Source organism: Actinoplanes aureus (genome assembly GCF_015704865.1).
Lineage (GTDB): Bacteria > Actinomycetota > Actinomycetes > Mycobacteriales > Micromonosporaceae > Actinoplanes > Actinoplanes aureus.
The window spans coordinates 141740-199410 of record NZ_JADQTO010000008.1; the positions used below are offsets into that span (position 1 = coordinate 141740).

General features: G+C 69.4%; 42 protein-coding genes and 1 tRNA gene (2 of these 43 running past the window's edge). 32 read left to right on the plus strand and 11 right to left on the minus strand.

Features of this window, described 5'->3' with window-relative positions; translation table 11 throughout:
- Both lgt and I4J89_RS18955 read left to right on the plus strand, forming a co-directional pair.
- On the plus strand, nt 1–324 hold the 3' end of the coding sequence (lgt, locus tag I4J89_RS18950; protein WP_196415319.1) for a prolipoprotein diacylglyceryl transferase. 759 nt of this gene lie to the left of the window's left edge; only the last 324 of its 1083 coding nucleotides appear in the window; the start codon falls outside the window, past its left edge; its stop codon occupies nt 322–324.
- Between the two features lie 14 nt (nt 325–338).
- A complete protein-coding gene (locus I4J89_RS18955) occupies nt 339–1529 on the plus strand; it encodes an FAD-dependent oxidoreductase (RefSeq protein WP_196415320.1) in 1191 nt (396 codons plus the stop codon).
- 728 nt (nt 1530–2257) lie between these two features.
- On the opposite strand, the gene I4J89_RS18960 is transcribed toward I4J89_RS18955, so the two are convergent.
- A complete protein-coding gene (locus I4J89_RS18960) occupies nt 2258–3130 on the minus strand; it encodes a GNAT family N-acetyltransferase (protein WP_196415321.1) in 873 nt (290 codons plus the stop codon).
- A 180-nt stretch (nt 3131–3310) separates the two neighbouring features.
- On the opposite strand from I4J89_RS18960, the gene gltB reads away from it, so the two are divergent.
- The 4 genes from gltB (at nt 3311) to I4J89_RS18980 (ending at nt 11894) form a co-directional block, all read left to right on the plus strand.
- Nucleotides 3311–7864: a glutamate synthase large subunit gene (gene gltB / locus I4J89_RS18965; RefSeq protein WP_507236527.1), complete on the plus strand. Its 4554-nt coding sequence runs from the start codon at nt 3311–3313 to the stop codon at nt 7862–7864.
- Nucleotides 7857–9326, plus strand: coding sequence for a glutamate synthase subunit beta (locus I4J89_RS18970; protein ID WP_196415323.1), 1470 nt, complete (start codon nt 7857–7859; stop codon nt 9324–9326). Before gltB ends, I4J89_RS18970 begins: the two co-directional genes overlap by 8 nt.
- A gap of 246 nt (nt 9327–9572) precedes the next feature.
- On the plus strand, nt 9573–11009 hold the full coding sequence (gene pyk / locus I4J89_RS18975) for a pyruvate kinase (protein ID WP_196415324.1): 1437 nt from the start codon (nt 9573–9575) through the stop codon (nt 11007–11009).
- 6 nt (nt 11010–11015) lie between these two features.
- Entirely contained in the window at nt 11016–11894 is an 879-nt protein-coding gene (locus I4J89_RS18980) for an acyl-CoA thioesterase (protein WP_196415325.1), read from the plus strand.
- A 94-nt stretch (nt 11895–11988) separates the two neighbouring features.
- Here I4J89_RS18980 and I4J89_RS18985 read toward each other — a convergent pair whose 3' ends face one another.
- Both I4J89_RS18985 and I4J89_RS18990 read right to left on the minus strand, forming a co-directional pair.
- Entirely contained in the window at nt 11989–12864 is an 876-nt protein-coding gene (locus I4J89_RS18985) for a DUF308 domain-containing protein (protein ID WP_230859188.1), read from the minus strand.
- A 363-nt stretch (nt 12865–13227) separates the two neighbouring features.
- Nucleotides 13228–13304 (minus strand) — tRNA-Leu (locus I4J89_RS18990).
- 159 nt (nt 13305–13463) lie between these two features.
- On the opposite strand from I4J89_RS18990, the gene I4J89_RS18995 reads away from it, so the two are divergent.
- The 11 genes from I4J89_RS18995 (at nt 13464) to I4J89_RS19045 (ending at nt 25620) form a co-directional block, all read left to right on the plus strand.
- The gene (locus I4J89_RS18995) at nt 13464–14078 is read left to right on the plus strand and encodes an ANTAR domain-containing response regulator (RefSeq protein WP_196415326.1); all 615 of its coding nucleotides are present in this window, start codon (nt 13464–13466) and stop codon (nt 14076–14078) included.
- Nucleotides 14079–14310: 232 nt separating this feature from the next.
- A complete protein-coding gene (locus tag I4J89_RS19000) occupies nt 14311–15474 on the plus strand; it encodes a branched-chain amino acid ABC transporter substrate-binding protein (RefSeq protein WP_196415327.1) in 1164 nt (387 codons plus the stop codon).
- 84 nt (nt 15475–15558) lie between these two features.
- On the plus strand, nt 15559–16509 hold the full coding sequence (locus I4J89_RS19005) for a branched-chain amino acid ABC transporter permease (RefSeq protein ID WP_196415328.1): 951 nt from the start codon (nt 15559–15561) through the stop codon (nt 16507–16509).
- 32 nt (nt 16510–16541) lie between these two features.
- Nucleotides 16542–17609 carry a branched-chain amino acid ABC transporter permease gene (locus tag I4J89_RS19010; RefSeq protein ID WP_196415479.1) on the plus strand — a complete coding sequence of 356 codons (1068 nt, stop codon included), beginning with the start codon at nt 16542–16544 and terminating at the stop codon, nt 17607–17609.
- A complete protein-coding gene (locus I4J89_RS19015) occupies nt 17606–18502 on the plus strand; it encodes an ABC transporter ATP-binding protein (protein WP_196415329.1) in 897 nt (298 codons plus the stop codon). Before I4J89_RS19010 ends, I4J89_RS19015 begins: the two co-directional genes overlap by 4 nt.
- Nucleotides 18492–19202, plus strand: coding sequence for an ABC transporter ATP-binding protein (locus tag I4J89_RS19020; protein WP_196415330.1), 711 nt, complete (start codon nt 18492–18494; stop codon nt 19200–19202). Before I4J89_RS19015 ends, I4J89_RS19020 begins: the two co-directional genes overlap by 11 nt.
- Before the next feature lie 25 nt (nt 19203–19227).
- On the plus strand, nt 19228–20127 hold the full coding sequence (locus tag I4J89_RS19025) for an ABC transporter substrate-binding protein (protein WP_196415331.1): 900 nt from the start codon (nt 19228–19230) through the stop codon (nt 20125–20127).
- Between the two features lie 10 nt (nt 20128–20137).
- Nucleotides 20138–21151, plus strand: a complete 1014-nt coding sequence (locus I4J89_RS19030) for an amino acid ABC transporter permease (RefSeq protein WP_196415332.1) — start codon at nt 20138–20140, stop codon at nt 21149–21151.
- Complete coding sequence (locus I4J89_RS19035) at nt 21148–21918, plus strand: amino acid ABC transporter ATP-binding protein (protein ID WP_304519421.1); 771 nt, start codon at nt 21148–21150, stop codon at nt 21916–21918. Before I4J89_RS19030 ends, I4J89_RS19035 begins: the two co-directional genes overlap by 4 nt.
- A gap of 53 nt (nt 21919–21971) precedes the next feature.
- On the plus strand, nt 21972–24662 hold the full coding sequence (gene polA, locus I4J89_RS19040; RefSeq protein ID WP_196415333.1) for a DNA polymerase I: 2691 nt from the start codon (nt 21972–21974) through the stop codon (nt 24660–24662).
- A gap of 655 nt (nt 24663–25317) precedes the next feature.
- On the plus strand, nt 25318–25620 hold the full coding sequence (locus I4J89_RS19045) for an ArsR/SmtB family transcription factor (protein ID WP_196415334.1): 303 nt from the start codon (nt 25318–25320) through the stop codon (nt 25618–25620).
- Here I4J89_RS19045 and I4J89_RS19050 read toward each other — a convergent pair.
- Genes I4J89_RS19050 through I4J89_RS19060 form a run of 3 tightly spaced genes read right to left on the minus strand, consistent with a single transcriptional unit; the run spans nt 25610 to nt 26991 of the window.
- Entirely contained in the window at nt 25610–25939 is a 330-nt protein-coding gene (locus I4J89_RS19050) for a DUF3140 domain-containing protein (RefSeq protein WP_196415335.1), read from the minus strand. The two genes, I4J89_RS19045 and I4J89_RS19050, sit on opposite strands and share 11 nt — an antisense overlap.
- Complete coding sequence (locus I4J89_RS19055) at nt 25932–26150, minus strand: hypervirulence associated TUDOR domain-containing protein (RefSeq protein ID WP_196415336.1); 219 nt, start codon at nt 26148–26150, stop codon at nt 25932–25934. The genes I4J89_RS19050 and I4J89_RS19055 overlap by 8 nt, the downstream gene beginning before the upstream one ends.
- Nucleotides 26151–26172: 22 nt before the next feature.
- On the minus strand, nt 26173–26991 hold the full coding sequence (locus I4J89_RS19060) for a class I SAM-dependent methyltransferase (protein ID WP_196415337.1): 819 nt from the start codon (nt 26989–26991) through the stop codon (nt 26173–26175).
- 196 nt (nt 26992–27187) lie between these two features.
- Between I4J89_RS19060 and rpsA the strand changes: the two genes are divergently transcribed.
- From rpsA to uvrB, 3 genes are all read left to right on the plus strand, one after another.
- On the plus strand, nt 27188–28828 hold the full coding sequence (rpsA, locus tag I4J89_RS19065) for a 30S ribosomal protein S1 (RefSeq protein WP_196415481.1): 1641 nt from the start codon (nt 27188–27190) through the stop codon (nt 28826–28828).
- Between the two features lie 136 nt (nt 28829–28964).
- Nucleotides 28965–30158 (plus strand): dephospho-CoA kinase, encoded by a 1194-nt coding sequence (gene coaE / locus I4J89_RS19070; RefSeq protein WP_196415338.1) that lies wholly within the window; start codon nt 28965–28967, stop codon nt 30156–30158.
- Nucleotides 30159–30420: 262 nt separating this feature from the next.
- Nucleotides 30421–32538 (plus strand): excinuclease ABC subunit UvrB, encoded by a 2118-nt coding sequence (gene uvrB / locus I4J89_RS19075; RefSeq protein WP_196415339.1) that lies wholly within the window; start codon nt 30421–30423, stop codon nt 32536–32538.
- A gap of 263 nt (nt 32539–32801) precedes the next feature.
- Here the strand turns inward: uvrB and I4J89_RS19080 are convergent, their stop codons facing one another.
- On the minus strand, nt 32802–33134 hold the full coding sequence (locus I4J89_RS19080) for an antibiotic biosynthesis monooxygenase family protein (protein ID WP_196415340.1): 333 nt from the start codon (nt 33132–33134) through the stop codon (nt 32802–32804).
- A gap of 448 nt (nt 33135–33582) precedes the next feature.
- On the opposite strand from I4J89_RS19080, the gene I4J89_RS19085 reads away from it, so the two are divergent.
- Complete coding sequence (locus tag I4J89_RS19085) at nt 33583–34584, plus strand: TerC family protein (RefSeq protein WP_196415341.1); 1002 nt, start codon at nt 33583–33585, stop codon at nt 34582–34584.
- Between the two features lie 315 nt (nt 34585–34899).
- On the opposite strand, the gene typA is transcribed toward I4J89_RS19085, so the two are convergent.
- A complete protein-coding gene (gene typA, locus I4J89_RS19090; protein WP_196415342.1) occupies nt 34900–36765 on the minus strand; it encodes a translational GTPase TypA in 1866 nt (621 codons plus the stop codon).
- Nucleotides 36766–36914: 149 nt separating this feature from the next.
- Here typA and I4J89_RS19095 point away from each other — a divergent pair, with 149 nt between their 5' ends.
- Both I4J89_RS19095 and I4J89_RS19100 read left to right on the plus strand, forming a co-directional pair.
- On the plus strand, nt 36915–37712 hold the full coding sequence (locus I4J89_RS19095; RefSeq protein ID WP_196415343.1) for a transglycosylase SLT domain-containing protein: 798 nt from the start codon (nt 36915–36917) through the stop codon (nt 37710–37712).
- A gap of 185 nt (nt 37713–37897) precedes the next feature.
- Nucleotides 37898–38323, plus strand: a complete 426-nt coding sequence (locus I4J89_RS19100) for an uL11 family ribosomal protein (RefSeq protein WP_196415344.1) — start codon at nt 37898–37900, stop codon at nt 38321–38323.
- 50 nt (nt 38324–38373) lie between these two features.
- Here the strand turns inward: I4J89_RS19100 and I4J89_RS19105 are convergent, their stop codons facing one another.
- Entirely contained in the window at nt 38374–39000 is a 627-nt protein-coding gene (locus tag I4J89_RS19105) for an ATP-dependent Clp protease proteolytic subunit (protein WP_196415345.1), read from the minus strand.
- Between the two features lie 167 nt (nt 39001–39167).
- On the opposite strand from I4J89_RS19105, the gene I4J89_RS19110 reads away from it, so the two are divergent.
- The 3 genes from I4J89_RS19110 (at nt 39168) to I4J89_RS19120 (ending at nt 45986) form a co-directional block, all read left to right on the plus strand.
- On the plus strand, nt 39168–44675 hold the full coding sequence (locus tag I4J89_RS19110; protein ID WP_196415346.1) for an AAA family ATPase: 5508 nt from the start codon (nt 39168–39170) through the stop codon (nt 44673–44675).
- 95 nt (nt 44676–44770) lie between these two features.
- On the plus strand, nt 44771–45280 hold the full coding sequence (locus I4J89_RS19115) for a SigE family RNA polymerase sigma factor (protein WP_196415347.1): 510 nt from the start codon (nt 44771–44773) through the stop codon (nt 45278–45280).
- 16 nt (nt 45281–45296) lie between these two features.
- Nucleotides 45297–45986, plus strand: a complete 690-nt coding sequence (locus I4J89_RS19120; RefSeq protein ID WP_196415348.1) for a hypothetical protein — start codon at nt 45297–45299, stop codon at nt 45984–45986.
- 54 nt (nt 45987–46040) lie between these two features.
- On the opposite strand, the gene I4J89_RS19125 is transcribed toward I4J89_RS19120, so the two are convergent.
- Nucleotides 46041–46697: an MBL fold metallo-hydrolase gene (locus I4J89_RS19125; protein WP_196415349.1), complete on the minus strand. Its 657-nt coding sequence runs from the start codon at nt 46695–46697 to the stop codon at nt 46041–46043.
- The gene (locus I4J89_RS19130; RefSeq protein ID WP_196415350.1) at nt 46694–47398 is read right to left on the minus strand and encodes a maleylpyruvate isomerase family mycothiol-dependent enzyme; all 705 of its coding nucleotides are present in this window, start codon (nt 47396–47398) and stop codon (nt 46694–46696) included. Before I4J89_RS19130 ends, I4J89_RS19125 begins: the two co-directional genes overlap by 4 nt.
- Nucleotides 47399–47641: 243 nt before the next feature.
- On the opposite strand from I4J89_RS19130, the gene rsgA reads away from it, so the two are divergent.
- The 6 genes from rsgA to rapZ all read left to right on the plus strand — a co-directional run.
- Nucleotides 47642–48667, plus strand: a complete 1026-nt coding sequence (rsgA, locus tag I4J89_RS19135) for a ribosome small subunit-dependent GTPase A (protein ID WP_196415351.1) — start codon at nt 47642–47644, stop codon at nt 48665–48667.
- A 209-nt stretch (nt 48668–48876) separates the two neighbouring features.
- Nucleotides 48877–50682 (plus strand): hypothetical protein, encoded by a 1806-nt coding sequence (locus I4J89_RS19140; protein WP_309238369.1) that lies wholly within the window; start codon nt 48877–48879, stop codon nt 50680–50682.
- Nucleotides 50683–50810: 128 nt separating this feature from the next.
- Nucleotides 50811–53762, plus strand: a complete 2952-nt coding sequence (uvrA, locus tag I4J89_RS19145; RefSeq protein ID WP_196415352.1) for an excinuclease ABC subunit UvrA — start codon at nt 50811–50813, stop codon at nt 53760–53762.
- 232 nt (nt 53763–53994) lie between these two features.
- Entirely contained in the window at nt 53995–54507 is a 513-nt protein-coding gene (locus tag I4J89_RS19150; RefSeq protein ID WP_196415353.1) for a Rieske (2Fe-2S) protein, read from the plus strand.
- Nucleotides 54508–54609: 102 nt separating this feature from the next.
- A complete protein-coding gene (uvrC, locus tag I4J89_RS19155; RefSeq protein ID WP_309238370.1) occupies nt 54610–56733 on the plus strand; it encodes an excinuclease ABC subunit UvrC in 2124 nt (707 codons plus the stop codon).
- A gap of 112 nt (nt 56734–56845) precedes the next feature.
- Nucleotides 56846–57671 carry the 5' portion of an RNase adapter RapZ gene (gene rapZ / locus I4J89_RS19160; RefSeq protein ID WP_196415483.1) on the plus strand. 77 nt of this gene lie beyond the right edge of the window, so only the first 826 of its 903 coding nucleotides appear in the window; the start codon lies at nt 56846–56848; the stop codon falls past the right edge of the window.

Sequence of the window (57671 nt, forward strand, 5' to 3'; positions counted from 1 at the left end):
TTCACCGCGATCGTCATCTTCCTCGGCGCGGCGATCTACTTCGTGGCGGTCCGCGGCCCCCGGGAGTACGTGGTGCCGATCGACGCGCCGGACACCGCGCCGGAGCCGGTCGCCGACAGTGACATCTCCCAGGTCGACGTGGCCGGCGAGGACGACAGCCGCAAGATGCCGACGGCGTACCAGGTGGTGAGCGAGGAACGGTTCCGGGCGTACCAGCGGACCGGCGTCCTGCCACCGGCCGAGCCCGCCGACTCGGTGCCCGCCTCGGTGGGCGGCTCCGACGCGGACGAGCCCGGGCCCTCCCGGCCCGCAGACGAGAACTGATTCCCGGGCCCGGCATGCGCACGGCCGTGGTGGTGGGCGCGGGGATGGCCGGGCTGGCCGCCGCCGGCGCGCTGTCACGTACCGGCTGGCGGGTGACGGTCCTGGAACGCGCCGAACGGGTGGCCGGCCCGCCGACCGCGGTGGTGCTCTGGCCCAACGGCTTGCGCGCCCTGACCGCCCTCGACCCGGACGGCGGCTGGTCGGCCATCGCGTCACCACTGCCCGACGGCGGGGTGCGGCGTCCTGACGGGCAGTGGCTCGTCGCGCCTCGTACCCGTTCCGGCGCGGGCCCGGCTCCGGCCGCCGCCCACCTGGAGGACATCTACGACGCACTGGTCGCGGGTCTCGGCGAGCACGTCGAGATCCGTACCGGCTTCGACGCGACAACCGTCACCACCGGCCCCCGGCAACGTCCCGCGGTGAGCGACGGCCGAACCACCCTGGAAGCGGACCTGCTCATCGGCGCGGACGGCATCGACAGCCGGGTCCGGGCCGCCCTGGCACCCGAGTCGGTGGCGCTCGGCTCCGGGTTCGCCGCCTGGCAGGCCGTCATCCCCGCCTACCGGGTGCCGCGCCTGGAGGGCGACCGCTGCCCCGGCGGCGAGACGCTCGGCGCCGGCTACCGGTTCGTCGCGATCCCACTCGGCGAACGCGCGGCCGGCAAGGGCGGCGTCTACTGGGTGGCCACCGCGGCCGGCGCCACCCGCCCCGAATCGCCCGCCACCCAGCTGGCCCTGCTGCGCCGCTGGTTCGCCGGCTGGCCCGAACCGGTCAGCGAACTCCTGGCCGCCACCCGCCCCGAGGAACTCGTCCCGCAGGGCGTCCGCGAACTGCGCCCATTGCCCCGCGCCTACGGCTTCCCATCCGGCCCCGGCGGCGTGGTCCTGCTCGGCGACGCCGCGCACGCCATGCCGCACCATCTCGGCCAGGGCGCCTGCCTGGCCTTCGAGGACGCGGCCACCCTGCGCCCCCTGATGGCCACCGCGAAGCCGGGCCCCGACCTGCGCGCCGCGGTCGAGGCCTACAGCCGCTTGCGCCGCCCGCGCACCACCAGCGTGGTCCGCCAGAACCGGCGGATGTCCGCGGTGGTCCAGGCCCGCGGCCGCCTCGCCCTCCGCGCCCGCGACGCCGCCCTCAACCACATGCGCCCGCGCATCCTCGGCCGCACGCTCGACCCGGTCCCGGATTGGACCCCACCGGACTAACCCTTTTCCGGTACGCGCCACACCTCCCGAAAAATCCCCCACGCCCGCCGTGCCACGCGACCGCCTGCCCACTCCCGGCCGCCCGGCGACCGCCGGGCCACGCACACGGCGAGCCCTGCCATCACTCAGCCCCGGTCCCGGCTGGCGCCGGGGCACGTCATGGGCCGCGCTCGGGTTGGGTGCGTGGCTGCCGGCCGGCGGCGCTCGGCCGGCGCCGGGGCACGCGGTCCGCCGTCACGCGCGAGCGTGGTTGCTAAGGCCCGCTCGGGTCGAGGTCTCTATCCGCCCGGCACCAGGCAGCCCTCCACGCTGGCCCCGGTAGCCCGGCTAGCGCTGGGCGCGTTATGCGGGCCGGGTTGGGTGCGTGGTGGACGGCTGGGGGTGCCGGGCCGTCGGTGGGGCACGTTATGCGGGCCGGGATAGGTGGCTGGTGGACGGCTGGTGGTGGGGCGCGTGGTGGCCGTGCGGATCTGCGAGGTCGCGTTACGCGGTGCCGGTGTGAGCGCGTCCGACCGCAAGATCAGATTGTGATAGCGGCGCCGACCGGTCCGGCACCACGAGGGAGAAAAAGATCTCACACCGGGATTCACCCGTTAGGCACCCCTCCGGCCCGGGCGGCGAGCGCTCTGCGAGCTCCGTAGCGCACGCTTGGGTAATGAGTCAAACGGACAGCGGTGCTTACGGCGTACCAAATCTTGGGAACTGTGAGGGAATCGCTGCCGCGCGCCTCAGAGAGGCGCGGCGGCCGGCTCGGCGATGCAGGCCGTGCCCACCCGGCGGAAGCCGACCTTGGTGTAGAGCCGCGCCACGTCGTCGTCGCCCGCGGAGAGGAAGACCAGGCTCACCCCGGAGGCCAGCAACCGCCCGGCCAAAGTGGCCGTGAGCTGGGAGGCGTAACCACGTCCGCGCGCTGACGGCAACGTGGCCACCCCGACGATCTCGGCGGTGTCGCCGACCCGCTGGCTGGTGGCGGTGGCCAGGATGCCGTCGGCGGGCGACTCCACCACCGCGGTCACGTAGTCACCGCTGTCGAAGAGTCGCTGGGCCTGCCGCACCGCCTCCTGGGTGGGCGGCGCCGCGGCGTCCCGCTCGGTCGGGCCGGCGCCGTCGATGACCAGCGTTTTCTCCACCATCTCCATGGGTGCGCGGTGGGCCGGCATGCCGAAGCCCAGCCGGGCGACGGCCCGGGAGGCACCCAGGTCGGCGGGGAAGCTGGGTGCCGCCGTGTCCAGGTAGCGGATGCTGGCGCCGTGCACCGGCAGGTCCGGGACCAGCGCTTTCGGATCCAGGGTGAGCAGCGGTGCCAGCAGCACGTCCAGGCCTGCGGATCGGGCTACCGCCAGCAGGTCGGGCGTCGTCTCGTGGACCCACTCGAACGCCTCGGGAAGGCCCAGCTCGCGCTGCCGTTGCCGGGTGGCCGTGATGTCCGCTGCCGAGGGGGTGTGCGAACCACGCTTCGGCCGTGCATAGTAGGGCCAGCCCTCTCCCTCGCGGATGAAGAGGATCAGCGAGCCGATCTCTTCGATCCGCGCCCAGGGGCGAGGCAAAGCGTCGTAGAACCGCTCGAGTCGGTCGAAGAGGCCGGAATCCGCTGGCGCCATCGCGCGAGACTACCGGTCCGCACACCGGCTGTGCTATTCAGTTCGTCCGCGGATCGGTGCGAGGTGTGATCAATCCGCATCTGGCGGAGATCAGTGTCTCTTAACGTAGACTCAAGAGACTTTGCAGGGCCGACGTCGTCCCGACCTCGAAACGAAACACCAGTGACGACAGGAGGCCCGGTGGCATATCCGCACCCCCAGGGGCTTTACGACCCCGCCACGGAACGCGATGCCTGTGGTGTGGCCTTCGTAGCCGACATTCACGGCCGTCGCTCCCATGACGTGGTTGCCAAGGGCCTGTCGGCGCTGATTCGCCTCGACCACCGGGGCGCGCGTGGCGCCGAACAGAACACCGGTGACGGCGCCGGCATCATGATTCAGATCCCGGACGAGTTCTACCGAGCCGTGGCCGGTTTCGACCTGCCCGCGGCCGGCAGCTACGCCGCCGGTCTGGTCTTCCTCCCCACGGACCCCGACGATGCGGCTCGTGCGATCAAGGTCTTCGAGAAGTACGTGCTCGTCGAGGGCGGCGAGGTGCTCGGCTGGCGCGACGTCCCGGTGCACCCGGACGACCTGGGCGCCTCCGCCGAGGACGCGCGCCCCGCGATCCGGCAGGTCTTCCTCGCCGCGCACCGTCTCACCGACTCGCCCGCCGGTCCCTCCGGCGAGCAGCTCTCCGGCGTCGAGCTGGACCGGGTGGCGTTCTGCATCCGCAAGCAGGCCGAGCGGGAGACCTCGCAGCGCGGCGTCGGGGCGTACTTCCCCTCGCTGTCCTCGCGCACCATTACCTACAAGGGCATGCTCACGCCGGAGCAGCTGCCGGCGTTCTTCCCGGACCTGACCGACGAGCGGGTCTCGAGCGCGATCGCCCTGGTGCACTCCCGGTTCTCCACGAACACGTTCCCGTCGTGGCCGCTGGCGCACCCGTACCGGCTGATCGCCCACAACGGTGAGATCAACACGATCCGCGGCAACAAGAACTGGATGGCCGCCCGCGAGGCACTGCTGTCGTCGCCGAACCTGCCGGGCAACATCAAGCGGCTCTTCCCGATCAACTCGCCGGAGGCGTCCGACTCGGCGAGCTTCGACGAGGTCCTGGAGCTTCTTCACCTGGCCGGGCGCAGCCTGCCGCACGCGGTGCTCATGATGATCCCGGAGGCCTGGGAGAACGACGCGGAGATGGAGCCGAAGCGGCGCGCGTTCTACCGCTTCCACGCCAGTCTCATGGAGCCGTGGGACGGCCCCGCCGCCGTGGCCTTCACCGACGGCACGATCATCGGCGCGGTGCTGGACCGTAACGGCCTGCGCCCCGGTCGCTGGTGGCACACCGCCGACGGCCTGGTGGTGCTCGGTTCGGAGGCCGGCGTCGTGGACGTCGACCCGGCTCGCGTGGTGGCCAAGGGCCGCCTGCAGCCCGGCAAGATGTTCCTGGTCGACACCGAGGCCGGGCGGATCGTCCACGACGATGAGATCAAAGCTGAGCTGGCCGCGGCCGAGCCGTACTCGGACTGGCTGCACGCCGGCATCATCGAGCTCGAGGACCTGCCCCCGCGCGAGCACGTGATCTACACCCACGACTCGGTGCTGCGCCGCCAGCAGGTCTTCGGCTACTCCGAGGAGGAGCTCAAGATCCTGGTGGCGCCGATGGCGCGGACCGGGGCCGAGCCGCTCGGCTCGATGGGCACCGACACTCCGATCTCGCCGCTGTCCACCCGGCCGCGGCTGCTGTTCGACTACTTCCACCAGCTGTTCGCGCAGGTGACCAACCCGCCGCTGGACGCGATCCGGGAGGAGCTGGTCACCAGCCTGGCGTCGACCATCGGGCCGGAGGGCAACCTCCTGAAGCCGGGGCCGGCCAGCTGCCGGCAGATCTCCCTGCCGTACCCGATCATCGACAACGACGAGCTGGCCAAGATCCTCTCGATCGACGAGGACGGCGACCTGCCCGGCTTCAAGGCGGTCCGGGTCTCCGGTCTCTACCCGCTGCGGGACGGCGCGGCCGGCATCAAGGCCCGGCTCACCCAGATCTGCCGGCACGTGTCCGAGGCGATCGAGGACGGCGTACGCATCCTCGTGCTCTCCGACCGCGACTCCAACGCCGACCTGGCCCCGATCCCGTCGCTGCTGCTCACCGCGGCCGTGCACCAGCACCTGGTACGCGAGCAGACCCGCACCCAGGTGGCGCTGGTCGTCGAGTCCGGTGACTGCCGCGAGGTGCACCACGCGGCGACGCTGATCGGCTTCGGCGCGGCCGCGGTCAACCCGTACCTGGCGTTCGAGAGCGTCGACGACCTGATCGCCACCGGCGCGCTTGTCGGCATCGACCCGCGCAAGGCGATCCGCAACTACGTCAAGGCGCTCGGCAAGGGCGTCCTGAAGATCATGTCCAAAATGGGCATCTCGACCGTCTCGTCGTACTGCGGTGCGCAGGTCTTCGAGGCCGTCGGCCTGGAGAACAAGGTGCTCCAGCGGTATTTCGCGGGCACGTCCGGGCGGATCGGCGGTGTCGGCCTGGCGGGCATCCACGCCGAGGTGAAGGCGCGGCACGAGAAGGCGTACCCGGCGAACCCGGCCGAGCGGGCGCACCGGCGCCTCGAGGTCGGCGGCGAGTACCAGTGGCGCCGCGAGGGCGAGCTGCACCTGTTCAACCCGGAGACCGTCTTCCTGCTTCAGCACGCGACGCGCTCCAAGCAATACGACGTTTTCCGTAAATATACGGAGAAAGTGGACGAGCTGGCTGCGGAAGCCGGCCACCTGCGTGGGTTGTTCCGCTTCGACTCCGACCGTCCGGCCATCGACATCAGTGAAGTCGAGCCGGCCGAGCAGATCGTCAAGCGGTTCTCCACCGGCGCGATGAGCTACGGCTCGATCTCCGCCGAGTCGCACGAGACCCTGGCCATCGCCATGAACCGGCTGGGCGCCAAGTCCAACACCGGTGAGGGCGGCGAGGACGTCGAGCGCCTCTACGACCCGCAGCGCCGTTCCGCCATCAAGCAGATCGCCTCCGGTCGATTCGGCGTGACAAGCGAATATCTGGTCAACGCCGATGACCTGCAGATCAAGATGGCGCAGGGTGCGAAGCCCGGCGAGGGCGGCCAGCTACCCGGTAACAAGGTGTGGCCGTGGATCGCCAAGACCCGGCACGCCACCCCGGGCGTCGGGCTCATCTCGCCGCCGCCGCACCACGACATCTACTCCATTGAGGACCTGGCCCAGCTGGTCCACGACCTCAAGATGGTGAACCCGGCGTCACGCGTACACGTGAAGTTGGTGTCGGAGATCGGTGTCGGCACCGTCGCTGCCGGCGTGGCCAAGCTGAAGGCCGACGTGATCTTGATTTCCGGCCACGACGGCGGCACCGGCGCGTCCCCGCTGAACTCGCTGAAGCACGCCGGCACCCCGTGGGAGCTGGGCCTGGCCGAGGCGCAGCAGACGCTGCTGCTCAACAAGCTGCGGGACCGGGTCACCGTGCAGGTCGACGGCCAGCTCAAGACCGGCCGCGACGTGGTGGTCGCGGCGCTGCTCGGCGCCGAGGAGTTCGGCTTCGCGACCGCGCCGCTGATCGTCTCCGGCTGCATCATGATGCGGGTCTGTCACCTGGACACCTGTCCGGTCGGCATCGCCACGCAGAACCCGGTGCTGCGCGAGCGCTTCACCGGCAAGCCGGAATTCGTCGAGAACTTCTTCATGTTCCTCGCCGAGGAGGTCCGCGAGATCCTCGCCGAGCTCGGATTCCGGAGCATCGACGAGGCGATCGGCCACGCCGAGGTGCTGAATGTGACCCCCGCGGTGGAGCACTGGAAGGCCAAGGGTCTCGACCTGTCGCCGGTGCTCTACGTGCCGGAGCTGCCCGAGGGCGCTGCTCGTCGCGGCGTCGTCGCCCAGGACCACGGCCTCGAGCTGGCCCTGGACAACGAGCTGATCGCGCTGGCCCAGCCGGCATTGGCCGAGGGCACGCCGATCCGGGCCGAGCTGCCCACCCGCAACAACCAGCGCAGCGTCGGCGCGATGCTGGGTGGCGAGGTCAGCCGCCGCTACGGCGGCAACGGCCTGCCCGACGACACCATCGCGTTCACCCTGCGGGGTACGGGCGGCCAGTCGTTCGGCGCCTTCCTGCCGCGCGGTGTCACCCTGCGGCTGATCGGCGACACCAACGACTACGTCGCGAAGGGCCTCTCCGGCGGCCGGGTGATCGTGCGTCCCGCCGAGGACGCGTCGTTCGTCGCCGAGGAGAACACCATCGCCGGCAACACCATCCTGTACGGCGCCACCGGCGGCGAGGTGTTCCTGCGGGGACGTGTCGGTGAACGATTCGCGGTGCGTAACTCCGGCGCCTCCACTGTCGTCGAGGGCGTCGGCGACCACGGCTGCGAGTACATGACCGGCGGTGTCGTGGTGGTGCTCGGCCCGACCGGGCGCAACTTCGCGGCCGGCATGAGCGGCGGCAAGGCGTTCGTGCTCGACCTGGACAAGTCGCTGGTCAACCCGGAGCTGGTGGACCTGGCGCCGCTGACCGACGAGGAGCGCGACACGCTGCGCTCGCTGGTGGAGAAGCACCACGCCGAGACCGACTCGGCCGTCGCCGGCCGGCTGCTCAAGGACTGGAACACCGCGGTCGAGCAGTTCACCGCGGTGGTACCGCGCGACTACAAGCGCGTGATGGAACTGATCAGGACCGCCGAAGCCGCCGGTCGCAATGTGGACGAGGCGGTCATGGGGGTTACCAGTGCCTGATCCGAACGGTTTCCTCCGGTACGAGCGTCAGCTCCCGAAGCGCCGCCCGGTTCCCGTCCGGATCATGGACTGGAAAGAGGTCTACCCGCCCGCGGGTGAGGAGCTCATCCGCGACCAGGCGACGCGCTGCATGGACTGCGGCATCCCGTTCTGCCACGAGGGCTGCCCGCTGGGCAACCGCATCCCGGACTGGAACGACCTGGTGCGTACCGGTTCGTGGGACGCGGCGGTGGAGTCGCTGCACGCCACCAACAACTTCCCGGAGTTCACCGGGCGGCTCTGCCCGGCGCCCTGCGAGGCGGCGTGCGTGCTCGGTATCGCCGACGACCCGGTGACCATCAAGCAGGTCGAGGTGGAGATCGCCAACCACGCCTTCGGGCGGGGCCTGGTGCCGCAGCCGGCACCGGCTGCGACCGGCAAGTCGGTCGCGGTGGTCGGTTCCGGTCCGGCCGGCCTGGCGGCCGCCCAGCAGCTGGCGCGGGCCGGGCACGCGGTCACGGTCTACGAGCGCGACGACCGGATCGGCGGTCTTCTCCGGTACGGGATTCCGGACTTCAAGATCGAGAAGGACGTCATCGACGCGCGCCTGGTGCAGATGGCCGCCGAGGGCGTCGTCTTCCAGGCCGGGGTCAACGTGGGCGTCGACCTGACCGCCGACGACCTGCGTGACCGGTACGACGCGGTGCTGCTCGCCGCGGGCGCGCTGGCCGGCCGGGACACCCCGGACACCCCGGGCCGCGAGCTGAAGGGCGTGCACCTGGCGATGGAACACCTGGTTCCCGCCAATCGCATCGTCGCCGGTTTGCAGGACACCACGCCGATCGACGCCAAGGGCAAGCACGTCATCATCATCGGCGGCGGCGACACCGGCGCCGACTGCCTCGGTGTGGCCCACCGCCAGGGCGCGGCCTCGGTCACCCAGCTCGACCAGTACCCGCTGCCGCCGGAGGTCCGCACCGGCGTCAAGGACCCGTGGCCGACCTGGCCGCTGATCCTGCGCAACTACGCCGCGCACGAGGAAGGCGGCGACCGGGTCTTCGGTGTCGCGGTGCAGGAGTTCGTCGGCGACGGCGACGGCAACCTGACCGCCATCCGGATCGCCGAGGTCCAGGTCCAGCGCATCGACGGCGTCCGTACGGTCACCGTCACTCCCGGCTCGGAGCGTGAGCTCCGCGCCGACCTGGTGCTGCTCGCGGTCGGTTTCGAGGGCACCGAGGACCAGCCCCTGCTGGCCCAGTTCGGGATCAGCCGCAACCGGCGCAACGTGCTCGACGCCGACCAGACGTGGCAGACCTCGGCCGAGGGCGTCTTCGTCGCCGGCGACATGCATCGCGGGGCCTCCCTGATCGTCTGGGCGATCGCCGAGGGCCGGGCGGCCGCGGCGGCCATCCACGAGTACCTGGGCGCGGCAGGTGACCTGCCGGCTCCGGTGCGTGCGGACCAGCAGCCGCTCTCGGTCTGACCTGATCGGCCGTTAAGGCCCGTCACCCTGTCGGGGTGGCGGGCCTTTGCGCTGGTGAACCGGGGTTGCGGTATGTGCCGTCGGGCGCCGGACGGCGACCGATAAGCTGAACCGGCGGTCGCTGAAGCCCGCGGACGACGCAGCGCACCCCGTGGAACCCGCGGGTTGACCTCGCCGTCGACACCCGCAGTTCATGCCGAGGACGGGGGTCGGCCGCCGGGCCGCCCCAGAAGAAGGACTAGCCTGATGGCCGTGACACGCCGCGCAAAAATCGTCTGCACGATGGGCCCCGCCACCAAATCGCCGGAGCGCATGCTCGGCCTGGTCGAGGCGGGAATGAACGTGGCCCGGATGAACTTCAGCCACGACACCCGTGAGAACCACAAGGAGATGTACGAGCTGGTTCGCGCGGCCGCCGAGCAGGCTGACCGCCCGGTCGCCATCCTGGCCGACCTCCAGGGTCCGAAGATCCGCCTCGGCAAGTTCGCCGACGGCCCGCACCGCTGGGAGACCGGTGACCGCGTGGTCATCACCAGCGAGGACATCCTCGGCACCAAGGAGCGCGTCTCCTGCACCTATACGAAGCTGCCGCACGAGGTCAAGACGGGTGACCGTCTCCTGATCGACGACGGCAAGGTCGCGGTCGAGGTCACCGGGGTCGAGGGCGAGGACATCCAGTGCCTGGTCGTCGAGGGCGGCCCGGTCAGCAACAACAAGGGCGTCTCGCTGCCGAACGTCGCGGTGAGCGTCCCGGCGCTGAGCGACAAGGACGAGGAGGACCTGCGCTTCGCGCTCGGCCTCGGCGTCGACCTGATCGCGCTCTCGTTCGTCCGCGCGCCGGAGGACATCAACCTGGTCCACAAGATCATGGACGAGGAGGGCCGCCGGGTCCCGGTCATCGCCAAGGTGGAGAAGCCGGAGGCGGTCGAGCACCTCGAGGCCATCGTGCTCGCCTTCGACGGCGTCATGGTCGCCCGTGGTGACCTCGGTGTCGAGCTGCCGCTGGACCAGGTCCCGCTGGTGCAGAAGCGTGCCGTGCAGCTGTGCCGGGAGAACGCGAAGCCGGTCATCGTCGCGACCCAGATGCTCGACTCGATGATCGAGAACTCGCGCCCGACCCGCGCCGAGGCCTCCGACGTCGCCAACGCGGTGCTCGACGGCACCGACGCGGTCATGCTCTCCGGCGAGACCAGCGTTGGCAAGTACCCGGTGCTCACCGTCAGCACGATGGCGAAGATCGTCAGCACCACCGAGGCCGGTGGCATGGGCGTGCCGCGGCTGCAGCACGACCCGCGTACGCACGGTGGCGCGCTGACCGTCGCCGCCTCGCAGATCGCCCGGCACATCGGCGCGAAGGCGCTCGTCGCGTTCTCGCAGACCGGTGACACCGTGCGCCGCCTCGCCCGGCTGCACTGCGACCTGCCGCTGTACGCGTTCACCCCGGTCCCCGAGGTCCGCAACACCCTCGCGCTGAGCTGGGGCGTGGAGACCTTCCTGACCGACTTCGTCGAGCACACCGACGACATGTTCCGCCAGGTCGACGCGAAGATGCTGGGTCTCGGCCTGGCCAAGCCCGGCGACTACGTGGTCGTCGTGGCCGGCTCCCCGCCGAACGCGCCCGGTTCCACCAACACCCTGCGCGTGCACCAGCTCGGCACGCTGGTCGACCCGGCGACGGTGTGACCTCGCGTGACGTCGCACATCCGGGGACAGGCCGCGGTCGATCAGCTTCTGGAACTTCTGGACCTGCGGCAGATCGATCCGGCCACCTTCCAGGGTGACAGCCCGAAAACGGGTGCCCAGCGCGTGTTCGGCGGCCAGGTCGCCGGGCAGGCGCTGGTCGCCGCGGGGCGTACCGTCGATCCGAGCCGGCTCGTGCACTCGCTGCACGGCTACTTCGTGCGTCCCGGTGACCCCACCGTGCCGATCACCTTCCACGTCGAGCACATCCGTGACGGCCGGTCGTTCTCGGTACGCCGCTCCACCGCCAAGCAGCACGGCAAGACGATCTTCTTCATGTCGGCGTCGTTCCAGGTGCCGGAGGAGGGGATGGACCACCACACTCCGGCGCCCACCGACGTGCCGGAGCCCGAGGACGTACCCACCATGCGCGACTGGGTGGAGCGGTACCCGGACCGGATGGCCCTGTTCAAGGCGGCACCGCAGGCCGTGGACGTGCGCTATGTGGGTGTACCGGGATGGGTTCCACCCGGCGACCGCGAGGTCCAGCCGCAGCAGCGGGTCTGGATGCGGTTCGACGGCAAGCTCCCGGACGATCCGCTGCTGCACGCCTGCGCCCTGACGTACGCGTCCGACCTCTCCCTGCTGGACGCGGTCCTCTCCACCCACGGCGAGGTCTGGGGCCCGGGCGGCATGATCGGCGCGAGCCTCGACCACGCGCTCTGGCTGCACCGGCCGTTCCGTGCCGACGAGTGGTTCCTCTACGACAGCGTCAGCCCGTCGGCGAGCGGCGCCCGGGGCCTGGCCAGCGGGCGGATGTTCACCCGCGACGGCCGGCACATCGCCAGCGCCGTGCAGGAGGGGCTGCTCCGCCGCGTCGGCGGCTGACTCCCGGACGAGAAACCCCGCCGGTGCTGGATCCCGGTCCGGCGACTGACCGTCAACGGATCCATCACCGGCGGGGCCGGGGACAAGTCCCTCATCAGCCCCGACCGGATCGGTCCGCGTCACCGGCTCGCCCGGCAGGCATGCCTTCGACGCCTTCCGGCGTGTCCGGGACCGGCGGCAGGTCCTTCGGCACCGTTGTGGTGTCCACCCGCGGTCCGCCCACGCCGGCCTGGGCGAGCATCGCGTCCAGGTCCGCCGTGGTCCGTACGACCTGCTCGTGGAAGGTCTCGCCGGTGGTGGTGGCCTCCCCGGCGATCACCGTGGGCGGGCCGGTCCGGGCGCGGTGCCGGGCCCGCGAACGATGCGGCGCGCCCTCGAAGTCGGTCAGGCCGGCCGTGTAGCCGGTCACGCCGGCGGCCCGCTCCGGCGGCAGTTCCAGCACGTCCTTGCGGGTGGCGGCCACCTCACGCAGCCGCAACGCGGTCACCAGGTCGGCCACCGCACGCAGGGCGCCGAGCGCGCCCAGCACGACGAGAACCAGGTCAGTGGTACGCGAGTACGGGCTGGCCGAGAAGAAGCCGAGTGCCATCTCGAGCACCCCCACAGTGACCAGCAGGCTCCATATCCGGTCCGAGCCGCGCGTGAGGACCCCGACCGCGACGTCCACGGCTCCGCGCACCATCAGGTACCAGCCGATCAGCGAGGCCGGTGTGGTGTACGACGAGTCCGACGAGGTCAGCAGGACCACGCCGGTGGCGGTGAACAGGGCGGCCAGAATCGCGTTCAGCCACCAGGTACGGGTTCCGGCGAGCGCGCGTACCAGCTCGCACACCGCGCCGAACAGGATGATCGGGCCCGCCACCGCCGCGATGTCCGTCGGCTCCAGCCGCATCACCGCCCAGGCGATCGCCAGCCACGCCGCCCCCGCGAACATCAGGAACCCCCACATGCTCCCGCGTGCGACGGTCAAGGGCGAAGAACCGGACCACAACATGAGGCCTCCCGCAGCAGCTGTCCTTGCCATGACAGCATCCGGGGCAGGCCGAGGCCCCGGGTTCGCCGAGATTGGCCAAGATCACATCAGGTGAGCCGGAATCGTTCGGCGACCGTTTTTCGCCATCCGGAGCCGGTCGGCGATTCTGTTCCGCAACCCGAGTACGTCGCTGATCAGCGCACTTATCGCGGCGGTAACGCACCGGTCACCGGAATGAAAGAAATGCCGCGTGAATTGACCGGCCGCTCGATTCCCGGGTGCGGCCGTCGCGCCTGCGCCCGCCTTGCTGAGCGCTGTCGAATAGACGGGCGTAATCCTGCGGTTATGCATGATCAGATGTGGTGCCCCCGGTGGGATTCGAACCCACACTGTATGGTGTTTGAGACCATCTTCTCTGCCGGTTGGAATACAGGGGCCGACATACCCATCTTGGCATGCCCTGGCGCGGCATATCGAACCGGGCATGACTTGGTCACGCCAGGATGAGTCTTCGACAGCCTACCCACTAGGCTTAGGGCGGCGGTACCCACATACCGGGGTGTCGCGACATCGACGTTCTGGGGGTAGGGGTTTCCGTGGCCGACACGCAGGCTGGTGCCGAGCGCAAGCGGGTGCTCATCGCCGAGGACGAGGCCCTGATCCGGCTGGACCTCGCCGAGATGCTCGTCGAGGAGGGCTACGACGTGGTCGGCGAGGCGGGCGACGGTGAGACCGCCGTGCGCCTGGCCGAGGACCTGAAGCCCGACCTGGTGATCCTGGACATCAAGATGCCGATCATGGATGGTCTGGCGGCCGCGGAGCGCATCGCCGGCGGCCGGATCGCGCCGGTGGTGATCCTGACCGCGTTCAGCCAGCGTGATCTCGTGGAGCGGGCCCGCGCGGCCGGCGCGATGGCGTACCTGGTGAAGCCTTTCCAGAAGTCCGACCTGGTGCCGGCCATCGAGATCGCCCTGTCGCGGTATTCGGAGATCGCGGCTCTGGAGTCCGAGGTCGCCGGTCTGACCGACCGCCTGGAGACCCGCAAGTCGGTGGAGCGCGCCAAGGGCGAGCTGATGACGAAGTACGCGATGACCGAGCCGCAGGCGTTCAAGTGGATCCAGCGCACGGCGATGGACCACCGGATGACGATGCGCGAGGTCGCCGACCGGATCCTGGCCGAGGCGCAGGAGTCCGGGAGCACCCCGGCTTGAGTTGACCTTGTCGTTGCGTTGACCTTGACAGACGACGGCTTGTAACACTCGCTCTGTGCGTTCGGTCACGGCACGTAACGGTTCGGTGAAAGCCCGTTTGAACTCTACCTACCTGTGACTCTCCTGGGATAGCGTCCGGCCCCATGACGGGCTGAGTGCGCGTGATGTGGGACGCAAGTGCCAATCAGCGCATGGTGGCCCGGTGGGTTCGGTATGGAGGAGGGTTCCAACCTTGAGGCAGGTTCTCGCGCGAGCGATCGGCGGAGTGGCCATCATCGGGCTGCTGGCCGGTTCGGCAGCTTGTAATAAGGATACGAGCAGCGATACGGCGACGGGTTCGAACTGCGGCTACAAGCTTGCGTTCTTCGGCGCGCTCACCGGTTCGGCCGCCAACCTGGGTGTCAACATCTCGCAGGGCTTCGAGCTCGCGATCAACCAGTACAACGAGAAGAAGGGGTCGACCTGTATCGAGGTCGCCAAATTCGACTCGCAGGGCGCGGCTGAGGTGGCTCCGGGTGTGGCCCGTAGCCTGGTGGCGGACAAGAAGATCATCGGCATTGTGGGCCCGCCGTTCTCCGGTGAGTCGGAGGCGGCCATGCCGATCTTCGACGAAGCCGGCATCCCGGCCGTCTCGCCGTCGGCGACCCGGGTTTCGCTGTCGTCGAAGGGGTGGAAGGTCTTCCACCGCGCGGTGGCGAACGACGACGCGCAGGGCCCGGCGGCCGCTGCGTACATCAAGGACACGCTGAAGGCCGAGAAGGTCTTCGTGGCCGACGACCAGTCCGCGTACGGTGCCGGCCTGGCCGACGTGGTCAAGTCCAAGCTGGGCGCCGCGGTGGTGGCCAGCGACAAGACCGAGGGTGACGGCAAGCAGGCCGACTTCTCGGCGCTGGTGCAGAAGGTTCAGTCGAGCGGCGCGACCGCGCTGTTCTACGGCGGTTACTACACGAACGCCGGTCTGATCCGTAAGCAGCTGACCTCGGCCGGCTGGAAGGGCGTGCTGCTCGGCGGCGACGGCATGAAGGACCCGGGTCTGTCCAAGGCGGCCGGTAACGCCTCCGCGGCCGGCACGATCGTGACCTGCCCCTGCTCGCCGCCGGAGGCAGCGGGCGACGAGTTCAACACCGCCTTCAAGACCAAGTGGGGCGTTCCGGCCGGTACCTACTCGGACGTGGCGTACGACGCGGCGAACATCTTCCTGCAGGGCATCGAGGCGGGCAACACGACGCACGAGAAGCTCAACGAGTACCTGTCGACCGTGAACTACAAGGGCATCGCGAACACCTACAAGTTCACCTCGACCGGCGAGCTGGACCCGACGCTGATCAAGGTGTGGGCGTTCAAGTTCAACGAAGCCGGCGAGAACGTGGCGGACCAGGAGATCAAGATTTCCTGACCGTTCGGCGGTAACTCTTTGTGAAGGGCCGGTGTGGCCGGATGATCTCCGGCCACACCGACCTCGTCGTTTTGGAGCCCTCTTGTGAATTTTTCCGGTCTGATTCAAGATTTCGGGCCGCTGACGATCGCCGGCCTTACACAGGGCGCAATCATCGCCTTGTTCGCTCTGGGCTACACCCTGGTCTACGGCGTCCTTCGGCTGATCAACTTCGCGCACTCCGAGGTCTTCCTCGTCGGCACATATGCCTGTCTCATCGTCTGGGGTTTCTTCGGCCTCGACCAGAACTCGGCGACGCCCGGGATGGGCGCGGTGATCGGGTATCTGCTTATCGGCCTGGTGGCCGCGATTCTCATCTCCGGCGTCACGGCGCTCGCCGTCGAGGTGGTGGCGTACCGGCCGCTGCGCCGGCGTAACGCGCCCCCGCTGGCGTTCCTGATCACCGCGATCGGTGCCTCGCTCTTCATCTCCGAGGTCGTCGGCGTTCTCACCCACCGCAACCAGCGTGGCGTGCCGAACCTGATCCGGCCGACGGACGTCCTGGTCATCGGCAACATGCACATCACGAACCTGCAGATCCTCATCATCGGCCTGGCGCTGGTGAGCATGTTCGCGCTGGACCAGTTCATCAACCGGTCCCGGCTGGGCCGCGGCATCCGCGCGGTGGCGCAGAACCCGGACGCGGCCGCCCTGATGGGCGTCAACAAATCCCGCGTCATCATGCTGGTCTTCCTGGTCGGCGGCCTGATGGCCGGTATCGCCGCGGTGATGTACGACCTGAAGATCGGTGTCACCCGGTTCGACGCCGGCTTCATCCTCGGCATCGAGGCGTTCACGGCCGCTGTTCTCGGCGGTATCGGCAACCTGCGCGGTGCGCTGCTGGGCGGCCTGCTGCTCGGCCTGGTGCAGGTCTACGCGGCGAGCCTGCTCGGCTCGGAGTGGCTGCGTGCGGCGGCGTTCATCATCCTGGTGCTGATCCTGCTGTTCCGCCCGACCGGCCTGTTGGGTGAGTCTCTGGGGAGGGCCCGCGCATGAGCACGGCCAATGGAAAGACGAACGGCCGCGCGATGCGGGGCCTGTTCGGCCGGCAGCCCGTGGCGGTCCGCGTGTTGGTCATGGTGCTGGTCGCCGTGGCGGCCTACATGCTGCCGTACGTGGGCTCCATCCCGCTGATCGGGCCGCAGATCATCACGCAGGGCATCGACTGGCCCAGCGCGCTGTTCAACATGTCGTACTACGTGCTGCTGGCACTCGGGCTGAACGTGGTGGTCGGCTACGCCGGTCTGCTCGACCTCGGGTACGTCGGCTTCTTCGCCGTCGGTGCGTACTGCACAGCGCTGCTGACCTCTCCGGACAGCATCCTGAAGACGGAGTGGGCGTGGCTCTACTCGATTCCGATCGCGCTGGCCATCACCATGGTGGCGGGCGTCTTGCTGGGTTGGCCGACGCTGCGATTGCGCGGTGACTATCTGGCGATCGTGACGCTCGGCTTCGCCGAGATCATCCGAATCGTGGCGACGAGTACCGACATCCTCCGTGGTGAGCGCGGCTTCAGCAGCATCCCGCACCCGCCCGGCGAGGGCACGGACGGCAAGCCGATCTTCGGCGTGGCCGACGCCACCCCGTACTTCTGGCTCGGTCTCACCGTGATCATCCTGGTCATCCTGGGTGTGCGTAACCTGGACCGCAGCCGGGTCGGCCGGTCCTGGCTGGCGATCCGGGAGGACGAGGAAGCCGCCGAGATCATGGGCGTGCGGACCTTCAAGTACAAGTTGTGGGCGTTCGCCATCGGCGCGTTCATCGGCGCCCTGGGCGGCACGATCTGGGCCGGCAACCAGAACTTCATCAACTCGGCGACGTTCCAGTTGCAGTTCTCGATCCTGGTGCTGGCGGGTGTGGTGATGGGTGGCTCGGGCAACATCGCCGGCGCGATCCTCGGCGGCGCCTTGATCTCCTACATCCCGGACCGCCTGCGTGGCATCGAGGCCGGCGGCGTCGACCTGTACGAGTACCGGTTCGCGATCTTCGGCTTCGCCATTATCTTGATCATGGTGCTGCGGCCGCAGGGTCTGATACCGAGCCGGCGACGCGCGATGGAGCTGAAGGACCGGGAGAAGGAGGTGGCTCCGCAATGAGCGAGCCGCACATCGAGACTCCGGAGCAGTTGGACGAGGCGAACGCCCGCCGGGCGGACGTGCCGATCCCGACCGGTCCGGCAACGGAGGAGGAGCCGCGATCCGGGCGGCCGGCCGATCCCGACGCCCTGCTCGAGGTCGACGACGTGACACTGAGGTTCGGCGGCGTCGTCGCGCTCAACAGCGTCAGTTTCACGCTCCGCAAGGGCGAGATCTTCGGGCTGATCGGCCCGAACGGTGCGGGCAAGACGACCTGCTTCAACGCGATCACGGGCGTGTACCGGCCGACGAGCGGTGGGATCCGCTTCCAGGGCGAGTCGCTCGTCGGCAAGAAGCGGCACCAGATCACCACTTCCGGTATCGCGCGTACGTTCCAGAACGTGCGGCTCTTCCCGGAGATGACCGCGCTGGAGAACGTGATGGTGGGTGCGGACGCCCACCACAAGACCAGCGTGATCAGCGCGCTGTTCCGTCTCCCGCGGCACTGGCGCGAGGAGCGCACCGGGCGGGCCCGCTCCCTGGAGCTGCTGCGCTTCGTGGGCATCGAGCACCGGGCCGGCGAGGTGAGCCGTAACCTCGCCTACGGTGAGCAGCGCCGTCTGGAGATCGCCCGTGCGCTGGCGACCAACCCGACCCTGCTCTGCCTGGACGAGCCGGCCGCCGGCTTCAACCCGGCGGAGAAGGTCGATCTCCTCAACCTGATCAAGAAGATCCGCGACACCGGAGTGACGGTCCTGCTGATCGAGCACGACATGCGCCTGGTGATGGGGGTGACCGACCGGATCGTGGTGCTGGAGTTCGGCAAGAAGATCGCGGAGGGCACGCCCGCCGAGGTGCGCGACAACCCGGCGGTCATCGCCGCCTACCTGGGGGTGCCCACCGATGCTGCTTGAGTTGCGCGACATCACCCTCCTGTACGGGCGGATCCAGGCTCTGCACGGGATCAGCCTCAACGTGGCCGAGGGTGAGATCGTGGCGCTGATCGGCGCGAACGGCGCCGGCAAGTCGACCACGATGCGGGCGATCTCGGGTCTGCGGCCGATCGCCCAGGGCTCGATCCACTTCGACGGTGAAGAGATCACCAAGATGCGCGCCGACCTGCGGGTGGTGCGCGGTGTGTCTCAGTCGCCGGAGGGCCGGGGCGTCTTCCCGGGCATGACGGTCCGGGAGAACCTCGAGATGGGTGCGTACACGCGACGCAACCGCTCGGAGATCAACGAGGACATGGAGCGGGCGTTCACCCTCTTCCCTCGGCTCAAGGAGCGCGAGAAGCAGGTCGGCGGCACGCTCTCCGGTGGTGAGCAGCAGATGCTCGCCGTCGGGCGCGCGCTGATGAGCCGGCCGAAGCTGCTCCTGCTCGACGAGCCGTCGATGGGTCTGGCACCGATGCTGATCCAGCAGATCTTTGACATCATCGTCGAGATCAACCAGCAGGGCACAACCGTGCTGCTGGTGGAACAAAACGCACAACAGGCGCTGTCGCGGGCGCACCGCGCGTACGTTCTGGAGACCGGCCGGATCGTCAAGCAGGGCACCGGCCAGGAACTGTTGCACGACCCCGCGGTGAAGGACGCGTACCTCGGCGTCGCCTAACTTCGCTTACCCCTAGGAGTACCCCATGTTCCGCACCACCCCCGGCCGGCGGGCGATCCTCGGCCTGGCCGTCGCGGCGGCGATGACCGTGTCACTGTCCGCCTGCGGCGAGGAGTCCGATTCCGGCTCCACTGAACCGGCGACCCAGACCTCCGCTGACACGTCTCTGGCCGACAAGGTCCCGGCCGATATCAAGGCCAAGGGCACCCTGGTGATCGGCAGCGACTCGACGTACGCGCCGAACGAGTTCCTGGACGCCGACGGCAAGACCATCATCGGTTTCGACGTCGACCTGTTCAACGCGGTCGCCGCGAAGCTCAACCTGAAGACGGAGTGGCAGACCGCCACCTTCGACAGCATCATCCCCGGCGTGACCAGCGGGAAGTACGACGTCGGCGTCTCCTCGTTCACGATCAACGAGGAGCGGATGAAGGAGGTCAACATGATCTCCTACTTCTCGGCCGGCACCCAGTGGGCGGCCAAGACCGGCGCCACCGTCAACCCGGACGACGCCTGCGGCAAGAAGATCGCGGTGCAGACCGCCACGGTTCAGGTCGACGACCTGACCGCCCGGTCGAAGAAGTGCACCGACGCCGGCAAGCCGGAGATCACGATCGACCAGTACCAGGCCCAGTCGGACGCCACCAACGCCGTGGTGACCGGCAAGGACGAGGCGATGCTCGCCGACTCCCCGATCGTGGCGTACGCGGTGAAGCAGACCAACGGTCAGCTCGCCCTGCTCGGCGACATCTACGACTCGGCGCCGTACGGCTACGCGGTCGGCAAGGACAAGACCGAGTTCGCCAATGTGATCTCGGAGGCGGTCAACGCGGTGATCGCCGACGGCTCGTACAAGACCGCCCTCGCGAAGTGGGGCGTGGAGGCCGGCTCGGTCACCACCTCCGCGGTGAACCCGAAGGCATGAGCCGTCCGGCATGACGGATCAGCAAACAACCGAACGGGCACGGCCTGAACCGATCAAGGCCGTGCCCGTACGGCACCCTGGTAGATGGGTTGCCATCGTCGTCCTCGCGGTGCTCACCGCGATGTTCCTGCACATGCTCCTCACCAACGAGGGTTTCCGCTGGTCGTTCATCTTCGTCTCGTACGAAGAGGGCAAGCGCGGCGTGATGTTCACCGAGCCGGTTCTCGAGGGCCTGCGGGGCACGCTCCTGCTGACGGTCTTCTCGATGCTCATCGGCGTGGTGCTCGGTGTCGTCGTGGCGATCATGCGGCTCTCGCCGAACAAGATCCTTTCTTCGGTGGCGTGGCTCTACACCTGGTTCTTCCGGGCCGCGCCGCGGCTGGTGCTCGCCGTGGTGTTCGGAAACCTGAACGTCCTGTGGAGCCGGGTCGGTTTCGGCCTGCCGTTCGACAAGCAGATCGGTGCCCTGTTCGGCATCGACAACTTCAACGGCCAGATCTGGAGCATCGAGTCCAAGGATTTGCTGGCCGGCTTCGTGGCCGCGATGCTCGCGCTCGGCCTGTCCGAGGCCGCGTACATGGCGGAGATCGTCCGGGCCGGCATCCAGTCCATCGACGAGGGGCAGCCCGAAGCAGCGGTGGCGCTGGGCATGTCCCGCGGTCAGGTTTTGCGTCGCATCGTGCTACCGCAGGCGATGCGGGTGATCGTGCCGCCCACTGGCAACGAGGTCATCGCCATGTTGAAGGACACCTCGGTGGTGGCGTTCGTGCCGGTCACCGCGGAGCTCTTCTTCCAGCTCCGGGCCGTGTCGGCGCGGACGTTCGTGGTCCTGCCGGTTCTGATCGCCGCGCTGATCTGGTACCTGATCCTGTGCAGCATCCTGATGGTCGGCCAGTACTTCCTGGAGCGGCACTTCGGCAAGGGCTACGGCGCGGCGGGCCGCGCCCGCATGCGCCTGCAGACGATTCAGGCCGAGCAGGGCGGCGTGGGCGCGGGCGGCGCGGGCCTGGGAGGGACGACATGACCGAAATCCCGGTGATGGTACGCGCGGACAACGTCCACAAGTCCTTCGGTTCGCTCGAGGTCCTCAAAGGTGTCGACCTCACCGTGGCCAGTGGCGAGGTGGCCTGTGTGCTTGGCCCGTCCGGCTCCGGCAAGTCGACGTTCCTGCGCTGCATCAACCACCTCGAGAAGATCAACGCCGGCCGGATCGAGGTCGACGGCGATCTGGTCGGCTACCGCGAACGCGGCGGCAAACTGCACGAGATGGGGGAGCGGGACGTCGCCCGTCAACGCCAGTCGATCGGCATGGTCTTCCAGCGCTTCAATCTCTTCCCGCACATGACGGTGCTGCAGAACGTCATGGAGGCGCCCTGCCGGGTCAAACGGGAGAACAAGGCGGAGGTACGCGACCGCTCGCGCGCGCTCCTCGAGCGGGTGGGTCTCAGCGACAAGGTCGACAACTATCCCGGTCAGCTCTCCGGCGGCCAGCAGCAGCGGGTCGCGATCGCCCGGGCGCTGGCGATGCGGCCCAAGCTGATGCTCTTCGACGAGCCGACCAGCGCGCTCGACCCGGAGCTGGTCGGTGAGGTCCTGGACGTCATGAAGGACCTCGCCAGGGAGGGCATGACCATGATCGTGGTGACCCACGAGATCGGTTTCGCCCGGGAAGTCGCCGACAACGTCGTCTTCATGGACGGCGGCGTCGTCGTCGAACAGGGCCCGCCGAACGAGATCATCGCCAATCCGCAGCAGGAGCGCACCAAGGCATTCCTCAGCAAGGTGCTGTAGAGCGGGCGGGGCGGTCAGCGAAGTTGTCACACCCCGGGACTAGAGTTCCGGACGTGAGCGACGACGCCCAGACCCCCCGCCTGCTGCTGCTCGACGGCCACTCACTGGCCTACCGGGCCTTCTTCGCGCTGCCGGTGGAAAATTTCAGCACCCAGACCGGCCAGCCGACCAACGCGGTGTTCGGCTTCACGTCGATGCTCATCAACATGCTGCGCGACGAGAAGCCGACACACATCGTCGTGGCCTTCGACGTCTCCCGGGTCTCCTTCCGCACCGAGAAATACGCGGATTACAAGGCCGGCCGGTCCGAGACGCCAAAGCCGTTCCAGGGTCAGGTCAGCCTGATCAAGGAGGTGCTGGAGGCGCTGCGCATCCCGGTGGTGGAGAAGCCGGGCTATGAGGCCGACGACGTGATCGGCACCCTCGCCACCCAGGCGCGGGAGGCCGGCATGGAGGTCGTCATCTCCACCGGTGACCGCGACGCCTTCCAGCTCGCCACCGAGCACGTCACGATCCTCTATCCGGTGCGCGGTGTCTCCGAGGTCTGGCGGATGACCCCGGAGGCGATCGAGGCGAAATACTTCGTGCCGCCGGCGCGCTATCGGGACAAGGCCGCGCTGGTCGGTGAGACCAGCGACAACCTGCCCGGCGTGCCCGGTGTCGGCGACAAGACCGCCGCCAAGTGGATCAACGAGTTCGGCGGGCTCGACGGCATCGTCGCCAACGTCGACAAGATCAAGGGCAAGGCGGGGGAGAGCCTGCGGGCCCACCTGGCCAACGTGCTGCGCAACTACGAGATCAACGCTCTGGTCTGTGACCTGGAGCTGCCGCTGCGCCCCGAGGACGTGCGCTGGCAGGGCTGGGATCGCGAGGCGGTGCACAGCGTCTTCGACGCGCTGGAGTTCCGGGTGCTGCGCGAAAGGCTGTATTCGTACCTGGAGGCGGTCGAGCCCGAGGCCGAGTCCGGCTTCGACATCGAGGGCCGCGTCCTGCGGTCCGGTGAGGTGGCCGGCTGGCTTCAGGAGCACGCCGCCCTGGCCCCGGTCGGCGTCGCCGTCACCGGCACGTTCGGCCGCGGCACCGGCACCCTGACCGGCGTCGCCGTCGCCACCGGTGACGGCCCGGCCGCCTGGTTCGACCCGAGCACCCTCGATGAGGACGACGAGCGGGCCGTCGCCGCTTGGCTCGCCGAGCCCACCCGGCCCAAGGTGGTCCACGACTCCAAGCCGGCGATGCTCGCCTTCCAGGCGCACGGCTGGCAGCTCGCCGGCATCACCGTCGACACCGCCCTCGCCGCCTACCTGGCCAAGCCCGACCAGCGGGCCTACGACCTGACCGACCTGGCTCTGCGCTACCTGAAGCGCGAGTTGCGGGTCGAGGAGCCGGACAACGGCCAGCTCACCCTCGACGGCCTCGGTGACCAGGGTGCCGCCGAGGAGGGTGTGATGCTCCGCGCCCGCGCCACCCTCGACCTGGCCGATGTGCTCATCGCCGAGCTGTCCCGCGACGGCGGCGAGTCCCAGCGCCTGCTCGCCGAGGTGGAGCAGCCGCTGTCGGTGGTCCTCGCCGAGATGGAGCGGCGCGGCATCGCCGCCGACACCGACTACCTGTCCGAGCTGGAGGCGCACTTCGCCGCCGAGGTGAAGGCGGCGCAGCAGGCGGCACACGAGGTCGTCGGCCGCGAGTTCAACCTCGGCTCGCCCAAGCAGCTTCAGGAGATCCTCTTCGTCGAGCGCGGCCTGCCCAAGACCAAGAAGATCAAGTCTGGTTACACGACCGACGCCGACGCCCTGCAGAACCTCTTCGCCCAGACCGGCGACCCGGTCCTGGAGCACCTGCTGCGCCACCGCGACGTGGCGAAGCTGAAGTCGACGGTCGACGGCCTGCTCAAGTCGGTCTCCGACGACGGCCGGATCCACACCACGTTCAACCAGACCGTCGCCGCCACCGGCCGGCTCTCGTCCACCGATCCGAACCTGCAGAACATCCCGATCCGCACCGAGGAGGGCCGGCGGATCCGTCGCGCCTTCATCGTCGGTCCCGGGTTCGACCAGCTGATGACGGCCGACTACAGCCAGATCGAGATGCGCATCATGGCGCACCTCTCCGGCGACGAGGCGTTGATCGCCGCCTTCAACTCCGGCGCCGACTTCCACGCCGCCACCGCGTCGTCGGTCTTCCACGTCGGCCTCACCGAGGTCACCCCCGACCAGCGCCGCAAGATCAAGGCGATGAACTACGGCTTGGCGTACGGGTTGAGCGCCTTCGGCCTCTCCAACCAGCTGAGCATCTCCACCGACGAGGCGCGCGGCCTGATGACGGAGTATTTCGAACGGTTCGGCGGAGTGCGCGACTACCTGCAGGACGTGGTCCGCAAGGCCGGCCAGGACGGCTACACCGCCACCATCCTCGGCCGCCGCCGCTACCTGCCCGACCTGATCAGCGACAACCGGCAGCGCCGCGAGATGGCCGAGCGGATGGCGCTCAACGCCCCGATCCAGGGCTCCGCCGCCGACATTATCAAGATCGCGATGCTCCGGGTCGACGAGGCGCTGAAGGCCTCCGGCCTGGCCTCGAGCATGCTGCTCCAGGTCCACGACGAGCTGGTCTTCGAGGTCGCACCCGGCGAGATGGAGTCTCTCGAGGCGCTCGTCCGCCGCGAGATGGGCGGCGCCTACCCGCTCTCCGTCCCGCTCGAGGTCTCCGTCGGCACCGGCCGCGACTGGAACGGCGCCGACCACTGACCCCACCGCCGCCGGCCCGGCCGGCGGCGCTCAGCCGCCGCTTTCGCCGGCGCGGCCGACAAACCTCGGCCGCCGCTTTCGCCGGCGCGGCCGACAAACCTCGGCCGCGCCGCACACTCTTCCGGGTGGCTCCGTCGCACCTTCTACTCCGATCTGCCACCCTGGTCCGATGCCAAACCGATCGATGCCGATGAACCCCGTCGCCGCGGTCGCAACCGGCCCAGCCATCCGGCCCCCTGCCGGCACCCTCCCACCATCCACGGCCCCCGTACCCGCCGAGCCCGCTGTGTCGCGTCCGCCCGGCTTGCCCGTTGCGCCGCCACCGCGTGCGGCTGGTTCTTCCGTCGCGCCCCCGTGCGCGTCCGCCGCCGAGCCCGCTGTGCCGCGTCCGGCCGGTGCCTCGCCCGCTGCGCTGCGACCTGCCGGCGTCTTGCCCGTCGCGCGAGATGCGGCCGCCGGGTCGCTGGCTGCGCCGCGTGCGGCTGGCTCCTCCGTTGTGCCGCCGGGTGCGGCCGATTTTCCCGTTGCGCCGCCGCGCGCGGCCGGCGTGCTCGCTGGGCCGCGCCCGGCCGCAGGCTCACCCAGTGCCGGCTCACCCAATGCCGGCTCACTCAATGCCACCTCGGCCGAGGCCCGCGCGCTCGTCGACGGCCCCTTGGAAGCCGCGCGAGCCGGTTCTCTGGCCGTCGTCTTCAAGGCACTCGGTGACCCGGTCCGGCTGCGTCTGCTCTCGATGATCGCTTCGGCCGAAGCCGGCGAGGTCTGCGTCTGTGACCTCAACGCGGCGTTCTCCCTGACCGGCCCCACGATCTCGCATCACCTGCGCACACTGCGCGAAGCCGGCCTGGTCGACTCCGTCCGCCGCGGCACCTGGGTCTACTACCGGCCCGTCCCCGCGACGCTCGCCCTGCTCGCCGGGCTGTTGGACACCGGCCGCGGGCCGGCGGCTACTTCTTGAGGGGGTCGTGGCCCCAGTTCATCAGCGAGTACCGCCAGCGGCTCTCGGCCACGTCGCCGTCCGGGCGCTGGGCCATGTGCCGGTGGACGTAGCCGACCACCTTCCGCATGTGCTTCTCGTCGGCCTCGGTGAGGTCGGCCTTTTTCTTCCCGAGGATCGTGACGATCTTCCGGCCGGAGTCGTGGCCGACCGACTCGGCACCTGCGGACGACTTCTGGCCGACGTCGCGGGACTCCTCGCTGCCCAGCCAGTCGCGCAGCTCGGCGGACGTCATGTTCACGGCGTCGCGGAACTCGGCGTACACGTCGGTGTCAGCCATGCCGGAGAGCCTCCGGCTTGTGCACCGCCTCGCGCCCGGTCTTGTCGCTCTTGACCTTGTACTGCGGCTCCTCCGGGGAGGCGGCGACGGTCCGTCCGGCGGCTTCGGTCCGTTTGGTGATCTTCTGCTGAACGGTGCCGCGGACCGTCTCCCCGTGGCTGCGCCAGCTCACCTTGTCGCCCTTTTTCGGGCTTTTCTTGGCACTGGTCATGCTGCCTCGATACCCCGCCGGGTCATGAAGAAACGGCTGGCAGGTGGCACACGAAGATCGCCGTGCCGGGGAAGAGCCGCCCCCGCAGCGGACTCCACTGTCCCCACACCTGCTCGTGACCCTCCGGCCATTCCGGCTCGACCAGATCACGCAGCACGAAGCCCGCCGCCACCAGTTCCCGTACCCGGTCGCCGACGGTGCGGTGCTGTTCCAGATAGGTGACCCGGCCGGACTCGTCGCGTTCGACGTACGGCGAGCGGTCGAAGTACGAGTTGCGCACCAGCAGCCCGCTCTCGTCCGGCTCGTCCCAGAAGACCCAGCGCATCGGATGAGTGACCGAGAACACCCAGCTTCCGCCGGGCCGCAGCACGCGAGCCACCTCACGCATCGCGGCGGCCGAGTCGGCGACGAACGGGATGGCGCCGAAGGCGGTGCACACGATGTCGAACGAGTCCGCCCGGAACGGCAGGGCCAGCGCGTCGGCCTGGATCAGCGGTACCCGTACCCCGCTGCGTCTGGCCGCGTCGCTCGCATGCCGCAGCATGCCCGCGGAGAGATCCATGGCGACCGGACGGGCGCCCTCGCGGCGCAGCCACCGCGAGGCTGCCGCGGCGCCGGCACCCAATTCCAAGATCGATTTGCCCTGTACGTCGCCGAGCAGGCGCACATCGTCTTCCCGGAGCCGTTCGGGGCACCAGACGAAGTCGACGTCACCCAGGAACGCGCCGTGTTCGCCCTGGTAGTCGTCGGCGTCGAGATCCCACCAGGCGCGGTTGGCGTGACGTGCCTCGGTTTCGGTCACACGTCGTGGAGAGGTCTCTGAGGTGGGGATCTGGGTCACTCGGCAACGGTACGACAGGCGTGTCAGTCGCCCTGATTCGGTTCAAAACGGGCATGCTGACGGGTTCGGCCGGAACAATATGCCGCGGTCCTCAGGAGGGCTTGCAACCTGTGGTAATGCGCACGGTAAGCTAGTCGATGCGCTCGCGGATCGTGTGCCTCGGCAGGGAGCAGGCTCCGTGGTCGCCGGTCTCGGCATGTTCGACTGCGTTGATCAGACTGCTCTCGGGTTGGTCGTCCTCGTTCGCTCGTGCCGCTTCCGGTGGCAGTTCCGTCGGGCGCGAGAGACACCACGACACCATCCGTTCGGAGCAACTGTCCACATGACGAGCAGCATCGAGGCCACCTCGAGCGCCAACAAGGTCACCGTCGACGACCTCGGCTCGGAGGAAGCTTTCCTCGCAGCCATCGACGAGACCATCAAGTACTTCAACGACGGCGACATTGTCGAAGGCACCGTCGTCAAGGTCGATCGGGACGAGGTCCTGCTCGACATCGGCTACAAGACCGAGGGTGTCATCCCCTCTCGTGAGTTGTCGATCAAGCATGACGTGGACCCCGCGGAAGTGGTGTCGGTCGGTGACCACATCGAAGCCCTTGTCCTCACGAAGGAGGACAAGGAAGGCCGTCTGATCCTCTCGAAGAAGCGCGCTCAGTACGAGCGTGCTTGGGGCACCATCGAGAAGATCAAGGAGGACGACGGCGTCGTCCGCGGCTCGGTCATCGAGGTCGTCAAGGGTGGTCTCATCCTCGACATCGGCCTCCGTGGCTTCCTGCCGGCCTCCCTGGTCGAGATGCGTCGTGTCCGCGACCTCCAGCCGTATGTCGGTCGCGAGCTCGAGGCCAAGATCATCGAGCTGGACAAGAACCGCAACAACGTGGTTCTGTCCCGCCGGGCCTGGCTCGAGCAGACGCAGTCCGAGGTTCGCACCGAGTTCCTCAACAAGCTCCAGAAGGGCCAGGTCCGCAAGGGCGTCGTGTCCTCGATCGTCAACTTCGGTGCCTTCGTGGACCTGGGTGGCGTGGACGGTCTGGTGCACGTCTCGGAGCTCTCCTGGAAGCACATCGACCACCCGTCCGAGGTTGTCGAGGTCGGCCAGGAGGTCGAGGTCGAAGTGCTCGACGTCGACCTGGACCGCGAGCGCGTCTCGCTGTCGCTGAAGGCGACGCAGGAGGACCCGTGGCGTCAGTTCGCCCGGACCCACGCGATCAACCAGATCGTGCCGGGTAAGGTCACCAAGCTCGTTCCGTTCGGTGCGTTCGTCCGCGTCGACGACGGCATCGAGGGCCTGGTGCACATCTCCGAGCTGGCCGAGCGCCACGTGGAGCTGCCCGAGCAGGTCGTGCAGGTCGGGTCGGACGTTCTGGTCAAGGTCATCGACATCGACCTGGAGCGCCGCCGGATCTCGCTGTCGCTCAAGCAGGCCAACGAGAACTTCGTGGAGGGCGAGGAGCACTTCGACCCCACCCTCTACGGCATGGCCGCGACGTACGACAACGAGGGCAACTACATCTACCCGGAGGGCTTCGACCCCGAGACGGGCGAGTGGCTCGAGGGCTTCGACAAGCAGCGCGAGACGTGGGAGAAGCAGTACGCCGACGCCCGCGAGCGCTGGGAGGCCCACACCAAGCAGGTTCAGGCGTCCCGCGAGGCCGACGCCGAGGCTGCGCTCAACCCGGCTCCGGCCGGCGGCGGCGTGACCTCTTCGTCGTCCTCGTCGTCGTCCTCCACGAGCTCGTCGGCCCCGGCGCGTTCGGCCGAGGAGCCGGCGGGCACCCTGGCCACCGACGAGGCGCTCGCCGCTCTGCGCGAGAAGCTGGCCGGCGGCAAGAGCTGAACCTGACGGTCACCACCGTCAGCCGGTAGTACCCCAGAAAGGCCGTCCCGACTCCGGTCGGGGCGGCCTTTCGCCCTTTTCGCACACCGGTGGCCCGGGGCCTAGGACTGATCAACCCGACCGCGATACTGGTTCCATGCTGAGGGTCGGGCTTACGGGCGGAATCGGTGCGGGGAAGAGCGCGGTCGCCCGGCGGCTCGCCGAGCGTGGTGCGGTGATCATCGACGCCGACGTGCTCGCCCGCGAGGTCGTCCGGCCGGGGACCGACGGTCTCGCGGAGATCGTCGCGCTGTTCGGGACGGGTGTCCTGAACACCGAGGGCGAGCTGGACCGGCCGGCGTTGGGCGCGAAGGTGTTCGGCGACGAGGAGGCGCGCCGCAGCCTGGAGCGGATCATTCATCCCCGGGTGCGGGCGCGGACCGCCGAGCTGACCCGGGCGGCGGCGGCCGACGCGATCGTGGTCAACGACGTGCCGCTCCTGGTCGAGGCGGGGCTCGCTTCGTCGTACCACCTGGTGATCGTGGTGATGGCCGACCGTGAGTTGCGCATCGACCGGCTGACCCGCCTGCGTGGCATGACGGCGGCGGAAGCCGCCGCCCGGATCGATGCGCAGACCGACGACGAGAGCCGGCGGGCGGCCGCCGACGTGGTCCTCACCAACGACGCCGGCCTCGACCGCCTGCACGCTCAGGTGGATCTTCTGTGGCGGGAGCGACTCGTCGAGTACGAGCGGAACCTGCGGCTACGCAGGTCTGCGGCGAAGGGCTCCGAGCTGCGCGTCGTGCCGTCCGACCCGTCCTGGCCGCAGGCGGCTGCCCGGCTGATCGCCCGGATCCGGCACGGGCTCGGTGCCGGCGGCGAGGTGCATCACATCGGCTCGACCGCGGTGCCGGGGCTGCCGGCCAAGGACATCATCGATCTGATGCTGAGCGTTCGCACGCTTGCCGAGGCGGACGGTCTCGCGGACCGGCTGGGTGCGGTCGGCTTCCCGCGTCGCTCGGGGGAGTGGGCCGACAACGCCCACGGCATCCCGGGCGGGACCTGGCCGAAGCGGTTGCACGGGTGCGCCGACCCCGGATACCGGGTGAATCTGCACGTCCGGGTGGCCGGCTCACCGGGCTGGCGGTTCGCCTTGCTGATGCGCGACCACCTGCGCGCGGTGCCCGAGGCCCGCGAGGCCTATGCCGCGGCGAAGGCGGAGCTGGCGCTGCGGCATCAGGACCGGGCGGGGTACGCCGTGGCGAAGGAACCCTGGTTCGAGGCGGAGGCGCGGGCGGCCGACGACTGGGCGGAGGCCACCGGCTGGCAGCCGCTTTCCCCGGCACAGTAAGTGGCCCTCGCGGCGGCCGGTCAGCGCTGGGCGCGACCCACCGCAGGTGCGCTCGCCGGGGCGTCCAGGGCGCATCGACCACGGTGCGGCACCACGGAGCGTCTGGCGATCCGTCGGGTGCCTGTGGGCCGCCGCGAGCGGCCTACCTGACCAGGGTAGGCGGCCCTTTCAAGGCCGGACAATGGCGATCAGCGGGGCCGAATGTGCACCCTCAGCACGCGGCTTCGAGAACTTGTCATACCCCCGACGTACGGTGGTGGGCATGGCGCTCGACATCCCACGACTCGACGGCCGGTTCGAGGTCGTCAGCGACTTTCAGCCCGCCGGTGACCAGCCTGCTGCCATCGACGATCTCGAGCGACGGGTGCGCCGCGGCGACCGCAACACCGTCCTGCTCGGCGCCACCGGTACTGGTAAGAGTGCCACCACGGCCTGGCTGATCGAGCGGCTGCAACGGCCGGCGCTGGTGATGGCACCCAACAAGACGCTCTGCGCCCAGCTGGCGAAAGAGTTCCGCGAGCTGCTGCCGAACAACGCGGTGGAGTATTTCGTCAGCTACTACGACTACTACCAGCCTGAGGCGTATATCGCGCAGACCGACACCTACATCGAGAAGGACTCCTCGGTCAACGAGGAGGTCGAGAGGCTGCGCCACTCGGCCACCATGTCGCTGCTGACCCGGCGCGACACCATCGTGGTGGCCACCGTGAGCGCCATCTACGGCCTCGGCACCCCGGCGGAGTATGTGGATCGCGCCGTCCGGGTGAAGGTCGGCGGCGAGATCGACCGCGACAAGCTGCTGCGCCGGCTCGTCGACATTCAGTACACGCGTAACGACATGGCCTTCCAGCGGGGCACCTTCCGGGTCCGCGGCGACACGCTGGAGATCATCCCGGCATATGAGGAGTTGGCCGTCCGGGTCGAGCTCTTCGGCGACGAGGTGGAGAAGCTCTACTACCTGCACCCGCTCACCGGTGAGGTGATCCGCGAGGTCGACGAGCTGATCATCTTCCCGGCGTCGCACTACGTGGCCGGGCCGGAGCGGATGGAGCGGGCGATCCGCGACATCGAGGCCGAGCTGGCCGACCGGCTCGCCGAGCTGGAGCGGCAGGGCAAGCTCCTCGAGGCGCAGCGGCTGCGGATGCGCACCACCTACGACCTCGAGATGATGCGCCAGGTCGGCTTCTGCAACGGCATCGAGAACTACTCGATGCACATGGACGGCCGGGCCTTCGGCGAGCCGTCGTACACGTTGCTCGACTACTTCCCCGACGACTTCATCACCGTCATCGACGAGTCGCACGTCACGATCCCGCAGATCGGCGGAATGTATGAGGGTGACGCCTCCCGCAAGCGGATCCTCATCGAGCACGGCTTCCGGCTGCCCAGCGCCGCCGACAACCGGCCGTTGCGCTTCGACGAGTTCCTCGAGCGGGTCGGCCAGATGGTCTTCCTCTCCGCCACTCCCGGTCCGTGGGAGATGGGACAGGCTCAGGGCGAGTTCGTCGAGCAGATCATCCGCCCCACCGGCCTGGTCGATCCGCACGTCGTCGTCAAGCCCACCAAGGGCCAGATCGACGACCTGATGCACGAGATCAAGCTGCGTACCGAGCGGGACGAGCGGGTGCTGGTCACCACGCTTACCAAGAAGATGTCCGAGGACCTCACCGACTACCTCCTGGAGAACGGTATTCGCGTGCGATACCTGCACTCCGAGGTCGATACGTTGCGCCGGGTCGAGCTGCTCAAGGAGCTGCGCAAGGGCGACTACGACGTCCTGGTCGGCATCAACCTGCTGCGCGAGGGCCTGGACCTGCCCGAGGTCTCGCTGGTGGCGATCCTGGACGCGGACAAGGAGGGCTTCCTGCGCAGCGGCCGCTCGCTGATCCAGACCATCGGCCGGGCGGCGCGAAACGTGTCCGGCGAGGTCCACATGTACGCGGACAAGATCACGCCGTCGATGCGCGACGCGATCGACGAGACCGAGCGCCGCCGGGACAAGCAGATCGCGCACAACGAGGCCAACGGCATCAAGCCGCAGGCGCTCCGCAAGAAGATCCACGACATCCTCGACGACATCTACCGGGAGGCCGAGGACACCGACTCCGTGGTCTCCGGCCCGATGGTCGGCGGCGGCGGCCGGCAGATGTCCCGCGGCAAGGCCCCGGTGCCGGAGACCCGGTCGAAGGGCAAGGCCGGCAGCGGCACGGCTCGTGCCGGCATGGCCCGGGCCGAGCTGGCCCAGCTCATCCAGGACCTCAACGACCAGATGCTGGGCGCGGCCCGGGAGCTGCAGTTCGAGCTGGCTGCGCGGATCCGCGACGAGATCTCCGAGCTGAAGAAGGAGCTGCGCGGCATGGACATGGCGGGCGTGAAGTAAGCGGCCAGCCGGGCGGCCTCCCTCTGGTAGCTCGGCCGGCGGTCCGCCGCGGATCACCCGGACCAGCCGAAGCGACGGCGGCCATGGTCTCGGCCGCACTCCCGGCCCGCTGGACTCGACGGGGCTGGCGGCCTGTGGCTGGGCTGGCGGCCGGGTGGGTTGCGGCTGGGCCGGCGGCTTGCTGGTCCCGCTTAGGCCGGCGGCCGGTGGTTGCGGCTGGGCTTGCAGCCCGGTGGATGCGTGTGGGCCTGCGCCCCGCGGGGTCAGCCGGCGAAGAAGTCGTGGTCGGCGTCGGGGCGGCTGCCGGTGTGGGCGTCGGTGAAGAATTCCGCGAGCGGTGGCTGGGCCAGCGATCCGCCGATCAGGGCGCGCCACTGGGCGAAACGTTCGGTGCGGCGGAAGTTGTGCTCGTGTGCGTCCATGCTGTCCCACTCGACCAGCAGCACGAAACGGTTCGCTGACTCGATGCCGCGCTTGAGGCGTACTGAACGGCAGCCCGGCGCGCCGGCCAGCATTGGGCGGGCCATCTGGTAGGCGGCGACGAAGTCATCCGCCCGGCCGGGAAGTACGTCGATCAGCGTGACTTCGAGAACCATGCCCGTAATCGTCCCATACGCCCTAGATGGATAGCTTACTAGGATGCTCCAGCGGATTGTGAAAGGGGCGGATCCGGCCCCCAGCCCCGGGGTTAAGCTGAGGCGCGGCGTCTTTTCGGAGGAATTGACGGCAGATGAACCGAGAGCGGTCGGTAGTTTAAGTCGAGTATGGCCGGGATGGGTGGTTTGACCGCGAGTCCCGCCACTCCTCGGCCTCCCGATGTGCCGTTCGCAACCAGGATGCGCAACAATGGCTCATGTGGGAGGGGAGTATTCCCCCGCTCCGGTCTCGTCAACACGGAACGCCCCCTGAGGCGAGCCCGGGGCCGGTGGTCGCGGATCGACTCGGTCGTCCGTGGCGGAAGAGACCTCCGACAGTCGCACGTCGCTGCTCTCGCTCGATCTCAGGGTGGGCGCAGCGACGACCCGTGTCTGCCGGAGGTCCTCGTTGAACGTTCCCGCCTGGGTCTGGGGTGTCACTCTTGTCGCCCTCATCGCTGTGCTCGCCGTCGATCTTCTGATCATCGGGCGCAGACCACACGAACCCAGCATGAAGGAAGCGGGCAGCTGGGTCGCGTTCTACGTCGGCCTCGCCCTGGTCTTCGGCATCGGTGTCTGGGTCGCGGCCGGTGGGCAGGCGGCGGGTGAGTTTTATACCGGCTGGCTCACCGAGTATTCGCTGAGCGTCGACAACCTCTTCGTCTTCGTGATCATCATGGCCCGCTTCGCGGTGCCACGACACCTTCAGCAGAAGGTGCTGCTGATCGGCATCGTGCTCGCGCTCGTCATGCGTGGCGCGTTCATCGCCGCCGGCGCCGCGCTGATCTCGCAGTTCTCCTGGGTCTTCTACATCTTCGGCGCGTTCCTCGTCTACACCGCGATCACGCTGGTGAGGGACGGGGAGAACGACGAGGAGGACTTCAAGGAGAACATCCTCATCCGCTGGGCGAAGCGGGCACTGCCGCTGTCGAGCTCGTTCGGCGACGGCCGGTTCAGTGTGGTCACCGAGACCGGCAAGCGGCTGTTCACCCCGATGCTGATCGTCATGATCGCGATCGGCACCACCGACCTGATTTTCGCGCTCGACTCGATCCCGGCGATCTTCGGCATCACCAAGGAGCCGTACCTGGTCTTCACCGCGAACGTCTTCGCGCTGATGGGCCTGCGCCAGCTCTTCTTCCTGCTCGGCGGCCTGCTGGAGCGCCTGGTCTACCTGAACATCGGCCTGGCCGTGGTGCTCGCCTTCATCGGTGTGAAGCTGGTCCTGGAGGCCCTGCACACCAACAGCCTGTCGTTCATCAACGGTGGGCACGGTTTCCACTGGGCACCGGAGATCCCGATCTGGCTCTCCTTGCTGATCATCCTCGGCACGCTGGCCGTAGCCACCGTCGCGAGCCTGATGAAATCCTCCCGCGACCGGAAGCGCGAGCTGATCAGCACCAAGAACTGAGGATCAAAGCCCCTCTTCGGTACGGCCGGAGCGCCGTTCCGCACCATCCGGACAGAGCGACGAGCCCGGGCGACCATCGGTCGCCCGGGCTCGTGGCATTCCGTCGCGCCCGTGGCGGAGTAGGCCCCACCCAGCCCGGCGGTCGCGGTGCGGCCTCGAGCGCGCACCGGCTCGCGCGGCAGGGCGGGCAGGTGTGGGCTGGCGGGACTGCCTGCCGCGTACCGAAACGGGGTCTTGAAAGAAGGAAGGTGGCGTGCGGAGCTGGAGCGCAGGAACGGCCCGCCCACAGGGTGGGCGGGCCGTTCGAAGTGGGAGCTACTGCTGGTGCTTGCGGCGGGCCGCGGCGCGGCCCCGGACGGTCTGGTCCAGCTCGACCTTGCGGATGCGGACCGCGGCCGGGGTGACCTCGACGCACTCGTCCTCGCGGCAGAACTCCAGGGCCTGCTCGAGGGACAGCTTGCGCGGCGGGATCAGGCGCTCGGTGTTGTCGGCGCTCGCGGCGCGCATGTTGGTGAGCTTCTTCTCCTTGGTGATGTTGACGTCCATGTCGTCCTCGCGGGAGTTCTCGCCGACGATCATGCCTTCGTAGACCTCGGTGCTCGGCTCGACGAAGAGCTGGCCGCGCTCCTGCAGGTTGATCATTGCGAAGCCGGTGACCGCGCCGGCCCGGTCGGCGACCAGGGAGCCGTTCTGGCGGGTGCGGAGCTCGCCGAACCACGGCTCGTGGTCCTCGTAGAGGTGGTGCATGATGCCGGTGCCGCGGGTCTCGGTGAGGAACTCGGTGCGGAAGCCGATCAGGCCGCGCGCCGGGACGAGCCACTCCATCCGCAGCCAGCCGGTGCCGTGGTTGATCAGCTCCTGCATGCGGCCCTTGCGGGTGGAGAGAAGCTGGGTGATCGCGCCCATGTACTCGTCGGGGGCGTCGATGGTGAGCCGCTCGACGGGCTCGTGCACCTTGCCGTCGACGGTGCGGGTGACGACCTGGGGCTTGCCGACGGTCAGCTCGTAGCCTTCGCGGCGCATCTGCTCGACCAGGATGGCGAGGGCGAGTTCACCACGGCCCTGGACCTCCCAGGCGTCGGGGCGGTCGGTTGGGAGGATCCGGAGCGAGACGTTGCCGATCAGCTCCTTGTCGAGGCGGTCCTTGACCATGCGCGCGGTGACCTTGGCGCCCTTGACCCTGCCGACCAGCGGTGAGGTGTTGGTGCCGAGGACCATGGAGATGGCCGGCTCGTCGACGGTGATCAGTGGCAGCGGGATCGGGTTCTCCGCGTCGGCGAGGGTCTCACCGATCATGATTTCCGGGATGCCGGCGAGGGCGATGATGTCGCCGGGGCCGGCGCTCTCGGCGGGCTTGCGCTCGAGGCCCTCGGTGACCAGCAGTTCGGAGATGCGTACGTTGGAGATCGTGCCGTCGGTCTTGCACCAGGCGACGGTCTGGCCCTTGCGGATGGTGCCCTCGTGCACGCGGCACAGCGCGAGCCGGCCGAGGAACGGCGAGGCGTCGAGGTTGACCACGTGCGCCTGCAGCGGCGCGCCCTCGGTGTAGGTCGGGGCCGGGATGGTCTCGAGGATCGTGCTGAACAGCACCTCGAGATCGGTGGAGTCCTCGGGGACGGTGCCGTCCTTGGGCTGGGTCAGCGAGGCGATGCCGTCGCGGGCGCACGCGTAGACGATCGGGAACTCGATCTGGTGCTCGTCGGCGTCGAGGTCGAGGAAGAGCTCGTACGTCTCGTCGACGACCTCCTTGATCCGGGCGTCCGGCCGGTCCACCTTGTTGATGATCAGGATGATCGGCAGCTTGGCGTGCAGCGCCTTGCGCAGCACGAAGCGGGTCTGCGGCAGCGGGCCCTCGGAGGCGTCCACGAGCAGCGCGACGCCGTCGACCATGGTGAGGCCGCGTTCGACCTCACCGCCGAAGTCGGCGTGGCCGGGGGTGTCGATGATGTTGATGGTGACGGGCTCACCGTCGGCGGGCCGGTAGCTGATCGCCGTGTTCTTGGCGAGAATGGTGATGCCCTTTTCCCGCTCCAGGTCCATGGAGTCCATGACGCGGTCGGCCATCTCGCCGCGCGCGTGGGACTGGCTGCCCTGGCGCAGCATGGCGTCGACCAGGGTGGTTTTGCCATGGTCGACGTGAGCGATGATGGCGACGTTGCGTAGGTCGGTGCGGGTCTGCATACACCCATTGTCCCCGGCTCAGGTTGCTGTTCGAGGCGCGGGGTCAAGACCCGAATCTTGTGCTCTTTTGGCCGGTTTCGAGTGCAGCGAAGATCACCCAGCTGCTGTTAACGTTCCTCATCGATGTTTTACGGGGGAGGTTCGCATCGATGAAGACGCGTCTCGCTGTAGCGGTGATCGCATTGATGGTGGCGTCCGGCTGCGGCGTGGTCGGCGGAGGCGACGCGGACACGGCGGCGCCGGCGCCGGTGGCCGCGACGCCGAGCGACGTGCCAACCTCGACGGAACTCCTGGAGGAGCCGACGGAGGAGCCCACCGCGGAGCCGTCCCCGACGCCGTCCAAGACGAAGCCGAAGAAGCCGAAGCCGAGCGCGACCACGCCCACCGAGGACCCGTTCAACTTCCAGCTGCCGGAGTGCGCCGAGCTGGTCGGCAAGGCGGTCTCCAAGGCGAAGGCGAAGGCGGCGCTGAACGCGGCAGCGGCCAAGACCTACTGGCCGGGGTCGGCGCCGACCCTCAAGGTGCCGGCCGACCTGGTGCGGTCGGTCGCCTGGCACGAGAGCGGCTGGACCTCGAACATCGAGAACTGCGACGGCGGCTTCGGGCTGATGCAGGTGATGCCGGACACCGAGGCCTTCATCAACCAGCGCTTCGAGAAGTCCTACGACTTCCGGGACTACCGGCAGAACGCGATCATCGGGGCGAACCAGCTGGCCTGGCTCACCAAGTACTTCGGCGAGAAGTACTTCAAGAAGAAGTACGACCTGAGCACCTCGAAGTGCGCCTCCGACTCCTCGCCGTGCCTACTGAACCTGGTGATCGACGGCTACAACATGGGCTACGGAGAGACCGAGGCGGCGTTTCTGAACAACAAGAAGCTGTCCAACCCCGATTACGTCCACCTGATCCGGGCGAACATGCGGGATTGCGACTGCGACCGGTACTGAGCCGGGGCGGTCCCGGGGCGACCCGGACCGCGAGCTACACTGGTCGGCGGACCCGAGACCCCGCTTACTGAGCCGTTTTGACCCTCTCGTCAGGGCGGTAGTAAGGTCTCGGGGTTGTCGTGTGTCGTTGATGCTGGCGAGCTGCGTTGTCTCGGCCCGCAGCTCACCCTAAGGAGCCTTACCCAATGCCTCCCAAGAAGAAGACCCATGAGGTAACCCTCGCGCTTGAGGCGGGTAACGCCGCGATGGTCGACCTCGGTAAGATGCTTGGCCCGACCGGTGCCAACATGCGTGCCGTCAAGGTTGAGTACGACGAGGCCACCGCGAAGAACCGGGGCGAGATCATCCCGGTCATCGTCTCGGTCTACGAGGACCGCAGCCACACGCTGGCCTACAAGACGCCGCCGACCAGCTTCCTCATCCGGAAGAGCCTCGGCATCCAGTCCGGCGCCGCGAACCCGCTCACCACGACCGTCGGGACGCTCAGCGCGACCCAGGTCAAGGAGATCGCGGAGCGTAAGCTGCCCGACCTCAACGCGAACGACCTGGACGCCGCGATCAAGATCGTCGCCGGCACCGCCCGTTCCATGGGTGTGAAGGTCGCGCTGTAACACCTGATCGATCGAAACGGGCCCCGGTGCGAACCGGGGCCCGTTTTGCGTCAGCGGCCTTTCGGGGCGACCACCTCGTCGATCAGCCCGTACTCCAGGGCCTCGGCCGCGCTCAGGCTCCGGCCGGACGAGAGGTCGTCCTCGATCCGGCTGCGTGGCTTCCCGGTGACCTCGGCCAGCCGGAGCACCGCCTCCTCCAGCTCGCGCAGGTGCTGCCCGGCGGCGGCGGCCACCTCGTCCGCCGTACCGGTGACGCCGCCGGCGCGCGGCTCGGCGAGCTTGAACCGGGCGTGCCGGTACGCCGCCCGCCGATCCGCCGCGGCCAGGACCGCCAGCACCGCCCCACCCGCCTCGGAGGTGACCAGGGCGTGCACCGGGGCGGTCAGTGCGTCGATCACGTCGATGACCGACAGCGCCGCGCTCAGGTCGCCGCCCGGACTCGCCACGTGCAGCTGCACCGGCTCCGGGCCGGCCGAGTCGAGGGTGAGCAGCGCCGCCGCGATGCCGGTCGCCGCCTCGTTGGTGAGCTGCCCGCGGAGCATCACGATCCGCTGGTCGAAGAGCCGCTCCTCGAGCCACCCGGGCAGCCCGGGCCCGCCGGGCAGATGCGGTTGCCACTCGGGAGGCTGGTTGGGCGGGGGGAACCCCCAGCGGGACGGATCATGTCGCAGGTTCACCGCTACCTCCAGTGCTCGAGGGCTTCCGCCAGCGTAGCCATCGGAGCGGGCATCGATGATCCTTCAGGGTTGTTCGGTGCGAAGCCGGGCTGGAACAGGTCATCTCCGAGGAAGCCACCCAGCCGGATAAATAAGAAAAATCATGGCACAAGGGGCATTATGCAACTGTGGGCGAGGAGGTGCTGTATACCAGCCACCGGACTCGGGTCTATCGCCGGATCGCACTCGACGGCCACGGAACCGTCGTCTGCAAGCGGGCCACGGGTTCCGGCGCGGTGCGGCGTATCGAACACGAGCAGGCCGTGCTGCGACGCCTCGCCGGTATCCCGGGCGTACCCCGGCTCGCTGCCCACCAGGCCCGTCAGCTGCTGATCGTCGAGGACGACGACGCCAGCACACCGGTGAACACCCGCCTGCCGATCGCCAGCCTCGTCCAGACCGCCCGGGAACTGGCAGCCACGTTGGCAGCGGTGCACCGGGCCGGCGTGGTCCATCGCGACGTCACCCCGGCCAATGTCATCCTGCCGTCCACCGGGCGGCCGGTGCTCATCGACTATGACCTGGCCCTGGTCGACTCGCCGGCAGCCGACCCCGCATCGGCTGGCGGGCTGATCGGCACGCTGGGTTACCTGGCGCCGGAGCAGACCGGCCGGACCGGGCTCGCGGTGGACTGCCGTGCCGACCTCTACGGTCTGGGAGCCACCCTCTACGCGCTGGCAGTCGGCACGCCACCCTTTCCCGGCGACGACGCCCTTGAAGTCGTCCGCGACACCCTGGTGCGAGTGCCTGTCGCGCCGGCCGGCCGGCGCTCCGACGTCCCACGCCGGCTCAGCGAGATCATCATGCGGTTGCTCGAGAAGGATCCGGACTGCCGTTACCAGAGCGCTGAAGGGCTGGCGCACGATCTCGCGCGTTGCGCCACCGACCCGGACGGCCAGTGGCGGCTGGGCGAACGTGACTTCCCGGCCTTTCTGTCCGCACCCGCGCGGCTGGTCGGTCGCGACCGGGAGATCCGCTTGCTGGCCGGAGCACTGGACCGGGCGCTCACCGGCGACGGCCCGGCCATGCTGGTCACCGGCCCGCCTGGAATCGGCAAGAGCGCACTCGTGCAAACTCTCCGCCCGGCGGTCACCGAACGCGGAGGCTGGTTCGTCGCCGGCAAGTTCGACCAGTTCCGCACCGGTACGGGCAGCGGCGGCATAACCCGGGCAGTGTGCTTGCTGGGCCGCTTGCTGCTCGCGGAGCCGGAGCCGGAGGCGGCTGACGACCGGCAGCGGCTCCTCACCGCTCTGGGACCCAACGCCGCGGTCGCCACAGCTGCGATTCCCGAGCTGGCGGCCTTCATCGGCCGTCAGGACCCGCCGCAGTCCGGCGACCCGGCGGCTGCTCCGACCCGAGCCGGCGCCACGGTCGTCGCCCTGCTCCGGGCCCTCGCGGTCCGCCACCGGATCGTGTTCGTCCTGGACGACCTGCAGTGGGCGGGCAGCGTGTCACTTCAGATTCTGGACGCCATCGTCTGTGCCGGGCCGATACCCGGCTTCCTCCTCCTCGCCACGTATCGGGACGAGGAGGTGAGCGGGGAGCATCCGCTCACCTCCCTCGCCGCGCGCTGGCAACGCGACGGCCAGGCCGGACCGCCGGTGCGGCTCACCAACCTGAGCCGTGATGGTCTGGCAGAGCTGGCCGGCGCGGTGCTGCGTATGACGCCGGAGTCGGCGTCCGGCCTCGCGACCGCACTCGAGGCCGGCAGCGGTGGCAATCCGTACGGGACGGTCGAAGTGCTGAACGCGCTGCGTGCGGAGGGCCTGCTGGCTCTCGCGGAGGAGGGCTGGTGGTGGGACCCGGACGCCGTACGCGCGTTCGTCTCCCGCCATCGCGTCCCGCAAATGCTGGCGGCGAGACTGAAACAGCAGCCGGGCGCGACCCGCCGGTTGTCGGCCGCCCTCGCCTGCCTCGGTGGTGAGGTCCGCCCGGAGTTCCTCGCCGCCGCGGTGGCAGCACCCCGGACGGTTCTCATCCAGCAACTGGCTCCCGCGATCACCGACGGCCTGATCGCGGTGTCCGGCGCGGGAACCGTCCAGTTCCGGCACGACCTCATCCACCGGGCCGCCCGGGAGATCCTGCCGCGCGACGACCAGGATCGGTTACAGCTGGCCATGGCCCGGCGGCTGGCCCGGTGCGCGGATTACCAGCAGGAGGCCGCCGAGCAGTACCTCGCGGTGACGAGCCTGGTGCAAACGCCGAGGGAGCGACGATCCGCGGCCGCCCTGCTGCACGCTGCCGGCCGGCGTACGGCCCAGATGACGAACTATCCGGTGGCCGACGAGTTGCTCGACGCGGCGGGCCGGCTTCTCGACTCGATACCGGGAAGCCGTGATGCGCCGGCCCGCAATGCCATCGCGGTGGACCGGCACGCGACGCTCTACTGCACCGGCCGGCTCGCCGAGGCGGACCAGATCTACCGGGATCTGGCGGCCCGTTCACCGGCCCTGCTCACGCTGGCCGACGCCACCGCGATCCAGATCAACAGCCTCACCCAGCGGGGCGAGTGCCGCGCCGCCATCGCCCTGGGCTTGGAGGTGCTGCACCGGTTCGGAATCGAGCTACCGGACGACCTGGCGTCGGACGTCCGCAAGGAAACCGCCGAGCTGCGCGAATGGGTCAACCGGGTGCTGGCGCCCGCCGGTGAGCAAGGTCACCGGGCAGCGGAGGCAACGGACCCGCGGATTCTGGCGGTCGGCCGCCTCATCAACCGGCTGCTCCCCGCCGCCTTCCAGCGCGACCCGCTGCTGCACGCCTGGCTCGTACTTCAGGCATACCGACTGTGGCAGCGGGACGGGGTGTGCGCTCCGGTGATCGGCACTGTCGGCGCCGCCATCTGCGTGACGATCGACCAGTACGACGACTACCACACCGGTTACCTGCTGACCCGGTACGTCGTCGCGGTGGGGCGGGAACGCGGCTATCAGGCGGAGACGGGGATCGCCTGGTACATGCACCTGTTCCTGGCCGCGCACTGGTTCGAACCGCTGGAGGAGATCGGCGAGATCGCGCAGCAGGCCCGCGACGACCTGCTGGCCGCGGGTGACGTCCAGGTCGCGGGCCTGCTCTCCGCCAGGTTGCTGACCGTGGTCCTGGAAACCACCGACTCCCTGGAGACGTGCGCCGACGAGATCAGCGCCGCACTGGCCTTCGCCGAGCGCACCGGCAACCGGTCGGCGAGATGCACCATCCTCGGAAGCCGGCAACTGGTCCGCGCTCTCCGCGGGGAGACGGCCGGACCGGGATTGTTCGCCAGCGGGGACTTCGACGAGGTTGCCGTCCTGGACGAGCTGAGGTCCTACCCGCCGTCGCTGGCGACGTACCACATCAACCGGGCGCTCGGCGCACTGCTCTTCCACGACGCCGACGCCCTGGATCGCCACTCCGCTGCGGCGATGGCACACAGCAGGGCGGTCCGCGGGTTCTACGTATCCGCGCTCGCCCGTTTCATACGCTGCCTCAGCCTCGCCGCCCGGCTTCGTGAGCAGGGCGAGGGCAGCGATGCCGACAGCATCGCCGAACTGGCTGACGCCCGTGAGTGGCTCGCGCGACGCGCCGCCGACTCGCCGCGCAACTTCGGGCCACTGCTGCGACTCGTCGACGCCGAGCGCGAATGGGCGCTGGGCGACCCGGCCGCGGCGGCCCGCCATTTCGACGCCGGTCTGCACGAGGTCGCCGGGCGTCCGTGGCACCGTGCCCTGCTCGCCGAACGGGCCGCGCGATTCCATCTCGGCCAGGGTTTCACCTACACGGCACGCTCGCTCCTGGTGGAGGCGCGCGATACGTACCGGGCATGGGGGGCCGACGGCCGGCTGGCCCAGCTGGAGACCGAGCATCCGTTCCTGCGCGTCGTCGTGACCAACGGTTCAGACAGTGGATCCGGCACCGATCGGATCGACCTCATGGGGATCCTGAGGGCCTCCCAGGCGCTCAGCTCGCAGACCTCCCTGGCCGGGCTGGAGGCTCAGGTCGGAGACGTGCTGAGCGCCATGACCGGGGCGACCGACGTACGCCTCGCGCTGCGCCATCGGAAGATGTCGAGCTGGTACATGACCGCGATCGCCGGCCCCGGGCCGGTTTCGTCCGGCGCCGAGGCGGTGACCGATCCGGAGGCCGGCGCGCGTACCGGTGACTCCCGGCTCCCGCTGTCCGCCGTGCGGTACGTGCTCCGAACCCGGCAACCGCTGCTGGTAGCGGACGCGACCCGGGACGACCGGTTCGCCCGCGACCCGTACTTCGCCGGGCTCGGCACGTGTGCGCTGCTGGTGGTTCCGATCCCGAGCCGCAACGTCGAAGGTGCGGTCCTGGTGCTGGAGAACCACCGGCAGCGGGGAGTGTTCTCCACCGATCGCCTGGCGGCTGTTCAGCTCGTGGCCGGGCAACTCGCGGTCTCGCTCGACAACGCCCTGCTCTACGACTCGCTGGAGAACACGGTGCGGACACGCACTGCCGATCTCGCCGCCACCAACGGCCGCCTCGCGAAGAGCGAGCGCCGCCTGCGGTCGCATTTCGAACATGCCGCCGTGGGCCAGGTCATCCACGGCCTCGACGACCGGATCGAGGAGGCCAACCCGTCCTTCCTGGTGATGACCGGCCGGACGCTGAGGCAACTGGAAGGAAAGAAGCTGGCCGATCAGTTCGAACCGGCTGACCGAGCGGCTCACCGCCGCGACCTCGAGGCCGTCGCCTCCGGCCGGCAGAGGCTGATCGACCGAGAGCTGGTCCTGCTCCGCACCGGCGGTCGCCGTCTCGACGTACGCGTCACCGTCTCGGCCGTACCCGACGAGGCCGGCCGGCCCGCCCACCTCGTCAGCTTCTTCCAGGACATCAGCCGCCGGAAGGCCGCCGAGGCCGCCCGGGACGCGGCGCACCTCGAACTGGCCGATCGCAATCAGGAGCTGGAGGCCGCGAACCAGCTCAAGGCCGATCTGATCGGCATGCTCGGCCACGAGATCAACAATCCACTCGCGACCATTCTCGGCAACCTCGACCTGCTCCTGGCGGAGGAGACGCTGGCCCCGCAGGACCACGACGTGGTCGCCAAGGTGTACCGGACCACGCAGCGGCTCGCGACCATCGTCAACGAGGTGCTCGCCCTGGTCAGCCTCGATGCCGGCCGGCTCACCGCCACGCCCAGCGTGGTCCGCGTGGCCGACCATGTCGAGGCGGTACTGGCCGCCACCGGCACTACCGGCGTGGCCGTCAGCTGCCCGCGGGACCTGAACGCGGAGGTACAGCCCAGCCATCTCGACCAGATCCTGACCAACCTGGTCAGCAACGCGGCCAAGTACGGCGGCGGGGTGACCGCCATCATCGTCCAGGGCCCCGACGAGGCGGGGGGCGAGGACCGGCCGGTTGTCACCATCGAGATCCGCGACGAGGGTCCCGGCGTGCCACCGGAGTTCCGCGACCACCTGTTCGACCGTTTCGCCCGGGCGGAGCCCACCGCCGGCAAGGTAGCCGGCACGGGTCTCGGCCTCTACATCGTCCGCGAACTCGCCCGCGCCAATGACGGTGACGTCCGGTACCGCCCCGCACCGGTCCGCGGGTCGAGCTTCATCCTCACGCTTCCGTCGGCCGCGGCCGCGGTAGCGGACCTAAGCACATCGTCGTACGAGCGTGTGCCCGGCTGACGAGAGGACACCGCGTACCTTCGCTTCTTGACGCGCGTGCAACCCCACTGGGACGGCAGTCGTCAGGGAGGTGTGAGAGCGAAGGAGGGGCTCGTGTGAAGAACGAGCGGGATGAGCAATTCCACCAGTTCGTGGTGACCCGGCGTGCCGGACTGGTGCGTACGGCGACTCTGCTCACGGCGGGCGACGCCCACCTGGCGGAGGACCTGGTGCAGTCCACACTGACCAAGCTGTACGTCGCCTGGCCGGCGTTCCAGCGGGCCGACAACCCCGACGGATATCTGCGCCGGGTGCTGGTCAACGCGTTGACGGACGAGCGGCGGCGGTGGTGGCGGCGCCGGGAACGGCCGATGGCCGAGGTTCCGGACCACGCCGTGGCCGAGGCCGTGCCCGGTGATCTGGAGGACGGGCTGCGCGCGGCCCTGACCCAGTTGCCGCCACGGATGCGGGCCGCTCTGGTGTTCCGCTACTTCTACGACCTCGACGTCGCCGACACCGCCGACGCCCTCGGCTGTTCCGAGGGAACGGTGAAGAGCCAGACCGCCCGGGCCCTGGACCGGCTTCGCGCGGTCATCGGCCAGAACCCGTCCTTCGCACTGCGCTGACCAGGAGAATCATCAAATGCAGAACCTGTATGACGGGCTGGAGCGGATCGCCGGCCCAGTCAACGAACCGACTACCGACCAGATCGAGGCCGACCTGTACCGGGGCCGCCGGGCCCTGCGCCGCCGTCGTGTGACGCAGTCCGCCGCCGGTTCGGTCTTCGCCGTGGCCGCGATCGCCGCGGCGTTCACTTTCACCACCGCCGGCTCGCCGGCATCCGTCACCCCCGCGCAGCCGCAGGCCATCGCGCCGGCGACCGTCCCGGCCAGACCCTCGGCCACCACCGGGGACGCCGCCCCGAAGATCGAGCTGAAGTCCTACACCGGCAAGCAGCCGAAGGGCTTCATCCTGGACAAGGTCCCGGCCGGCTGGGAGGTCCAGGGCGTGACCGAGGCGGTGCTGACCCTGGCGCCGATCGGCATCGCGGACCAGGAGGTGAACAGCTTCGAGGGCAAGGTCGCCGTGATGCTCCAGTCGGTCGACGACACTGCGACGCCGAAGGGCGAGGTGGTGAAGGTCGGCAAGGACCGCGGCGTGCTGAAGAAGGCGGAGGACCAGACCGACGGCTGGACCCTCTTCGTCGACCGTAAGTCCGGTCCCCGCCTGCAGGTGCAGGTCTGGGACGGTCTCGGCTGGACCGGTGAGCAGGTCGTCGAGTTCGCCGCGGGCATCACGGTGACCAAGGACGCTCAGCCCGGTCACGGCTGAGGCAGGACGGGGAGACCGGGACGAGGTAGGCGTCCCGGTCTCCCCGGGCATGAGTCACCAGCCGCGGGCGCGCCACTCGGCCAGGTGCGGACGCTCGGTGCCGAGGGTGGAGTCCTTGCCGTGGCCGGGATAGAACCAGGTGTCGTCGCCGAACCGGTCGAAGAGCTTGTGCTCCACGTCGTTGATCAGAGACGTGAAGTTGTCCTTGTTGCCCCGGGTGTTGCCGACCCCGCCGGGGAAGAGGCTGTCGCCGGTGAACAGGTGCACCCGCCCGCCCGGCTGCCGGTACGCCAGAACCACCGAACCCGGCGTGTGCCCCACCACATGGATCACCTCGAGAGCGTGGCCGCCGACCTCGACGACGTCGCCGTCGCGCAGGGTGTCGGTCACCACCGGGATGGCCGGAGCGTCGTCCGCGTGCGCCAGTGAGGTCGCCCCGGTGGCCTTCACCACTTCCGCCAGCGCGACCCAGTGGTCCTGGTGCCGGTGGGTGGTCACCACGGTCCGCAAGCCGGCCGGGCCGATCAGGTCCAGCAGTGTCGCGGCGTCGTTGGCGGCGTCGATGAGCAGCTGCTCGGAACCGGCGCGCAGCAGGTAGGCGTTGTTGTCCATCGGGCCGACCGACACCTTGGTGAGGGTCAGGTCGTCGCCGAGGGCGCGGACCGCGGGCTCTCCGCCGGCCCGGACGTCACCGGTGTAGTCGTCGCTCATTTCCACCTCGCGGGAATCGGTAGCTCGCCGTCCGGCGAGACGGTCAGGTCGGCGCCGTCGGCGCGGCCGGCCAGCCAGGCGGCGATCGACTTGGTCGGTCCGCCGACCACCGGGCCGTCCCCGGCGCCGATCACCAGGGGATGCTCCAGCCCGAACGGGCGCAGCACCATGGCCGGCGACCCCTCGGGAGCGGCGGTGACGATCTCGCGGAGCAGCCGCACGGCGAACGCGTCCGACCAGTCCGCCGGTGTGTAGCCGCGACCCAGGTCGACGTGGTGCACCTCGACCTCGCGAAGCCGCGCCCACGGCACCCCGGCGGCGGACTGGCCGATCGGTGGCGGCAGCTGGAAGGCCCATGCGGCGGCGGGCATCGCGGCGGCCGCGTCGGCGAACCGCGCGTGCGCGTCGCGGATGTCGGCGATCTGCTCGGCGAGCGGCCGTCCGGCGCCGGCCTCGATGCCGGCCTCGCGGGCAGCGGGCCCGGCGTACGCCGGGGTCTCCACGCCGGTGCGTGCCCAGGTCAGCATGTTCGTGTACGCCTCGGCGTTGCGCGCCACATGGGTCAGCACGTGTCCGACGGTCCAGCCCGGGAGCGCCGACGGCTCGCGCACCGCGCCGTCGTCCAGGCCCTCCGCCGTGCGCAGCAGGGCCTCGGTCGCCGCCTCCACGTCGGTCATCAGCACGAGCGGGTCGATGGTCATGACCGGCGACCTCGCAGGCGGCGGGCAGGCGGGCAGGAGATGGCGAACACAGTCACGGATCGACCTTATCGGGCGCCGGCGGAATTCGCTTTCGCCTCGATGTCGTGGACCGTACCGTCGTTGCCAGACGCGAAAAGACCGAACCCGCGGGGAGGTGAGGAACGTGCTGTTCGAGATCGCCGCGTCCCTTCACCAGGGGGCTTTCGCCTGACGGGCGTGTCCCCTCGACCGTAAAGGGCTTTCATGTCGTACGACCTGTCCCAGCTCGGCTGGGACGAGACTTTCGCATCCGCGTACCGGCCGTTCGACCGTACCGACGCCGTCCCGGGCCGGGTGTTGCGCGCCGACCGTGGCATCAGCACCGTGCTGACCGCCGACGGGGTGACCCGGGCGAGCCTCGGCGGCTGCGTCCTGATCGACGCCGCCCGCGATCCGGCCGGGCTGCCGTGCGCCGGTGACTGGGTGGTGCTGCGCCGATGGCCGGACCGGCGGACCACGTGCGAGATGGTGCTGCCGCGCCGGACCGTACTGATCCGCCGTACCGCTGACAAGGACGCCTCCGGCCAGGTGCTGGCCGCCAACATGGACACCGTCGCGGTGGTCGAGCCGATCCATCCCGAGCCCGACGAGGCGCGGATCGAGCGACTGCTCGCGCTGGCCTTCGAGTCCGGCGCCGAGCCGGTGCTGGTGCTCACCAAGAGCGACACGAGCCGCGACCCGGACGCGGTCGCCCGGCAGCTCGCCGGGATCGCGCCGGGCGTGCCGGTGCTGCCGGTCAGCGTGCAACGCGGCATCGGCGTCGACCAACTGCGCCGATATGTCGCGCCCGGGCGCACTTGTGCGCTGCTGGGTCGCTCCGGCGCCGGCAAGTCGACGCTGGCGAACGCTCTGGCCGGCGCGACGGTGATGCCGGTGCAGGCGATCCGCGACGTGGACGGCAAGGGCCGGCACACCACCGCCTACCGGAACCTGGTGATGCTGCCGGGCGGCGGTGCGGTGCTGGACACGCCGGGCATCCGCGGCGTGGGCCTGCTGGACACCGGCAGCGGCCTGGAGCGGGCCTTCGCCGACCTGACCGAGCTGGCCGCGAGATGCCGCTTCGACGACTGCGGGCACGAGGCCGAACCGGGTTGCGCGGTGCAGGCCGCCCTCGCCGACGGCACGCTGACGCCGCGCCGGCTGGCCAGCTGGCGCAAGCTGCGCCGCGAGATCGAGGTGGAGAGCGGGCGTCGCTCCGAGCGCCTCGCGAAAGCTCGGCGCGGAAGATGAAAACCCCTTTCCGGTACGCCTGACGAAGAGTCCCGCCACGGCCGGCGCGGCCGGGTGTGGCTGGCCGATCGCGTGGTGATGCGGGGACGGGGTGGGCGGCCGGGACGGCCGTTCACGCGTACCGGAAAAGGTGTTGTCGCACGTTGATGGGTGCCTCGCGCTGGGCGGCCGTGTGGGTGTGCGGTCGCGGCTCTGGCAGAATTCGGCCGGTGCGTGCGGCAGAAGAGATGATCGAGGAGCCGGTGGCGACCACGGAGGAGGCCCCCGTCACACCGGTGTCCGGCCGTCGTCGGCGGATCGACCTCTGGGTGCTGCTGGGCTACCTAACGCTGGCCGTATTGGTGACGATCCAGCTGTGGATCGACCCGAACGGCCGGGTGCTGGCCGGCAACGACGACGACCACGGCGTCTTCCTGGCCGTGCTGGCGCATGCCGAGCGGGTGGTCTTCGACGGCGCCGACCTGTTCTGGAACGACCGCCTGAACGCGCCGGTCGGCGTGAACATGATGGCGAACACGTCGATCTTCGCGCTGAGCCTGCCGCTGGCGCCGATCACCCACTTCTTCGGCGCCGGTGTGTCGGTCGCGGTGCTGCTCACCGCGGGCCTGGCCGGGACCGCGTTCGCCTGGTACTGGGTGCTGTCGCGGCACCTGGTGGGCAGCCGGCTCGCGGCCTGGATCGGCGGCGCCTGGTGCGGTTTCGCGCCGACCATGGTGTCGCATGCGAACGGGCATGTGAACTTCGTCAACCAGTACGTCGTGCCGTTCATCGTCTGGCAGGTGCTGCGGCTGCGCGAGCCGGGCCGGACGGTTCGCGGCGGAGTGATCCTCGGCCTGCTGATCGTGTTGCAGTGCTTCATCAACGAGGAGACGCTGCTGTTCACGGCGCTCGCCCTGGGCGTCTTCGTGCTGGCCTACACCGTGCTGCGCCCGCGCGAGGTGGCCGAGGTGTGGCGGCGGTTCACCGCCGGGCTGGCGGTGGCCGCGGCGACCTCGTTCGCGCTGCTGGCCTACCCGCTGTGGTACCAGTTCTTCGGGCCCGGCAACTATCACGGGCAGCCGTTCTCGCCGTCGGACTACGTCACCGACCTGGCTTCCCTGGTCTTCTTCGCGCGGCAGTCGCTGGCCGGTTACGGCGCGCTGACCCGGGAGATGAGCGTGAGCGCCACCGAGGACAACACGTTCTTCGGCCCGGCCGGCCTGGTCATGATCATTGTGGCCACGGTGATGCTGTGGCGTTCGGTGGCGGCCCGGTCGGCCGCGATCGCCGGCCTGGTGCTGCTGCTCATGTCGATGGGCCCGGAGTTGCGGGTGTTCGGCCACGACACCGGCATCCCGCTGCCGTTCGGCCTGATCAGCCACGTGCCGGTGATCGACCTGGTGAGCGTGACCCGGTTCGCGATGGTGCCGGCCACGGTGGCCGGGGTGCTGCTGGCGCTCGCCGCCGACCGGATCCGCCAGTACCCGCCCCGGCGGCGCCGGTGGTTCTGGATCGGCATGGTCCTGGCGCTGGTGCCGCTCATCCCGAAGCCGATCCCGGTGGTGGCCGGGGACCCGATGCCGCCGTTCCTCACCGAGGGGATCTGGCGGCGGTACGTCCCGGAGGGCCGCACCCTGGTCACCGTGCCGCTGCCCGAGGTGACCACCGGGCGGACCGGGATGCGCTGGGTGACGCTCTCGAACTTCGACTACGCGACGCCGCGCGGCTACTTCATGGGCCCGGCCGATCCGCCGCACGACGACACCGGCTCGTGGCGCGCGCCGGTCCGCTTCACCTCCGACCTGCTGTGGCGGGTCCGCGAGTACGGCTGGCGTCCGACGCTGACCGAGGCCGACCGGGAGAAGATCACCGCGGATCTGGTGTACTGGCGTACGGCGGTGGTGGTGCTGATCCCGAACGGGCGCAACGTCGCGGTGCAGCGGGCCACCCTGGTCGACGCGCTGGGTGAGCCGCAGTTCGTCGGCGGTGTCGAGATCTGGGACATGCGGAAGCTGCCTGTTCCCCCTGCGGAGTGACGTCCCATCTGGGGGAATGCCCGGCATGTGGAACGCGCTCTACCTAGGCCGACAGAAAATGTCGTACCCCGTGGCTAGAGTGTCCGCGGCTCTGCTCTATTTCAAACACCTGTACGGAGAGGCTGACCGTGGCCGACCGACTGACCATTCGCGGCGCTCGCGAGCACAACCTGCGCGACGTCAATCTCGACCTGCCCCGAGACGCCCTGATCGTCTTCACCGGGCTGTCCGGTTCCGGCAAGTCGAGTCTCGCGTTCGACACGATCTTCGCGGAGGGACAACGGCGTTACGTCGAGTCGCTCTCGTCGTACGCGAGGCAGTTCCTCGGCCAGATGGACAAGCCCGACGTCGACTTCATCGAGGGTCTGTCCCCGGCCGTCTCGATCGACCAGAAATCGACCTCGCGCAACCCGCGCTCGACCGTCGGCACGATCACCGAGGTCTACGACTACCTGCGTCTGCTGTTCGCGCGGACCGGCATCCCGCACTGCCCGGTCTGCGGCGAGCGGATCAGCCGGCAGACCCCGCAGCAGATCGTCGACCGGGTCCTGGCGATGCCCGAGGGCACCCGGTTCATGGTGCTCGCCCCGGTCGTGCGCGGCCGCAAGGGTGAGTATGTCGATCTTTTCGCCGAGCTCCAGGCCAAGGGCTACGCCCGGGCCCGGGTCGACGGCACGGTTCACCCGCTCACCGAGCCGCCGAAGCTGAAGAAGCAGGAGAAGCACACCATCGAGGTGGTGGTCGACCGGCTCAGCGTCAAGCCGTCCAGCAAGCAGCGGCTCACCGACTCGGTGGAGGCGGCGCTCGGCCTGGCCAGCGGCGTCCTGCTGCTCGACTTCGTCGACCTGCCGGAGGACGACCCGGAGCGGGAGCGCCGGTTCTCCGAACACCTGGCCTGCCCCAACGACCACCCGCTCGCCATCGAGGACCTCGAGCCGCGGGTGTTCTCCTTCAACGCGCCGTACGGCGCCTGTCCCGAGTGCTCCGGCCTCGGGACGAAGAAGGAGGTCGACCCCGAGCTGATCATCCCGGACGAGGAGGCCAGCCTCCGCGCCGGCGCGATCCAGCCGTGGGCCGGCGGCACCACCCAGGAGTACTTCCTGCGGCTGCTGGAGGCGCTCGCCGAGGCCGAGAAGTTCAGCCTGGACACGCCCTGGCGGCAGCTGTCCAGCCGGGTGCAGAAGACGATTCTGTACGGCGCGGAGGACCAGGTCCACGTGCGGTACCGGAACAAGTACGGCCGTGAACGCTCCTACTACACCGGCTTCGAGGGCGTGGTGCAGTGGATCGAGCGGCGGCACAACGACACCGAGAGTGACTGGTCGCGCGAGAAGTACGAGGGGTACATGCGCGACGTCCCCTGCAAGGTGTGCGGCGGCGCCCGGCTCAAGCCCGAGGTGCTCGCGGTCACCGTGGCCGGCAAGAGCATCGCCGACGTGTGCAACCTGTCCGTGGGCGAGTGCGCCGAGCTGCTGTCCGGGCTGGAGCTCGACGACCGGCAGAAGATGATCGCCGAGCGGGTGCTCAAGGAGATCAACGCGCGGCTGCGGTTCCTGGTCGACGTCGGCCTGGACTATCTGTCGCTGGACCGCGGGGCGGGCACCCTTTCCGGCGGTGAGGCCCAGCGCATCCGGCTGGCCACCCAGATCGGCTCCGGTCTGGTCGGCGTGCTCTACGTGCTGGACGAGCCGTCGATCGGCCTGCACCAGCGGGACAACCACCGGCTGATCGAAACCCTGGTCCGGCTGCGCGACCTGGGCAACACGCTGATCGTGGTGGAGCACGACGAGGACACCATCCGGACAGCGGACTGGATCGTCGACATCGGCCCGGGCGCCGGCGAGCACGGCGGGCAGATCGTGCACAGCGGCAGCGTCGAGGGGCTGCTCGCCAACGAGAAGTCGCCGACCGGGGCGTACCTGTCCCGGCGCAAGTCGATCCCGGTGCCGGCCACCCGCCGTCCGCAGACCCCGGAGCGGGAGGTGGTGGTGCAGGGGGCGCGCGAGCACAACCTCCGCAACCTGACCGTGCCGTTCCCGCTCGGCCAGTTCATCGCGGTCACCGGTGTCTCCGGCTCGGGCAAGTCGACGCTGGTCAACGACATCCTGCACACCGTCCTGGCGAACCAGGTGAACCGGGCCCGGATGGTGCCCGGCCGGCACACCCGGGTCACCGGGATCGAGCACGTCGACAAGGTCGTCGGGGTGGACCAGTCGCCGATCGGGCGTACCCCGCGGTCGAACCCGGCCACCTACACCGGTGTCTTCGACCACGTCCGCAGACTGTTCGCCGAGACGGCCGAGGCCAAGGTGCGCGGCTACGGCCCGGGCCGGTTCTCCTTCAACGTCAAGGGCGGTCGCTGCGAGAACTGCTCCGGCGACGGCACCATCAAGATCGAGATGAACTTCCTGCCGGACGTGTATGTGCCGTGCGAGGTGTGCAAGGGCGCCCGGTACAACCGGGAGACCCTGGAGGTGCACTACAAGGGCAAGACCATCTCCGAGGTGCTGAACATGCCGATCGAGGAGGCCGCGGACTTCTTCGCGGCGCTCCCGGCCATCCACCGGCACCTGCGGACCCTGGTCGACGTCGGTCTCGGCTACGTCCGGCTGGGCCAGCCGGCGACCACCCTCTCCGGCGGTGAGGCGCAGCGCGTCAAGCTCGCCTCCGAGCTGCAGAAACGCTCCACCGGCCGGACCGTGTACGTGCTCGACGAGCCGACCACGGGCCTGCACTTCGAGGACATCCGCAAGCTGCTCATCGTGCTCAACGGCCTGGTCGACAAGGGCAACACGGTGATCACGATCGAGCACAACCTGGACGTCATCAAGACCGCGGACTGGCTGATCGACATGGGTCCCGAGGGCGGCAGCAAGGGCGGCATGGTGCTGGCCACCGGCACACCTGAGGAGATCGCCGAGGTGCCGGACAGCCACACCGGCCAGTTCCTGCGGCACATGCTGGGGCGGACCGGCAAGGCGAAGGGCGCCCCGGCGGCGACGGCCCGGGCGGCGAAGGCCAACGGGGTGAACGGGACCCGGCCGCGGGCCACCCGGTCGCGGGCCAAGGCGACCGCCTGATACAGGAGAGTCTCAGGTAACTCATAGCTACCACGCCCGGTCGGGGCAATAGTCTCGACCAGGTGTTGGCCTGTTCGGCTATCGCCGGACGAAGGCTTACCAATCAGGCGAAGCCGCTACCCCGTGGCGGAGAATCCCGACTGATGCGTGAACTGATCGCGGTGGTGGTTGCGTACCTAGTGGCGACTCCGCGTGACTTTCGGAGCAGAAACCAGGTACTGGAGGGCGACATATGACTGACGTGCAGACGAGGACCGACGCCGACCCTCAGCCGGAGCGAGCGGGCAGCACCTCGACACGGCGCGTCGTCCTGCTGAGCGCCGGTGCGCTCGGCGCGGGCGCGGTCCTGACCGCCTGTGGCACCGACACCAGCGGCACCAACCCGAACGGCACCGACTTCGACAGCAACCCGGTTCCGGCCGGCAGCACCGGAGCGCAGGCCGACTCGGCTGGTGGCAACGCGGGCACGGTGCTCGTGGCGGCGTCCGAGGTGGCCGTCGGCGGTGGTGTGATCAAGGGCGACTACGTGATCACCCAGCCCGAGGAGGGCACCTTCAAGGCATTCAGCAAGATCTGCACGCACCAGGGCTGCCCGGTCACCGAGGTCAACGACGGATCGATCCTGTGCAAGTGCCACAACAGCGCCTTCTCCATCAAGGACGGCGCTCCCACGGCCGGCCCGGCCGCCAAGCCGCTGGCCGAGACCAAGGTCCAGCTGGACGGCGACAACGTGGTCGCGGCCTGACCGAGACACCGGGACGACGTGGCCGGAGATCCGGCGCCGTGGCGGCGGCACCGGACCTCCGGTCGGGCAATTCTGTCAGTCCCAGGCACTAGGGTTGGAGTTGTGCCAGACCCGTCCACCTATCGCCCCGCTCCCGGTACCATTCCGGACGCTCCCGGCGTCTATCGCTTCCGTGATCCGGCCGGGCGGGTGATCTACGTCGGCAAGGCGAAGAGCCTGCGCAACCGCCTCAATTCGTATTTCGCCGATGTCTGGTCGTTGCACGCGCGGACCCAGCAGATGGTCACCACCGCGGGCAGCGTGGACTGGGTCACGGTGGGCACCGAGGTCGAGGCCCTCCAGCTGGAGTTCTCCTGGATCAAGGAGTTCGACCCCCGCTTCAACGTCAAATATCGCGACGACAAGTCGTACCCGTTCCTCGCCGTCACCCTCGACGAGGAGTACCCGCGGTTGCAGGTCATGCGCGGCGCCAAGCGCAAGGGCGTGCGCTACTTCGGACCGTATTCGCATGCCTGGGCCATCCGCGAGACGCTCGACCTGCTGCTGCGGGTCTTCCCGGCGCGGACCTGCTCGTCCGGCGTCTTCAAACGGCACGGCCAGATCGGCCGCCCCTGCCTGCTCGGCTACATCGGCAAGTGCTCGGCGCCGTGCGTCGGACAGGTCAGCGCCGAGCAGCACCGCGCGATCGTGGACGACTTCTGCGACTTCATGGCCGGGCGGACGGACGCGTTCGTGAGGCGGCTCGAGAAAGACATGTTCCGGGCCTCCGAGGAGCTGGAGTTCGAGCGGGCCGCCCGGCTGCGCGACGACATCGCGGCACTGCGCCGGGCCATGGAGAAGCAGACCGTCGTGCTCGGCGACGGCACCGACGCCGACGTGGTGGCCTTCGCCGAGGATCCGCTGGAAGCGGCGGTGCAGGTCTTTCACGTGCGCGACGGGCGGGTCCGCGGCCAGCGGGGCTGGGTGGTGGAGAAGGTCGAGGACCTCACCACCGGCGATCTGGTGCACCACTTCTGCACGCAGATGTACGGCGGTTTGCAAGGCGAGGGTGACGTGCCGCGGGAGCTGCTGGTGCCGGCCCTGCCGGACGACGCCGACGCCCTCGCCGACTGGCTCACCCAGCACCGGGGCAGCCGGGCCACCCTGCGGGTGCCGCAGCGTGGCGACAAGAAATCGCTGATGGAGACCGTCGCCCGTAACGCCGCCGAGTCGTTGCAACGGCACAAGCTGCGCCGCGCCGGCGACCTGACCACCCGCAACAAGGCCCTGGAGGAGATCGCCGACGCGCTCGGCCTGGACACAGTGCCGCTGCGCATCGAGTGTTTCGACGTGTCGCAGATTCAGGGCACCGACGTGGTCGCCTCGATGGTGGTCTTCGAGGACGGCCTGGCCCGCAAGAGTGAGTACAGGCGATTCGCCGTCCGCGGCAACGCGACCGACGATCTCTCCGCGATGAGCGAGGTGCTACGGCGGCGATTCGCCCGGTTCAAGGCTCAGGAGGGTGCGGACGCGCCACGTGACCAGCCGGAGTCGGATGTCGCGGACGAGACGGCCGACGCCAAGCTGCACGGCCTGGAGCCGGCTACCGCCGAGTTGCCCGGGGTGGACCCGTTGACCGGCAAGCCGCGCCGGTTCGCGTACCCACCTCAGCTGGTCGTGGTCGACGGTGGCCAGCCGCAGGTGAACGCGGTCGCTGCGGTCTTCTCGGAGCTGGGCATCACCGACGTGGCGCTGTGCGGGCTGGCCAAGCGCCTGGAGGAGGTGTGGCTGCCCGGCGAGGACTTCCCGGTCATCCTGCCGCGCACCTCGGAGGCGCTCTACCTGCTCCAGCGGGTCCGGGACGAGGCGCACCGGTTCGCCATCACCTTCCACCGGCAGCGCCGCTCCAAGCGGATGACCGCCTCCGCGCTGGACGACATCGCCGGCCTCGGTGAGGTCCGGCGCAAGGCGCTGCTGCGGCACTTCGGCTCGCTCAAGCGGCTCGCCGCCGCCACCCCGGAGGAGATCACCGAGGTGCCCGGCATCGGCCGGCGCACGGCGGAGATGGTGCTGTCCGCGCTGAACCAACCGGCGGCCGGCGACAGCCCGGCGGCGCAGCCGGCCGCTCCCGGCACGGTTCCGGCCGGCGGTGCCGGCCGGTCCATCGCTCGCAGCAGCCAGAGCGGCCGGGGAAGCCGCGCGGTGGCCCCCGGCGTTGACACCGATGGCGGGCCGGGCAAGCCCTGACCGGTAGCGGACAGGCTGTCCGGCGGTCGGCGAGGCATATGACGGCCTAGGATGTTGTGTCCGCCCGTGCGGATCGGGCGAAGCGACGCGGGAGGCGTGCGTGACGGAAGCGATGCCGGACCTCGGATCGAACGAGGTGGTCGAGCCGGACGAGGCCGGTACCGATCTGGTGGTGGTGACCGGTCTCTCCGGCGGTGGGCGCAGCACGGTGGCCCGGGCCCTGGAGAACGTCGGGTTCTATGTGGTCGACAACCTGCCGCAGGCTCTCATGCTGGAGATGGCCGAGCTGGCCTTCGCCGCCGGTGGCGCGGCCCGCCGGACCGCGATGGTGCTCGACGTGCGCAGCCGGGCCTTCTCGACCGACCTGGCGGGCGCGGTGCGTGCGCTCAAGGAGCGCGGCTTCTCCCCGCGCGTGGTCTTCGTGGACGCCGATGACGAGGTGCTGATCCGGCGGTTCGAGTCGGTCCGCCGGTCGCACCCGTTGCAGGGCGACGGGCGGCTGGCCGACGGCATCGCCGCCGAGCGCAAGCTGCTCGAGGAGGCCCGCGACCAGGCCGACGTGATCATCGACACCAGTCACCTCAACGTGAACCAGTTGCGGCGGCGGGTCGAGGAGCTGTTCGGCGGGGAGGACTCCCGCAAGCTGCGGATCACCGTGCTCTCCTTCGGCTTCAAGTACGGCCTGCCCCCGGACGCCGACTACGTGCTGGACGCCCGGTTCCTGCCCAACCCGTTCTGGGTGCCGGAGCTGCGCGAGCACACCGGCCTGGAGGAGGGGGTGAGCAGCTATGTGCTCGGCCAGGAGGGCGCGACCGACTTCGTGTCGACGTACGCCCAGCTGATCGCGGCGACCGCGCCGGGCTTCGAGCGGGAGGGCAAGCGGTACCTCACCGTCGCCATCGGCTGTACCGGTGGCAAACACCGCAGCGTCGCGATCG

What these genes read in the sequence shown, in the direction of transcription:
- I4J89_RS18955 (WP_196415320.1), top strand. Translation starts at nt 339, where the DNA reads ATGCGCACGGCCGTGGTGGTGGGCGCGGGGATGGCCGGGCTGGCCGCC.
- I4J89_RS18960 (WP_196415321.1), bottom strand. Translation starts at nt 3,130, where the DNA reads ATGGCGCCAGCGGATTCCGGCCTCTTCGACCGACTCGAGCGGTTCTAC.
- pyk (WP_196415324.1), top strand. Translation starts at nt 9,573, where the DNA reads ATGGCCGTGACACGCCGCGCAAAAATCGTCTGCACGATGGGCCCCGCC.
- I4J89_RS19010 (WP_196415479.1), top strand. Translation starts at nt 16,542, where the DNA reads ATGCGGGGCCTGTTCGGCCGGCAGCCCGTGGCGGTCCGCGTGTTGGTC.
- I4J89_RS19015 (WP_196415329.1), top strand. Translation starts at nt 17,606, where the DNA reads ATGAGCGAGCCGCACATCGAGACTCCGGAGCAGTTGGACGAGGCGAAC.
- I4J89_RS19020 (WP_196415330.1), top strand. Translation starts at nt 18,492, where the DNA reads ATGCTGCTTGAGTTGCGCGACATCACCCTCCTGTACGGGCGGATCCAG.
- I4J89_RS19025 (WP_196415331.1), top strand. Translation starts at nt 19,228, where the DNA reads ATGTTCCGCACCACCCCCGGCCGGCGGGCGATCCTCGGCCTGGCCGTC.
- I4J89_RS19030 (WP_196415332.1), top strand. Translation starts at nt 20,138, where the DNA reads ATGACGGATCAGCAAACAACCGAACGGGCACGGCCTGAACCGATCAAG.
- I4J89_RS19035 (WP_304519421.1), top strand. Translation starts at nt 21,148, where the DNA reads ATGACCGAAATCCCGGTGATGGTACGCGCGGACAACGTCCACAAGTCC.
- I4J89_RS19050 (WP_196415335.1), bottom strand. Translation starts at nt 25,939, where the DNA reads ATGGCTGACACCGACGTGTACGCCGAGTTCCGCGACGCCGTGAACATG.
- I4J89_RS19055 (WP_196415336.1), bottom strand. Translation starts at nt 26,150, where the DNA reads ATGACCAGTGCCAAGAAAAGCCCGAAAAAGGGCGACAAGGTGAGCTGG.
- rpsA (WP_196415481.1), top strand. Translation starts at nt 27,188, where the DNA reads ATGTTCGACTGCGTTGATCAGACTGCTCTCGGGTTGGTCGTCCTCGTT.
- coaE (WP_196415338.1), top strand. Translation starts at nt 28,965, where the DNA reads ATGCTGAGGGTCGGGCTTACGGGCGGAATCGGTGCGGGGAAGAGCGCG.
- uvrB (WP_196415339.1), top strand. Translation starts at nt 30,421, where the DNA reads ATGGCGCTCGACATCCCACGACTCGACGGCCGGTTCGAGGTCGTCAGC.
- I4J89_RS19080 (WP_196415340.1), bottom strand. Translation starts at nt 33,134, where the DNA reads ATGGTTCTCGAAGTCACGCTGATCGACGTACTTCCCGGCCGGGCGGAT.
- typA (WP_196415342.1), bottom strand. Translation starts at nt 36,765, where the DNA reads ATGCAGACCCGCACCGACCTACGCAACGTCGCCATCATCGCTCACGTC.
- I4J89_RS19095 (WP_196415343.1), top strand. Translation starts at nt 36,915, where the DNA reads ATGAAGACGCGTCTCGCTGTAGCGGTGATCGCATTGATGGTGGCGTCC.
- I4J89_RS19100 (WP_196415344.1), top strand. Translation starts at nt 37,898, where the DNA reads ATGCCTCCCAAGAAGAAGACCCATGAGGTAACCCTCGCGCTTGAGGCG.
- I4J89_RS19120 (WP_196415348.1), top strand. Translation starts at nt 45,297, where the DNA reads ATGCAGAACCTGTATGACGGGCTGGAGCGGATCGCCGGCCCAGTCAAC.
- I4J89_RS19125 (WP_196415349.1), bottom strand. Translation starts at nt 46,697, where the DNA reads ATGAGCGACGACTACACCGGTGACGTCCGGGCCGGCGGAGAGCCCGCG.
- I4J89_RS19130 (WP_196415350.1), bottom strand. Translation starts at nt 47,398, where the DNA reads ATGACCATCGACCCGCTCGTGCTGATGACCGACGTGGAGGCGGCGACC.
- rsgA (WP_196415351.1), top strand. Translation starts at nt 47,642, where the DNA reads ATGTCGTACGACCTGTCCCAGCTCGGCTGGGACGAGACTTTCGCATCC.
- I4J89_RS19150 (WP_196415353.1), top strand. Translation starts at nt 53,995, where the DNA reads ATGACTGACGTGCAGACGAGGACCGACGCCGACCCTCAGCCGGAGCGA.